Origin of the sequence: Shewanella holmiensis, assembly GCF_025370255.1 — a bacterium.
Taxonomy (GTDB): Bacteria; Pseudomonadota; Gammaproteobacteria; order Enterobacterales; family Shewanellaceae; genus Shewanella; species Shewanella holmiensis.
Map to the genome: position 1 here is coordinate 57,672 of NZ_JAMTCD010000012.1, position 57,671 is coordinate 115,342.

Here is a 57,671-nt window from a genome sequence, read left to right on the forward strand (position 1 = left end):
CCGTAGGCGCCTTACTGGCTAAAAACTGGAAGTTTACCCCCAGTTTAGTGGCCGGAATTGAGTATCAACGCAACCCTATAGCCGCTGAGCCACAATCAAAGTTGGCGATTTTAATGTATTTGTCGCACCATATTTATACCCATTGGGATGATGAACGTGGCGAAGAGCCATTTACTGCATGGTTAGCTGGCTTAATCAATAATGCCGGTATCATCAAAATGGACATGTCGGGACTAACGGGCAAGTTAGAAGAATTACGTGGTAAAGGTATGGAGATTGGTAAGCAATTAGCTTAAACGATTTTAATGAGTACATGAAAAAAGCCAGTTTCAGCTGGCTTTTTTATTGGCTAATCCGAATTGAGGTTATTAATCCATTCACTCATCACTACATGGGTTTTAATTTTGATAATGTCGGTTTGTGCATCAATATATTCGCGTATTTCATGCAAGCGTTTCATTGAGTCTGCGTGCACGTAAACCAATAAATCCATGTCACCAGTAATGCCTTGGCAAGTAATCACTTCTGGAATACTGTGAAATACATGCACCACATCGGCGCACCGTGGGCATTTATGTTGTATTTCAAAATAGGCCGAGACCCCTTGTTTTTGCGATTCGCTTAATAGCACTTGGTAGCCGCGGATCACCCCAGAGGTTTCTAGTTTTTTGATTCGCTCTGTCACAGCGCTACGTGACAAACTGACTCTATCAGCAATAGTGGAAATACTTTGCCGCGCATCTTGGCGTAACTCATTTATAATGGCTTTATCAAATTTATCCACAACTACTCCGTCATTTTGTCGGTATTTTGCTTTTTAACCGTCATATTGTTGGTTTAATACCGCAGTTAGGCGCTCATAGCCGACAAATTGAAATTCGATTTGAATTTATAATAACCTAAAAATAGCCAGTAGAATAACAAATGAATCAAATAACAGGAACAATAGGACGTTGGCAAGGTGCTGGATTAATGGCCACCACTTTGTTGGGGACAGGGGTATTTATTTTACCGCAAATGACCATCGCGGTAGCAGGTTCGGGGGCATTATTGGGGTGGCTAATACTCACCTTAGCAATCATACCCGTGGCACTGGTATTTGGATTATTAGCCAGTCGCTTTCCCCATGCAGCGGGGCCAGCCTACTTTGTGGAAAAAGCTTTTGGCCGCACCGCTGGTAGAACCATAGGGTTAATCTTTTTGTTAGTGATCCCTATTGGTGCACCCGCTGCTATTTTAATGACCTTCCAATTTATGGATGCATTAGTGCCCCTTAGAGGTGGTTGGCAACTAGTTGCTGAGTTGTTTGTAGTGTTGGTGTTATTAGGGTTAAACATTCGTGGCATTCAGGTGTCTGCCAAACTGCAATTTGGCTTAACCTTAGCAATTGTAAGTGTGGTGGCTTTATTGTTTGGCGCGAGCGGCCTGAACGCAGAGCAACTTGAATCATTTAATCAGGCCAGCCAGCCACAAGTTAATACCGTCATGCTTGCTATGGGTATAGGTTTTTGGAGCTTTTTAGGTATTGAAGCCATGACCCACCTTGCCAGTGACTTTCGTCGCCCAGATAAAGACATGTTACCAGCCATTTTAATGGGCACCGTTCTGGTTGGGGTCATATACTTAGCCTGTACATTTTTACTGCTGATGGTGCCATCAGATAAAACTGGCGTAGCGATGATCAGTGCCTTTGATTACTTACTCAGCGGTAGTTTTTTACATGGATACGGTGCAAATATTATCGGAGTATTAGGCATTGCCAGTGGTTTAGCGACGGTAAACGTTTATGCAGGAAGTGCAGCAAGGTTACTATGGAGTTTTAGTAAAGAAGGTATTTTACCCAAGTATTTTGTGGTGTTAAATCGCCATGGTGTGCCATTTAGAGCCTTATTCACCATTTTAGGGGCAATGGCATTGGTTATTATCATGACCTTTTATTCTCAGCATGACTTAGAAAAACTCATTGCCTGGAGTAATGGGGTATTTGTAATTATCTACTTATTAGCCATGTTGTCAGCGGTAAGATTATTAAGTAAACGCTATCTACCTTTGATTATAGCCAGTTGTGTGTTTTGTATCGGCATAGGCATCGCGCTCGCCGACAATATGCTGTACGCGGTACTATTGGTTGTGGTTATCGCACCTTTTATGTGGTGGCAAAAAACACACTTGCAGCGTAAACATGCCACTATTCCAACACCGTCATCGGAGTAATCGGCGTTTATCTTTGTTCCATTGCTATATTACGCATTTGAATGAGCTCGCTGTGCTTGAGGTAAAGTAAATCAGCACAGCGACGAATGATCTGATCCTCATAGCGTGATAATTCACCATCAGCATAGGCTAAACGCCACATAGCAAGTAGTAGTTGTTGCTTTTCTTCTAGAGTGAATTGCTGATTAATTTCAGCGGTAAATTCAAATAAAGAGGTGGCATTACCTCTAATTAAAGTCGCTTCTTTAATCAGGTCTTGTGCTTCTTCGATACTGATATGTAATGTGTTTTTTAACATATCAGGCAACAGTGCCACTTCAGATTCATTTAGGGTTTCATCGGCATACACCACTTCAAGTAATAAGGTTGCCGCCGCCAAACTTAGTTGGTGTGCTTTGTCTTCTGGGCTTACTGCATGAGTACGTGCCTGAATAAATTGTTTGAGCTTTGCAATCATAATGACTCCTCGTTGATAACCTATCCTAGCAAAGACAATAATGCCGAGCACTGTGCTCGGCATTAATTAATGTTTAGGTTTACCATTTTACCCTTGTGGTAGGTATGTAATTTACAGTAAAGAACCTAAACCTTTCATCAATAAGTCCACTGAACCGTCACCCGATTGTTGTTGTAAATACTGCTTAGCAATATCGACCATAGGGGCGATGTATTCTTTTGATATACCGAGTTTTTCAAAAGAGTCATACACCATAGCAGCGCCTTGAAATGATGAGCCTAAGTCACCGGCTTTAGACAATAAACCTGACATGCCAGAATCGCCGCCTAGCGCGGGTGCTGCACCTAATAAAGAGTCGATTCCAGGAATGCTTTTACTTAACGCGCTAAAGTCGCTGTCACCTAAGTTGGATTGTGCTAAGCCAAGTAAAGAGCCTAATCCCCCAGCGGCTTGCTGTTCATTTAAACCTAACTGAGACATGACATTGCCCACTAATGCATTGTCAGCTAAACCTGTTGCTGCTTTAGCTTGGGCTGCTACTGGAGCCACATCACTTTTAGTGACATTGTCTAACCAGCCAGCGCTAGCGGGTGCTGCTAATAAAGCCGCCGATAATACTGAGCTAGCAATAATAAAACGGTTCATATAATCCATCCTTTGGTCAATATTGTGCTTAAACTGATTACATCTTACCGTTTTTTGGTGCATTACGACATATGAAGATTTTGTGTTGTGCAAAAGCTGTCATTTTTGGGTATCCTTAGCGCCATAACCATCTTAAGTTGATTTTTGGAATCTCATTTATGTCACTTTCAGCTATTTTGACTGAAGCTTATTACTTTTTTCGTAATCATATTAGCCAGCTTGCGGCAATGACCTTGCCGTTGTTGTTGGTTCAAGTGATGATCCAGCTTTGGCTGGGAAATGAAATGATCCAAGCTGATGTTGAGAATCCGCAATTTGGCGGGATCCATGCTGCTGCAATGATGGCGCTGCTATTATTATTTTCTACGTTAATTGCTGCGCTTACCGTTTACCTTGAAGTTCGCTCGCGTGGCCATGATGTCACTACTGCCATGGTATTCAAGCAAAGCATTCAGTTTGTACCGCCATTATTGTTGGCTGGCGTATTTTCGGGATTAGCGATATTAACCCCAGTGATGCTTTTTGCTGTATTTGGGCCAATGTGGTTAGTCGGACTGGTGATCAGTTTTTATCTATTTGCTCGGTTAGCTTATGTGAACTTTATGGTCATTGTTGAGCAGCTCACGCCATTAGAGGCCATTAAAGCCAGCTTTGTATTTACAGGGCCGATTACAACGAAAACGATAGCGATATTAATGCTATATATTCCATTATCATTAGTGGGTGGCACCTTGTCTCAAATTGCCGCACAAGTTGGGTTTCCTCTGCAGTTAATTACAGATACCTGCTTTGCATTTTTAGGATTATTTATTAACGTCGCTTTATTTCGCTTATATATGGTTAACCGTAAAACGGATTCTCAATCTAGCGATGACACTCATACAGAGGTGTAATTTACGGCACCTCAGTTTGGGTTAGCGAATAAACGAGATTGAAACAGCATGCCTTCGTATGCTAGTCATCAAACTTGAACGCGACACTGATAACAGGACTAATTCATTTGTATTCGCTAGTCTATTGCAATGAATTCAATACTGTTAGCGGTGAAAAAAGGAGTGTTTATATGCGTTTATTATCTCTCGCAGAGGTGCTTCAGTTTACAGGAGTGAGTATTGATAACTGATATTGAGTTAGTTAGCCAATTCTCCAGCGAGCTGGGTGACGATTACGCTAGCGCCAAGAGTTATGTACGCGATATTCCGACTCAAGCGTTGGTTTTTGTGCGTAGTTTTACCCATAAACTGGCAATACTCATTGCAGAACAACATCAGCTTGAGTTCAGTGGCCCCAACCTATACGACCGCATTGAGCAATTGAATCAACGCCGCTTGCTTGATGTTACAGCTATTCGAACTATGCATAAGTTGCGTGGTGATGGTAATCGTGGGGCGCATCCTGAAAAATATCATTTAACGCAAGCTCAGCTAGTGGCTTTAGCAGAGAAATCAATTAAGCAAATTGTTACCTTAGTCGTAAAGCTTTATCCCGTATTGCATTTTACTCCAGTACCTGCTTACCAATTTGTTGCATTTGATTCGATAGCGGGGAGAGATTTGTGTTATCGGGCGATGATGCAAAACGATCATCATGCGCAATATTTAGTGGCTATGTCATTAAAAGCACAAGCGCTAATGGCGCAAGAACAATCAAATGTCACAGCCTTTGATGCTGATACCTCCCGAGATCTTCAAACTACTCATGATGAAGTGCAGCGTTTATTCGCTCAGGCTGCTTATTGGTTTGCGCAAGCTGCCCCATTTGAAGATGTTGCCTTGTATGAGCATGGGGTGAGTTTGTTGCATGGCTATGCTGAAAGCGGTCAAGTTAAGCAGGGTGAATTACTGATAGCGCAAGCGGCCAAAGCGGGTATAACGGATGCGCAAGCTTTACTCGGTTATTTTTATTTGGTCGGCAGTGCAGAGTTTACGGTTGATGTTGAACAAGCCAAATTATTACTTCAGCAGGCGGCAGACGCAGAGAATATTGAGGCGATGTCTAATCTTGGTGTGCTGTATTATCAACAACATGACCATCAGCAAGCGTTATTATGGATGAGTAAAGCGGCAGAGTCGGGATACCCGCAATCACAATACCATTTAGCATTGTTACTTGCTGAAGGCGAAAATATTGACGCAGATAAAAGTCGTTTTTGGATGCAAGAAGCCGCAGCCCAGGGGCAACTAGATGCCATGTTGCACTGCGCGACCGAAATTTTGCACAATGATAATGCTCAGGCTACCGAGCTTGAACAAGCAGAACGTTATTTACATGATGTGATTAAGTATGGTCATAACGTTACCGCAATGATTGAGCTGAGCGTGGCTTTAGCTGACGGAATGCTCAACCGAATCGACGTGGTGCAATCCGCATATTTATTGCAGCAAGCCAAGCATTATGGCAATGATATTCAGCGACAAGTGATTGAGCCTTTATGGCAATCATTATTAATGCAAATCGACAGTGTTATTGCTTTGAACCCCAGCGCAGAAGAATTGGCCAGCCTGCAACAGGCTAAAACCTTGCTTCAATGAGCGAGTTTCGGCATCAAGCATCAATTGAAATCATTCACCCTCGACGTTAGCGCATTTTTTATTATCTGATATTGGTGGTTTTTAGCACAATTGTTGGGTAATTGTATGCATTATATTCATCTTCATTAACCAGATGGTTTATATTCTTTACCTGATAATACTTCTCATTTACACTTCTGCGCTCTTAGTAGAATGCAGGAATAAGTAACGCGAGTTACTTCACATGAAACATGAAGCATGAAGACTGTTTAAACCCTAAATGTTTAATCGATTTAATTGAGCGCAAACGCTTTGGTGTTGAATATCAACCCATTATTGATTGTAGTAGCAATGACATTTTTGCTTATGAGGCACTAGCCCGTTTTTACAATGCCGATAACACCACTATTAGACCCGATCTGGTTTATGCCTCTTTACACAGCAGTCCATTAAGTTTGTTCCAAGTAGAATATCAACAAAAAAGATTACAGTTATCTTATGCCATTAACGGCTCAAACCTTTTTGTTAACTTAGATCAAGACTCGTATTTTTCTAGCGGGGTGATTGATGAAAATAATCCTTTTTTGAAGTTATTTAAAGAGTGCCAAAAAGCGGAAATTATTGTCGAGTTGATTGAAAATTCAGAAATTAATGATGCAATAATGAGCTTGGCGATGATTAAAAACTTATCTAAAAACAACATACTTACCGCAATTGATGATGTGTGCAATCCGCAATCTATGATATCCACATCCGTTATTCAGCTCGTTAAATACATTAAACTTGATAAATATGTACTACAAAATCGGGCTAATGAAAATTTTATGTTGTTGGTTAAATCAATAATCAATTATGCCCACGATGCAGATAAACACGTTATTTTAGAGGGTGTGGAAACTGCGGATGACTTAGCGTTGGCCAATAAGCTCGGCATCGATTTTGTGCAGGGTTTTTACTATAAAAAACTATTCAAAATGGTGAAGTGATAGACCTTTATTTAAACAGGCCGAATAAATTGTTCTAGGGGATCTAGAGTGTTTTATTATTTAACCTGAACTCTGGATAAGAGATTAGCTAAATATATGAAATTAAATAACATATATCTAACCCATGTATTCTTGAGAGATATTTTTCTTAGAACAAGGCAAATTTGTGCGTCAATAGCTGGCCTATTGCAAAAAAATTTAACACAGTTATCAGTAAAAATAGCCTCTAGAAAGCAAGTTGTTATCCAGAGTTCAGGTTATTTAGGTGACTAAAGGTAAGGCACGACGTTTGATGACCCAAGATGGGTCATCGGTATCGTTCGCCGCCATTGTTCAAAAAGCGGACGCATTAGTGTTAGTCGATTGTTATTTAGGTTATTTGTTATCCCAAGCTGAGGTTAGCTAAGGGGCTCATCGGCATTATGTTCAAAGGTACGGCCGCGAGCATGAGTATTTTTAGGGTGTGTAAACATGTTGGCGTAAGATGCTGGATTTTCACGTTGAATATCTGCATTGCCTTGGTACATATCACCCTGATTACGTTGTGATGATGCGTAGGCTTGTTTCATTTTTGGCGATAAAAATGTACGGCCTAACACCTGAAAAGTAATAAAACTTAATAGACCTAATAACAGTAAAAAAGGCAGTAATATTAACGCTAACATGGCGATACTGATAAGCGAGAGCATGACAATAATAGGATTCATGGTCGAGAATCTATGCTTTAAATGCGCTGAATTAAATGACGAGTTAAATCTCATAACGGCTCCTAAATGCGATTAGCCTAATTTGTGTATCGATTATTTAAAGCAAGTTTGCCGCAGCAAGACATAATATGTCACGTTAAATGTGGTTAATGTGCCGCAAGTACTAATGCTTTAGGGATGCTATTAGAAATCATTTCTCTTACCCATTTATGACCCGGTTCCTGATTATTACGCTCATGCCAAAGTAAGACATACGCCATGGGCATGAACTCAAATGGCAGGGGAATTTGCACTAACGAATAAAGGTTTTGTGCATGGTGCGCAAAACTGGATGGCAAAGTAAAAATCAAATCGGTATGGGCACAAATACTTGCCGCGCCGTAAAAATCTGGCACTGTGGTTGAAATGCGCCGATGGTGATTGGTGTTTGCTAAAAAGTAATCTAATGCCCACCAATCGTTACCTTCACAGCGTACTTGAACATGACTAAGAGCTAGATAGGCTTCTTTATCCCAATCTCCACGGCTGATGGCTTGTAAAATGGGGTGGTTTTGACGTACTAAGCACACTTGCTTATCGTTGAATAACGTTTGATATTCAAGGCCATCAGCAAGATCATCTGCTTTAAATTGTGATTGCGGATGTATATCGCGACCTGCGATACCAAAATCAATTTGTCCATGTTGTAAATCATATATCGACTTTTCATTCCAGCCATAAGCGTCTAACTTTAATTTAGGGGCTTGCTGTAATAAAGGCCCAATGAAATACGGGATCAGCGTTTCATAGGCACTTTCAACCATAGCTAAGGCAAAATGGCGTTGGCTGCTGGCGGGTTCAAAACTCGGAGGTTGGGTCAGTTGATACAGGTTTTGCAATGCCTGTGGTAACAGTTTTCCTAATGCTAATGCATGTGCTGTTGGTTTTAATCCGTGAGCCGTGCGTTGAAACAGTGGGTCATCTAAGGTATCGCGAAGACGGTTTAAACTTTTGCTTAAAGCTGACTGACTCAGATGTAAACGATTGGCGGCTCGCGTCACGCTTTGCTCTTCAAGTAATACTTGCAATGTCACTAGCAGGTTTAAATCGATTCTCGCAAGGTTGTCTAAATTCATTATAGATATTCCTGTAGGGAAATTCATTGTGGATTTTATATCATTTCTTGTCATACCTCTAATGCGATAAAATTTCACCCTACCCAATTGTGTACCTATAGCTTAAATATGAGTGAGAAGTCTGATGCAACGTAATTTATTGCCGCTATTAATGTTCATGGTGCTGTTAAGCCCACTTGCCATTGATATTTATTTACCTTCGATGCCGACCATGGCATTGGAGTACGGCGTATCAGACAGTCAGGTGCAATCAACCTTAGTATTATTCTTATTTGCTATGGGATTAGGGCAAATTCTTATTGGCCCCCTTGCTGACCGCTTTGGGCGCCGCCCCATTGCCTTGTTTGGTATTGTACTTTATGGCATTAGCAGTTTACTTGGCGCTTATGCTGTTGAGTTTGAATGGTTGCAGTTAGCCAGAGTGTTTCAAGGGTTAGCGGCTTGCTCTACCTCGATTGTGGTATTCAGTGCGGTTCGCGATTGTTATAACAGCAAGCAAAGTGTGTCTATGTATAGCTATCTTAATGGGGCCATTTGCGTGGTGCCTGCACTAGCTCCCACACTAGGAGGCTTGCTTGCTTTGCAATTTGGTTGGCGCTCTACCTTTATCTTTATGGCGTTATACGCAATCGTGGTGTTATTTTTAGTCGGCTTTAAGTTTCCTGAAACACGTCCATTGAATACCGATATTTCAGGCAAACTCTATCGTTGGGGACGATATAAGCCGGTACTGAGCGATGGTCACTTTATGTTTTATGCCTCAACATGCATGGTCGCCATGGCTTCAATTCTTTGCTATGTATCCTATTCCCCTGTGTGGCTTATTGGTCGCTTAGGGATGTCTGAACTAACCTTTAGCGCCTTATTTGGATTAAATGCGGTGGTTAATATTGCAGCTTGCTTTGCTGCGCCTGTGTTAATTAGGCGTATTGGTAACCGTGCGGGTGTGGTGGTGGCGCTTAATTTTATGATTGCAGCAGCAGCCCTTGAGGTGGTAATGCAGTTAGTGGGGCCTCAAACAGGATTAGCGGCAGGATTTGCGTTTATGCTACCAATGATGTTGCTCTGCGTTGGCTTCGCAATTTTACTCGGCCCTGCGACGAGTATGGCCTTGTCAGGTTTTGGTGAGCGGGCAGGTACGGCAACAGCGATGTTAGGTTGTATTCAAATGAGTGGCGCATCAATCTTGACTGCGTTAATTCAATTAACGGATATTTCAGCACCGTTTGCCATCGCACTATTAATGGGCGGCATGTCTAGCCTTTTACTTGCAGTAATGGGAATGCAGCGCTTTAACCATTGGCATCAAGAGCAGCATGCATAAGTTTTAAATGGAAACGCGCATTATTATTAATAATGCGCGTTATTGATGAGCTACTTACGATTAGAATCGAGCGTTGATCGCAACACCTAAGTTAGTTTCTGAGTCACTATCAACAAACACTTGTTGTGCCACAAATTTAGCAGAGAAAATATCAGAAAAATGCCAATAGTATTGGGTATTGATATTGCTGATATTTTGATTGTCATTATATCGGTGTTCATCCTGAGAATAATCCATCTTTAATTGAAGATAACTCGTTGCAACCCCTAGCGACCAAGCATTATTAATGTACCAATCAGCTTCTACACCCAATATTAATGTGGATTTATCCACAATAACATGTGTATCAAATGGGTCTGGTTGCAGGTTTTCATCCAGCATATATCCTACGCCGTAACGATTATAAGCGGTTTTCTCGTAATTAATCCCAGCCGTTAAAAAAAGCCCAGAAGTGGATTCAAATGGAAGAAAGTGCTCATAGGTGAGGCTATATAAATCGAAATCTCGGCTTTGCTGCTCGTCTACCTCAAAGTAGCTGCCTTTTAAATATCGAGATTCACTTTGTGAAGATGTGGTATAGCCTAAGGTCAACTTTGAACCTTCAGAGAAATAGTAACCGGTATTGACATGATAAGTGTCAACATCATCGAATAAGTTTGAAAATGATTTTTCATGAGCAATTTTTAAATATTCAGCGCCAATAAACCACTTTGAATCGAAAACATATTCTCCAGATAACGCATAGAGGTCTTGATATTCTGTCGTTGCATATCGTGCTGAAATAACCGCGCCTTGGTTCAGGAATGCCGCTAATTGATAAGGTCTATCTGTTTGTTCTACTGCGGTAAAATAATAGCTGTATTTTGCATTGACTAGCCCGTCACTATCCTCCGAAGAGTCTAATAAACCAATTTCGGCTTCATGATGAAATGGTAAGTTTTCTGCAGCAAAAGTGGAAAATGATAAAAATGAGGCCAATAAAGCGAGTGAAACCTTTGAAAGTGTCATTAATCGTCCTTGAAGTGTTAAAATGTATGACGCGAGAGTATAAGGTTTTTCTTAACAAGGTTGCAACAATATATGGCTCGATCTTATTGTATTTATTGTACATATCCTATTTCTGCATGTTTGTGCCATGCAGTTAGCCCAATTCAAATTAGTACTGAAGTGGTTGTGATGCAGCACCCTAGTGAAGTAAATCATGCCAAAAACACCGTCAGGCTAATGCAGTTGGTGATCCCACAAATGCAGGTGTTAATCGGTGAAGCCTCAGAAGATTTTATTGAGTTACAAGCATACTTAGCCCAAGCGACCAAGCCGATTTATGTAGTGTATCCGAGTGACAACAGCGTATCTGTTAGCCAAGCAAACCCAGCGAACAACGCTATCATTATCTTAATCGATGGCACCTGGCGCAAAGCCTATAAAATGCTGCAGTCTAATCCATGGTTATTAGATTATCCGGCCATTCATTTAGAGGTTGAGCACGCATCCAATTACATTATTCGTAAAGCTAAGCGCCCTGATAGTTTGTCCACTCTTGAGGCGACAGCGCTATTATTATCCTCGCTTGATACTACATGTGACACCACTCCTTTATTTGCAGCTTTTGATGCTATGGTGCAACATAGATTGGGTGCCATGCCAGATGGTGTCAAAGCCCGTTACCAATCGAATAACAAGGAAGTAAAATGAAATATATCCTGTTAAGCCTAAGCATTGCTTTTGTGTCATCTTCAATGGTTGTTGCAAGCGATACCATGACATCTATTGACCCTGAAAAGCCGCGAAAAAAATTGTCATTAGAAAAGCAGGCTGAGCAAGGCCGAATCGACTCCAAAAAATTAGAGCAAGCTCAACTCGAAAAAGCACGGGCCGCCGCACAAGAAACCGTTGAGCGTGAGCAAGATGTGTTATCGCATCAAGAATCAGGTGAGTGGCAGGATGAGCAGCGACAAAAAGCAAAAGCACAATTTGATGAACGTGCTGAGCGTGAGAACAAATATCTGAAACAAGCCCAAGAAGCTGCAGCAAAAGAAAGACAAATTAGTGAAGAACAATAACCCCATTGATATTATAGAGCCGTTTAGCCATGTGTAACACCTTACCCGATGCCCCTAGTCTGTGTCCGCTTTGTCATCACGATCAGCTGGCTTTATTTCATCAAGATAAAAAACGCCCTTATTTTCAATGCCAACAGTGTCAACTAGTGACCGTTCCTGCTGCATTTTATCTCGATGAAGTAGCAGAAAAGGCTTTTTATGATTTACACGATAATACTGTTGCAGATTCAGGCTATCAGCGCTTTTTATCTCGCACATTACATCCGGTGCTGAATGTTATCGCTGGTGATGCTAAAGGGCTCGATTACGGCTGCGGAGAAGGTGCTGTATTAAGTAAGATGGCCGCAGAACATGGCATAACAGTTAATAATTACGATTTGTTTTATTTCCCTGACCAAGGGCAACTGCAGCAGCAATATGACTTTGTCACTATGACCGAGGTGATTGAACATATTGCCGATGCCCAGCAGGTGTTTAAGCAGCTACAAGGTTTGCTAAAACCCTCAGGTTTATTAGCGATTATGACTAAGCGGGTTCGTGACCATGCGGGTTTTATTCATTGGCATTATAAGCATGACCCTACACATATTAATTTTTACAGTGAGGCGACCTTTGAGTGGATCGCGCAAACCTATCAATGGCAATTAGAGATCATCGATAACGATGTGGTTTTTTTTAGGGTGCCTTAAAGAGCGCTCATTAAGTCGCGCTTTTTAAACCGAGCGACTTAAGCCTTAACTAGGGATAGTGGTTTCAATCTTGAAAATAAAGATTTGCAAATAAATCGATACAATTGTTTTTCTCTCTTCACCTCAAAAAAATTAACAATTTTGCAAAATAAAGGTAAGTTAGTCGACTAATTATAATAATTAAATGGACTCACCATGGGCATTATCTCTATTGCCAAATTGACCTTTATTTCACTGGCTGTAAGTGTTACAGCGGGTTTATTCTCTATCTCTGCATTGGCTTCTCAGCCTGATGCTGCACAGCTAGCTGCTGATGTTGAAAACAAAGTCATTGAATGGCGTCGTGATCTGCACCAACACCCAGAATTATCTAATCGCGAGTTTCGCACCAGTAAAGTCATTGAAAATCATCTTAAATCACTCGGACTTGAAGTTCAGACGGGTATTGCTCATACCGGTGTGGTCGCGATTCTTAAAGGCGGTAAGCCTGGGCCATTAATTGGTCTGCGCGCCGATATGGATGCATTGCCAGTAACTGAAGTGGTTAATTTAGCTTTTGCTTCCAAAGTGACAGACACCTATCGCGGTCAAACTGTGGGTGTAATGCATGCCTGTGGCCATGATACCCACGTGGCAATGTTAATGGGTGTGGCTGAAAGTTTAGTGAAAGTAAAATCCAGTCTAGTTGGCGATGTCATGTTTATCTTCCAACCCGCAGAAGAAGGTGCGCCAGAGGGTGAAGAGGGCGGTGCTGAGCTGATGCTCAAACAGGGATTATTTGCTAAACGCAAACCTGATCAAGTGTTTGGTATGCACGTTACGTCAAGCTTACCTACAGGGGTGATAGGTTTACGTTCGGGTCCTGCAATGGCAAGTGAAGATTCATTTACCATTAATGTCACTGGCAAACAAACCCATGGTTCAAGGCCTTGGGGAGGCGTTGATCCAATTGTCGCATCAGCCCAAATCATCAACAGCGTGCAAACCATTATCAGTCGCCAAGTCGATATAACTAAAGCGCCAGCCGTAATTAGTTTTGGGGCGATCAATGGCGGTATTCGTTCTAACATTATTCCCGACAAAGTTGAGCTTATTGGCACCATTCGCACTTTTGACCAAGACATGCGCGCGGCAATTAAAGTTAAGCTAGCAGACATTGCCACTCATGCCGCCAAAACGCTCGGTGCCAGTGCTGAAACTATTATCGACCCAGGCTATCCTGTTACAGTAAATAATCCCGAATTAGTGACTAAAATGCGCCCAGTTATCGAAGCGGTTGTTGGCTCTGATATGTTAATTGAGCCGGGCTTAATTACGGGGGCAGAAGATTTCTCTTATTACGCGCTAGAGACCCCTGGAATGTTCTTCTTTCTAGGGGTTACCCCAGCAGATCAAGAGTTGAGTCAGGTTGCCAGCAATCACTCTCCGGCATTTTATGTAGATGAGAAAGCATTAAAAGTCGGAGTGCACACTATGACCCAAATAGCCCTAACTGCATTAGGTGCCGCAAAATAGTTATTAGATAGCTCAAAGGAGCGAGATATGAAACGTACGTTAACCGCATTAATGTTACTGGCAGGATTGCTGAGTGCATCAAATGCAGCTGCAACCACAGCCAAAGATATTAAGAGTTTTACGCTTGATAACGGCATGAAAATTATGGTGTTAGAGGATGGTTCCATTCCCAATGCCAACATGTACTTATTCTGGAAGGTTGGATCACGCAATGAGGTGCCGGGCATTACTGGTATTTCACATTTTTTTGAACACATGATGTTCAATGGCTCAAAAAAGTTTGGCCCAAAAATGTTTGACCGCACAATGGAAGCTGCGGGGGGGGCAAACAATGCTTACACCACAGAAGATATGACAGTATATACCGACTGGTTTCCTGCAAATGCGTTAGAAACGATCTTTGACTTAGAGGCCGACCGTATAGCGCATTTAGATATCAATCCTGAAATGGTTGAAAGCGAGCGAGGTGTGGTGCAATCAGAGCGCACAACAGGCTTAGAAAACTCAAATTGGCGTACCATTCAAGAAGCGTTAAAAGGGGTGGCATTTTCAGCGCATCCCTATAGCTGGTCAGTGATCGGCTATGAGTCTGATATTGCAGCGTGGTCATTGGAGGATTTACAGCAGTACCATAAAACCTATTATGCTCCGAACAATGCGGTGGTAGTGATTGTTGGCGATGTAAAATTAGCTGAAGTGAAAAAGTTAGCTAACCAATATTTTGCACCGATACCAGCCCAAACCCCACCCAAAGAAGTACGTACCGTTGAGCCATTGCAACATGGTGAGCGCAGAGTCTTTGTAAAAAAAGAATCAGTTAGCACCCCTAATGTGATGTTGGCATACCATATCCCCGCCACTAGCCATGCTGACTATTATGCACTTGATTTATTAAGTTCTATTTTAAGCCAAGGCAATAGCTCTCGCTTCTATCAAGGTTTAGTTGATAAGCAAATTGCAACTGCCGCAGATACTTACATGCCAATGTCGTTTGACCCTAACTTGTTTTACATTTTAGGCGTCGCAAATTCGGGCGTTGAAGCCAACACGCTTGAGTTAGCATTACTCGAGCAAATCAACTCAATTGCTACTGAAGGTGTGACTGCAGAAGAGTTGGAAAAAGTGAAAAACATCAAATTAATCAATTTTTACCGCGACATGGAAACCATTAATGGCAAGGCCAATACGCTAGGGACTTATGAGATGTATTTTGGTAGTTTCGAAAAACTTTTTGATGCGCCTGAGCGCTATAACACTGTTACTCCTGCGGATATTCAACGAGTGGCACAAACCTACTTAATTCGTGCTAATCGCACAGTAGGGGTATTAGCTGCTACAGAGGAGAGCGACAAATGAGACTTATAAAACAATCTATTAAATTGTCGTTATCGGCTTTAGCTATCGCCAGTGCCTTATCGTTAACTGGGTGTGCGGTAACGGTTAAAAACGCTCCAGAAACCGTTGTAGAAACTGGTAGTTTTAGTTTGCCACAATACCAAACTGTTAGTTTATCTAATGGCTTAAAAGTGAATTTGATGGTGCAAAAAGAAGTGCCACTGATAACCTTAAGTGCTGTTGTGCGAGCAGGTGCGGTGAATGACACCACCTCAGGATTGGCCAGTATAACCGCCCAGAGTTTAATGCTGGGAGCTGGTGGGCAGTCTAAGGCTAAAATAGAGCAAACGCTTGATTTTATGGGAGCAAGTTTGAATACCGCCGCCGATCAAGAAGGCAGTTATATTGATGCCAGCTTTATGACAAAAGATATCGATAAGGTGCTGCCTATTTTTAGTCATGTGGTGATGGTTCCTGATTTCGACTCAACTGAATTTGCCAAACTACAGCAACGTGAAATAGTGGGGCTGTCGCAACAAAAAGAAAGCCCTCGCGCTGTCATTGGTCGTTACTTCAATAAGTTGGTGTTTGGTGATCATCCTTATGCCAACCCAAGCTCTGGCAATAGCGAGTCCATTGCTACCTTAACGATTGAACAGTTACGCGCCTTCCATAAGGGTTACTATCAGCCAAGTAATATGACCATCAGTGTAGTCGGTGACTTTGACCCTCAACAAATGCAAGCTAAGTTAGAACAGGCTTTTGGTTATTGGCAAAATACCGAAGAAGTGGTTCAGGCTAATTTAAGCCAAGGTTTGCCAGAGATGAGCCAAAGCAAAGTGCTTTTAGTCGATAAATCCGATGCGATTGAAACGACCTTTGTGATTGGGGGCATGGGGATAAGTTATGATAATCCTGATTATGTTGGTTTAACCGTGGTGAATACCATTTTAGGTGGCCGCTTTACTTCATGGTTGAATGATGAGTTAAGGGTTAACGCGGGGTTAACTTATGGGGCTCGTTCAGGATTTGTGCCTTATTCAAAAGCCGGCGTTTTTCAAATCAGTACTTTTACTAAAGCGGAAACGACTAAAGAGGCTATCGATTTAGCATTAAAAACCTATGCTAGACTTTGGCAAACAGGCATAGATCAAGCGACGTTAGATTCAGCAAAAGCTTATGTTAAAGGGCAATTCCCACCTAAGTTTGAAACGGCTAGTCAATTGGCTGGCTTAATGTCTGATATGTATCTATATGGTTTCGATGATAATTTTATAAATCAATTTCAAGCTAAGGTGGATGGATTAACCTTAGAAGAAACGCAACGATTAGTTAAGCAGTACTTCCCACAACAGCACTTACAGTATGTGTTGATTGGTAATGCCAGTAAAATTGCCGATATTGCTAAACAGTATGGCGAAGTGACTCAGGTTGATATCAAAGACAGTGGTTTTGGTCAGTAATTTGCGCTGAAGCCGAAAAAGGCCCACTAAGCAGTGGGTCTTTTGTTTTATAGCGTGTATATTTTTAAGTAGCATTGTTAAAGAGTTTGATTAAATGGCAAAAATATCCGCAGATATATCTTCGACTGAAAAATTCAGTGAAGAAAATAAAACGACCCAATCACTCTACCCCCCTACAGCTCAAGCTAACTTAGACGAGCCATGGTGTCATGTCCAAGAAACCATGAATTTGCTTATTTTGGCAATGGCGCAAATAAAACTGGGTTTAGATGATGGCGATCAAAAAGTGGCAAGTTTAGGTGAGTTATTTACCGATATGGCTTCTCATCAGCAACAGGTTAACCATTATTTGGCCACGAAAAATGACACCCCCCAAGCGATCATTGATCATGGCCAGCAATTGGCAGCTAAGGTAAATCAAGGTGTGATGGCATTTCAGTTTTACGATAGGCTATCGCAACGTTTGCAGCACGTCGTTAATGGATTGGGATTAACAAAAGAAGTGTTAGGCGATCAAGATGCAAGGCATACCCGTGCGGCTTGGCAGCAGGTCAATCAACAAATTAAAAATGGTTATTCGTTAGAGGAAGAGCGTGCACTGTTTGATTGTATTTTACAAGGTGGCACGCTGGCACAAGCTTTAGCACTATACCAACAGCATCTTGCAAAGCGTCAAGAAGATGATATTGAATTGTTTTAAACTCATTTTTTGGGTTATCGTTGTTTTCTTCGGTTCTCTGCCTATATCGGCACTTGCCGCTAAGGTCTCTCTTGATGTTTTTTGCGCTTCTTTAATAGGCGAGTGGCAAGGTAGCGCGGCTAACCCCAATGGGGTCTCAAAACGAGTTACCAGTTCCATTATGTGTTCTGCAGATGGGCGAAATATGTATATCAGTGTTAGTCAGAGCGCAAGGTTTGCGAATAGTGAAACCTGGTGGTTTCGTCAACGTGGCAGTGATATTCAATTAGTGTATTCTGATGGCGTTAATGCCGATATATATCAATCACTCACTTTATATCAACAAGCTGACGCGTTTACCTTTTTAGGGGAGGGAGAGATTAAGCAGCGCCCCGCTTTGATCAGGCTTTCATTTTCAGCTACGTCAGTAGGAGCGAAAACTCAGTGGTTATGGCAGCAAAGCGCTCATTTTTTAGATGATGACAGTGATAATTATCAAGTGGTGAGAGGGGTCAGTTTGATCCCCCGTTAAGTGATAGACCTTCGCAATTCAACACTTTTCTTCTTGGTGCTGTTTGCCACTTTTTAGCCCCAAATATACCAAGCAAAACATAACCAGCTTAATGCCAGCAAACAAATTAACCCCCATACAACCGGCGTGATCTGGTTAGAGTCATCAAACTCTAACTCTAACTCTGGCTCATCATGCTGAGCATGTTGTTTGTGTTTGGCTTGTTGTTTACGTGCTTTATCGCTTTGTCTGGCTTTTGCTTTTTGTTGTTTTTTATATTCAGCAATGCCCTTTTCAATGCCACTGGCAATCAGCTTAGTTTGCTCTTTAGTCTGACCTTCTTTTTGGGTCGACTTAGCAATCATCAACGCGTGTTGCTGAGTTTCAATTGAAATGGGTTGCTTCATTGGGCACCTACAAAATCAAGTTGTCGCCAGGCTTCATAACTAATAATGGCAACTGAGTTTGATAAATTCAGGCTGCGACTATTGGCGGTCATAGGAATACGCAGTCTTTGTTCTAAAGGGGTGGCATTTATAATATCCATAGGTAAGCCACGGGTTTCAGGGCCAAATAACAGCACATCATCTTCGGCAAAGGCGATTTGGGTATGCGGGCGGCTGCCTTTAGTGGTACAAGCCATGATGCGCTTTCCTGCCATAGCGATGAGAAAATCTTGATAATTTTTATGGCGTGTTACACATGCTAAATCAGCATAATCTAAACCGGCACGACGCAATTTTTTTTCTTCTAAATCAAAACCAAGGGGTTCGATAAGATGTAAATGTGAACCATTGTTGGCACATAAACGAATAATGTTGCCCGTGTTTGGGGCGATTTCTGGCTCGTAAAGGGCGATATGAAACATGCTGACTTACCTCAAAAAATAACGGTGCATTATAGCGTTAGCGAAGCGACAAATCAGCTATATTAAGTAGTTTGATATTATTTGATTTTGATTATGCAAACTAGTTCTCTATAACGCTTTAAATCCTTTGGAATCTAAATGATTGAGTATTTTCTGACTTAGTGGGCAGGAAGTGTTAATCCATACTCCTATTGGAAATCTTCTGAACACTGTAGTTGAACTTTGAATTTGTTCTAAAGGAAAACCAAGTTGGTTTGCTGCGTAAGTAATAGAGTGTAAATCGGCATAGACATAATCGACTCGTTTTTTTATCAGTAAATATGTACCTTGTTGAATAGACTCAACATTAAATAATTTCGCACCATTATCAGAGAACTGTTTGATAACTCCTGCAGGTTGCATCATCCGCAGTTGTGCAATTCGCTTCCCTTCAATCTTATCACCTGTAAATTGGCTCGGTTGCACTAATCGATGTAATTTCAGTTCTAAAATGTCATCGTATAATGGAACAAGTTTATGATTTTTCTTTGTTTCAAATGGCGGAACAAAACTGGCACACCAATCTTGATTAACTAATTTTTTATGTACTCTGGCGGAAGATAAAAAGTTTGCCGTCACCTCGAAACCCGATGATGTCATGGCTTGAGATAGCTTAGCGAATGCTTCGCCCCTATCGGTTTGCTGCTGTATTAAATAGGGAGGGTATTCAATGGCATCGACGTAAAATGGTTCAGCATGAGTTATGCTCACGCTCATAGATAAAACCAACGTAAAGCAAAATAATATTACTTTACGACATGTTGTCATTTCGAGGCGCATTCCTTTCCCTTGTTAACTTATTCTCCTAAGTTTTAAGCATAGCAGAACCGCATATTAAAGTAGGGGGACGTTTATTCTTTAGAATACATAAAGTATGTGTCGTTTAAATGGGAATGTTTAATTTGATATGCAGTCCATTAGGCTTGTTATTCAACGCTTTAATATCCCCATTATGGGCTTGAATTGCCGCTTGAGTAATTGCCAGGCCTAACCCCCAGCCACCACTGATTCTATCTCGTGCATCATCTGGGCGATAAAAGGGTCTGAAAATCGCGCTAAGTTCTTTTTCATCGATCCCTTTACCATCATCTTTAATGTCTATGACTACCTGTTTGTTTTTTATCTTGGCCGAAATATTAACGTGTTTGTTCGCGTAGCGAATGGCATTACGTAAGACGTTTTCGATGGCTCGACACAAAGGTTTTGGGTAATGTTCAAAGGCAAGGTGTTCATCAATATCAATATGCAGCTGCTTGTGCTGTTGTTCTGCTTCAAATTCAGCATCATCTAATACTTGGCTGAGCGTTTCATTTAGCTCAGTATAAATCCGCACCTCGCTAGCATTCAGTGTGACCCTTGAAAGGGTTAACAGCTCACCGATTAAGTCATCTAATTGGGTGGCTTCATATTCGATACGAGATAATTCTGTGGTGTCTTGACCTTTTTTTCGCGCCAATGCCAGTGACAGTTTTAAGCGGGTTAAAGGTGTTCGTAGCTCATGAGAGATATCACCCATCAGCCTTTGTTGGTTAAGCATCATAGCTTCGATTGAGTCTGCCATACTGTTAAAGGCTTGAGCTAATTGGCCTATTTCATCGTTTCTACTGATGGTAGTTTTATCTGCACGGTGCGATAAGTCCCCTTTAGCAAGGGCATTCGCGCAGTGTTTTAGGCTATTAAGTGGTTTACTGAGATGCCAAGCAAGTAGGCCGCATAACAAGCCAGAGAATAAAATAGCGATAGTGGCGGTGAGTAATTTGTTTTCTGAAAAATACAAAAACCAAGGCCGAGGATGGCTGGCCGGTACTCTGCCATAAACCTGATAGGTTTGTTGATTAACACTGAAAGACAGTGGTCCAAAGACCAACTCATTTCTAAATTGGTGGCTAATCGGCTGCTTGGCATCTTCTGCCATCAATAAAAATTGTCTTAATGAGCGTGGGACTTTACGGCTATTAATCACCTGACCATCGTCGTTGGTTAAATAAATACGTAATGGTCTGTCGCGCTTTGAATACTGTCGTTGTAATTGATATAGCTTATCCGAGGTAAGGATATCGGGTGACTGTTGAATATCTTCAACAACTTGATGAAGCGCTTGCTGTAATCGTGCTTCTAATGGTGCGCGATCATGGCTTTGCAGTAGCATCGGCAGCATTAATACTAATGCAATAGTCAGCGAGCTGCACAGCCAGAAGCCAATCAGCAACTTAAAAAACAATCTATTTAATGGGGGTGTTGTGGGCATTAGGGGATCCAAATGTAACCTTTGCCTCGTAAGGTTTTTACCCGTGCGCGACCATCGGTTCGTTCGGGCAGTTTTTTGCGCAAGTTAGATAAATGCATATCTAAACTGCGGTCAAATGGCATCAATTTTTTCCCTAATACATTTTCGCTTAAGGTGTCTTTGGTGACTAACTCTCCCGCACTGGATAACAGATTAAACAACAAGCTAAATTCTGTGGACGTTAAGATGATTAACTGATCGTTGCAAAAGGCTTCTTGACGACTAGGGTCTAGGGATAAGTCACCCAGTGTTAATGAATCAGCCGATGCTTGCCCTTGTAAGGTAGCGTTTGCACGGCGCAAAATAGCCCGAATACGCGCAATTAATTCGCGATCATTGAAGGGTTTTGGTAGGTAATCATCAGCGCCAATTTCTAAGCCGATAACTCTGTCAATTTCATCTCCGCGAGCGGTTAACATTAAAACGGGGGTTTGCTTACGTTTACGTATGCCTTTTAAGACTTCAAAGCCGCCCATTTTGGGCAGCATGACATCTAATAAGATAAGGTCGAAGTCTGAGTGCAATGCTAATGCTAACCCTGCTTGACCATCGTAAGCTTGGCTGACGACAAACCCTTCCATTTCTAAAAGTTGGGTTAATAATTCTGATAATCCGACATCATCGTCAATAAGTAAAATTCGATTCATTTCAGCCCTCAATATGCATTTAAACACTTTAGCTTAAGGCGGGCTAAGATGACATCATCATTGCACAGTTTTACATTAGTCGATTATTTGAATTTCAGTACTTGAGCCAGCTTGACGATAACAAAGGTCAAGATAATTGAACCGATAATCAAGCCTATAGACAACACAGGATTTTGTAGTGACATAGGATCAATCACTAACATCCCCCCAAGGCCTAGCATCATGATCCCTGACATCAGTTTAAGCTTCTCACCTTCTTTTTCTGTCAGTTTACGCTTGCCTAATGTCATAGAGAATACGATAACAATTGTCGCTAATGGAATAACATAAACGACGTTATACGCAACAAGATACAGATAGCGCTCCATAACCTCTAAGTTTGAAATCGAGAGCACCGAGGTGTAAATCATCGGGAAACCAGCAGTACATAATAGTTCATAGGCATTGGCTAAAATAGCTAAAATGGATGAACCGACAATCATAGTGGGTAATGAACTGGCCTTTGATAATTTACCCATACGCTTAATCAGGCTGCCTCTATTTTCCACAGACATAGATAAACTGACATCACCTCGGCCAAAAAAGTAGTCTTTAATATTCACCGTGGCAGCCACTAATGCCAATATGCCCGCACAGGTAATAATCATGCCGCCATCGCCACCGCCCAGCAGTTGGAATAAGTTAAGCCAGGCGCTCATGAAGATGAAGTAAATAAAACCAGAGAAAAACACAAAAATCCCCCCGACCAACAACATGCGTTTTTTACTGCCAGCGTTAACCATAATACTGAGTAAGAACAGTAATACGAAGAAAGCACAGGGATTGAACGCGTCGACGCCAGCGAGCACAACAGTTAACAACGGCAGTGACATTTTTTCTGGATGAACCGCGCCGATTAATGGAATATCAACAGGTTGTACATGGGGCTCTGATGTTTGTTCGGTATCGCTATCTGCGCTGTATTGTGTCATGCCACAGGTGCTTGCGGCGCCATCATCTGTGCTGCTAGTTTCTGCACAGGTGCCAAATAGTGGCTCAGCAGCAGGGGTATTTAAGGTAAGAAAATCTTCAAGCTTATTACCTATGTCAGGTTGTCCACCTTGTTTTTTATAGCAATCAATTAAGCGCTCAACAATGTATTGCCCAGTAACTTGATGGCTGTTGTAGCCAATGATGGCTTCGCCACAAACGGCAAAGTAGGGGACAGATTTTGGCTCGCTGCCGGTAAGTTTGCCCATTTCCATGAGTTTATCGACATTACCTGGCTGACTTATTAGGTAGTCTTCTACTGCTATCCAATCAAATCGCTCACCTAAAGCATCGATAAAGGGGTGTGCTTTTCGGCAGTGCGGGCAGGTTTCTGACCAGAAAAAATGCAGCTTAATCATCGTTTGGTCGGCTTGCTGGGTCATCCAAACCGAATCGTTCTGAGATGATGCTTGTGCCGCAGGGGAAGTAAATGCTACTGAAAAAAATAATATGGCCAACAATGCCCAAGAGCGTGTGAAAGTAAGATTCATGCTAGACCTTAATAAGAAATACAATCTTTAGCTAATTTTATGCTGAAGGCGAAGGCATGTAAGTATGGGTTTGCCGTTACGTTAACTTGCTCTCATTAAATCACAACATTTGCAGTAATTTGTTAGCTTGATCACTGACTCCTTTTCACGGATTTACATAGCTTTACGCTAAAAACACCCTCATTGACATTGCAATGGGTAAACTAGGTTCCATGTTGTGAACTTAACCAACATTCATTTAGGCTTAATGAATAAGCCACCATCAACGAGGTAATTGCTATGAAAACACGTCTTCCTATTAAAGCGGGTCTTGTTGCACTGATTGCAAGTTCTGCACTATTAACTGGCTCGCTTTATGCTCAATCAGTCGTTGAGCCAACAGCCGATACGCAGGTTGAGAGACAATCAGAGGGTAAATATCAACATGGTCACCAAAGAAGTGGCATGCATAAGATGCTCCGTAAGTTAGATCTTACTGATGCGCAAAAAACGGATGTAAAAGCGATTGTTGAAAAATATAAAGCACAACGTCCAGACAAGCCGTCAGCAGATGTAAGAGCTGCACATAAAGCTGAGATGGTGAGTTTAATCACCAGTGCTAATTTTGATGAAGCCAAGGCGCATGAGATCATTACAGCCAAGCAAGAGCGCAAAGCGGCGCAAATGCTACAGCATTTTAAAATGCAAAATGAAATCTACCAGTTACTGACCCCAGAACAACAGGCTAAGTTTACTCAACGCTTAGAAAAACAAGGTAAAAAAAGATAGTCACCAGTTGCCGAACACCCATCACAAACTGTTAAGTTAATTATTAACTTAACGGTTTGCTGCTTGCATCACAATTTCACCGTCTTATCTTGTTAAAAGATGTAAACATTGTCGAAGCCATGCCCTGATCATTGCTATTATAAAGCTTAATAACGATTAATGATTGGATGAATCCGGTAATGAAAACCAACCAAAATTATGATTTTTGGGTCAAATTAGCCAGTAGAGCCTCAGTGGCCGTTGCGCTAGGCTTGATTGTCATAAAACTAATTGCATGGTTATATTCAGGTTCGGCAAGTATGTTGGCCTCGCTAACAGACTCATTCGCCGATGCGATGGCATCTATCGTCAACTTTATTGCCATTCGTTATGCAATTGTTCCTGCAGATAAAGACCATCGATATGGTCATGGCAAAGCTGAGCCGTTGGCATCGTTAGCACAATCGGGTTTTATTTTGGGGTCTGCCTGTATTTTGCTTTTTTATGGCGGAGAAAAGCTGATAAATCCTGTGCCAGTAACCCATGCAACCTTAGGTGTTGTGGTATCGATTATCGCAATTATTGTGACACTGGGATTAGTGTTACTGCAGAAAAAAGCCCTAGAGCAAACCAGCAGTACGGTGGTTGAAGCGGATTCATTGCATTATAAATCGGATTTGTTTTTAAATTCGGCGGTATTACTGGCATTGGTGTTAGCTCACTATGGCTGGTGGTGGGCCGATGGTTTGTTTGCTGTGTTGATTGCACTTTTTATTGGGCAGCAGGCCATAGATTTAGGCTATCGTTCAATACAAAGCTTGCTTGATAGAGAACTGGATGCTGAAACCCGAGATCACATTAAAACCTTAGCGTTGGCCGATAGCCATGTAAAAGGCATACACGATTTGCGTACTCGTCAGTCAGGTAAAACCATTTTTATTCAGTTACATTTAGAGTTAGACGGTAACCAACCTTTGTTTGATGCCCATCGAATTGCCGATGCTACAGGATTAAGGATCAAGAACGCTTTCGAAGAGGCGGAAGTGATTATTCACCAAGATCCGGTTTAGGTGATACTGTTCAGTGATGGTCAGAAGCCTAGAGCAAATCTAGGCTTCATTCTGGTGCCATCTCTGTAGCCTCAACTCAGACGAGGTTACTCCATCGATAACTCTTTAAGTTTACGTGTTAGCGTATTACGCCCCCAGCCTAAACGTTTTGCCGCTTCTTGCTTATGACCTTGAGTATGCTTTAATGCGGTTTCAAGCAATATGCGTTCAAATGCTGGCTGAACTTCAGTGAGCAGATCATTTTCGCCCGCACTGAGTTTTTCATCTATCCAACTTTTTAAAGCAGATTGCCAATCACCATGACCTGTTGGAGTGTGATGGTTTGATACTGGATCTTTGAGTAATTCTGGCGGTAAATCTTGGGGTAGAATTTCTTGTCCAGAGGCCATGACTGTTAGCCAACGGCAAGTGTTTTCCAGTTGACGTACGTTACCTGGCCAAGGCAATTGCGATAATTTTACCGCGGTTTCTTTGGTTAATATTTTCGGCTCTACGCCAATCTCTTTGGCTGCTGAAGTAAGAAAGTGCGTTGCTAATTGAGGGATATCTTCACGGCGTTGTGATAACGGCGGTAAATGCACTCGTATCACATTTAGACGATGGAATAAGTCCTCACGAAAAGTCCCTTTTTGAACCAGTAATTCCAGGTTTTGGTGGGTGGCCGCAATAATTCGTACGTCCACCTGCACCGCTTGATGTCCGCCTACACGATAAAATTGACCATCAGACAGTACGCGTAATAAGCGAGTTTGCACATCTAGCGGCATATCGCCGATTTCATCTAGAAATAATGTGCCACCATTGGCTTGCTCAAACCGTCCCTGACGCACATTTGCCGCGCCAGTGAATGCCCCTTTCTCATGGCCAAAAAGTTCTGATTCAATTAAGTCTTTTGGAATAGCGGCCATATTAAGTGCAATAAACGATTTGTCTTTGCGCGGGCTGTGTTTATGCAGTGCGCCAGCGACTAACTCTTTACCCGTTCCTGATTGACCATTTATTAATACACTAATAGACGATCGAGATAAGCGTCCAATGGCACGAAACACCTCTTGCATTGAAGGTGCTTCGCCAATGATTTCAGGGGTTTTAACGGCGGCTTCTGCAGGGGCTGAAGGTGTTTGCTCGGTCGCATGGGTAAGCGCGCGCTCCACTAACGCGATAGCTTCATCAATATCAAAAGGCTTGGGCAGATATTCAAACGCTCCGGCCTGATAAGCGCTAACGGCACTGTCCAAATCGGAATGCGCCGTCATTATGATGACTGGAATATGCGGATAATGCAGTTGTAATCTGTCTAATAGCGTCAGCCCATCTGTACCAGGCATACGAATATCCGACACTATGACTTGTGGCTGTGAATGTTCTAATGCTTGCCATAATGATTCAGCCGCCGCAAAGCTGGCACTGGTTAGCTTGGCACCCGATAATGCTTTTTCTAGCACCCAACGAATGGAGCTATCATCATCTAAAACCCATACTTGTTCGCTTATTGTCATCTTGCTACCTCGTTCTGCCTTTAGGTCTAAAATTATTGTAATGGCAGCGTAATGATAAATTCGGTATGGCCGGGTGCAGAGACACAGTCTATGCGTCCGCCATGGAGTCTTGCAATGTTGTGAGCTATTGATAAACCAAGGCCTGAGCCGTCTTCTCTTCCGGTGACCATTGGATAAAATAAGGTATCCATTAGTTCAGGAGGGATCCCTGGACCGTTATCGATAATTGATAACGCTAAAACCAGTCGATATCTTTGGGTGCCAATGGTGACTTGATGTTGTGTCCGGGTTTTTATCAAAATTTCACCACCGCCATTGTCTAATGCTTGAATCGCATTTTGGACAATATTAAGCACGGCTTGTTGAAGTTGATCAGGATCCATCTGAATGTCGGGGATGGAAGGATCATAATCTCGCTTTAACGTGATGTTGTCGGGCAAAGCCATTTCAACCAGTTTTAGCACTTTTTGTACTACTTGATGGATATTATGCTCGGTATGTTGTGTTGGGCGTTGCGGTCCCAATAATCTGTCAACCAAACCACGTAAGCGGTCAGCCTGTTCAATGATTAAATGTGTGAACTCCTTTAATTCAGGTGAGTTAAGTTCTCTTGATAATAGTTGCGCAGCGCCTCTTAAGCCCCCGAGCGGATTTTTAATTTCGTGGGCTAAATTACGAACTAAATATTGGGCTGCTTGTTGTTGTGCATCCATATTAAGTTGCTGGTGGATACGACGTTGTTGATCAACTTGGCGAAGCTCTAAAATGCTGAGGTTTTGTTCATTCTCAATAGGAATTAAGGTCAGATCTATGGTGTGATGCTGGCCATCTAAGGTAATCAACGCTGCGGTATTAACGGTAATGCCTTGATTTGACGATACGGCATCACGCAGGATATGTTCATCGACGCCTAAAAACTGATATAAATCGGGTAGGCGTAATTCAAGCAGCTTATGGTTAGCGACAGCCAATAATTGTTCAGCCGCTGCGTTGGCAAAGCGCGGCTTAAGGTTAGTATCAATAACTAACACAGCAGTGACTAAATGATTTAGTAGGTTGTTGGTGTCCATTTGCCGTCCTGAGTATTGGGTTGCACCATCATGGTGCACCAATATGGTGCATCCTGCAAGCCAGTTTCATCAAGCAAAGGTTATTCTTGATAATTAAGTAGGTTAAATTAATTCATTGTTTTTAATGATATTAATACTTACCCCGCTCTTGGGGTCGGCCGTTTTACCAAGTTTGCTTGATGAAGATAGATGGTTCTAGGAGAACTAGATGCAAGGACTTTGCCGTTTTGATCTAAGGCTTTCACCACAATGGCATGTTCACCACGATAAATGCCTTCAAGGTGAAAGGTTGTGGATGTTTGGGGTTGAGCTTTTATTTCACCATCGATAAACAAGGCCAAAAACATACCTCGTAATAATTTAGGCGCAACACTTACGGTCACATCGAATTTACCTTCATTGCTGCGAATGGTTTCTTCATGGGTCGGTGAAATAATCGTTATGGTCGTTTCCATGGCAGCGTCAAGCTCAGGTGCGATAGGAGACTTTATTTTGGCTTCACGCAGCTCAATGGTGTTTTGGGTATTTTGTTTTACCTCGACAAGCTCAGCATTCGGCTGTGGCTCATCGCTATAATGTACCTTGCCATTTTCATCGACCCACCGATAAACCGCAGCGTTGCTGCATAAGGTAATGCTAAGTAGGCTGAGTAATAATATAAGTCGCATCTTGATTCCTTTCTCATCGAGTGACAACTGTTATAGTAGACTTTTTTGAAGCAAAAACTAGCATAGTTTATTTAGGCTGATTTACCAAAAATACCCGTTGTTAGGAGATTGAGTTCAACTGGGGTTATTATCTGTTATTAGCATGTGCTTTGTATTGAACCCTTTATGACAAAAGGGCAATGTTTAATCATAAAGGCGTTAATGCGTTTTAATAAAAAGTTTGTCTACTGCAAAATTTAACAACGCTTTCTTAATGCTTATTGAGGCTGTTATTTATTGAGGTCATGGCGCTGAGTTAAGGATAAAATGATGATATGTCAGAGGGAGTGGCAATCATGTTGAAGAAATTAAATAACCAGAGTTTAAAGTAATTAGCCCTGAAAATGCTTTCAAGGCTGAGTTTGCCATAAAGAGTATCAATGACGGCTTAATGATAACTACAACAATACTCCGCAACAGCGCTAGTACGAATGCTAAAGCTCACGCCTGCAGCTAATTCAAAATGAGTGCCAGCTGGGTAGTTCATCCATTCAGATGCATCAGGTAGTAGCACTTCAAAATTGCCTGACGTAACTTGCATTACCTCTGCTTGAGAGGTGGAAAACGTATATTCACCAGGTAACACCACGCCTAAGGTTTGTTTTGAACCATCGGCAAAAAATACCGCTCGACTAGTGACTTTTCCTTCAAAATACACGTTTGCTTGTAGCGCAACATTGACATTTTCTAACATATTCACTCGCTCCATAAAATAACTTGTTGTGAATTTATATGTATTTATTGTGAATATCTAGTTATTTTTAAATGTTTTGATTCTCCACTGAAAACAACCAAGCACAAAAAAGCCCAGAATAATCTGGGCTTTAAATTCAACTCAAATAAGCTGACTGATTACGCACCAGCGCGGTTATGGCGCTTACGTTCGTTTTCAGTTAAGTATCTCTTACGAACACGGATGTTCTTAGGCGTTACTTCTACTAATTCGTCATCATCGATGAACTCAAGCGCTTGCTCTAAAGTCATGTTGATTGGCGGAGTTAGTACTTGTGCTTCATCAGTACCAGAAGCACGCATGTTAGTAAGCTGCTTACCTTTCAAACAGTTAACTGTTAGATCGTTAGAGCGAGCGTGAATACCAACTACTTGACCTTCATACACTTCAGCAGCGTGGCCAATAAACAAACGACCACGGTCTTGTAAACCGAATAGTGCGAATGTCAGTGCCTTACCAGTAGCGTTTGAAATTAAAACACCGTTAGCACGTTGACCTATGTCACCGCCTTTATGAGGTGCATAGTGATCAAATGAATGGTAAATCAAGCCAGTACCAGAAGTTGCTGTTAAGAACTCAGTTTGGAAACCGATTAAGCCACGGCTTGGGATAATAAAGTCGATACGTACACGACCCTTACCATCAAGTTGCATGTCTTTCATTTCAGCTTTACGTGTACCTAATTTTTCAATCACAGTACCTTGATGCTCTTCTTCAACGTCAACGGTTACTGTTTCAAATGGCTCACATAATTCACCATCAATCGTCTTAAGAATAACTTCAGGACGTGATACGGCTAACTCGTAACCTTCACGACGCATGTTTTCAATTAGGATTGATAAGTGTAATTCACCACGGCCAGAAACACGGAAACGGTCTGGACTGTCAGTTTCTTCAACACGTAATGCTACGTTATGAACTAACTCTTGCTGTAAACGCTCAAGAATATTACGTGAAGTAACATACTTACCTTCTTTACCCGCGAACGGAGAAGTGTTTACTTGGAAAGTCATAGTTAATGTTGGTTCATCAACAGATAACGGTGGTAATGCTTCAACTTCAGTTACGGCACAAACAGTGTCAGAAATTTTTAGCTCACCAAGACCCGTAATTGCCACGATGTCACCAGCGTTAGCAATTTCAACTTCAGTACGATCTAGACCCATGTAACCTAATACTTGGCCCATTTTACCGTTACGTTTCTTACCGTCAGCACCGATCACAGTAACCTGTTGACCTGTTTTAACGCTACCACGCTTGATACGACCAACACCGATTACACCTACGTATGAGTTATAATCAAGTTGTGAAATTTGCATCTGGAAAGCACCTTCAGCGTCAGCGTCAGGGAAAGATACTTTTTCAACGATGGTTTGGAACAATGGTGTCATGTCTTCGCTTGTATCATCAGGATCTAAGGTTGCGAAACCATTTAATGCTGAAGCGTAGACGATAGGGAAGTCTAACTGTTCGTCAGTTGCACCTAGGTTGTCGAATAAATCGAAAACTTGGTCGATAACCCAATCAGGTCGTGCACCAGGACGGTCAATCTTGTTGATAACAACGATTGGCTTAAGGCCTTGAGCAAATGCTTTTTTAGTGACGAAGCGAGTTTGTGGCATTGGGCCATCAACTGCATCTACTAGTAATAAAACTGAGTCAACCATAGACAGAACACGTTCAACTTCACCACCGAAATCGGCGTGACCTGGTGTGTCTACGATGTTAATACGGTAGTCGTTCCACTTGATGGCAGTGTTTTTTGCCAGAATGGTGATCCCACGTTCTTTTTCAAGATCGTTTGAATCCATCACCCGCTCAGTAGCTTCTCCTCGAGATGCAAGGGTTCCTGACTGCGCCAGCAACTTGTCTACCAGGGTTGTTTTGCCATGGTCAACGTGTGCAATAATGGCGATGTTACGTAAATTCTCTAGCACGGATAAAACCTCTATACCATCAAACAAAAAAAGGGGATTATTTACAGTCGCTATTAATTATAGCCACCATAAAAAAGCGTGCCATTCTACTCCAGCAAGGCTTCAGTAGATAGGATTTTTTTTGAACACCTCTTATTTTCACCCGTTTGGACAGATATATTTCGACTTATCTGGGGTAAATGGTCATTTTGATGACTCAAAGCCAGATAAACATCAAGAACACAGTTTTCTGAATTAGGTTTGGTAAATTGTTATCTAAGTGCACTTTTTGCTAATGAGTCTCTATATACTCGACATGTTCAATTACAGTGCAGTTGCCCTTAACTGTTGCACTGTATTAGTGCGTCTAAGGATCTTTTTGGTGCATTCTAATAGTTATTTTTAAATGCAAAAAAATCAAATTGATATAATTCAATAAGTTATATATTTGGCATAAAAATAGCTTAGTAAGTGACATCATGTGAACATCACTGTTTTACATTGGTTTAACTAAGTAAAATGTACTTGGTAAACAGTAAGATTAAATTAAGAAGGGAATACCCTTGACCCTACCGGAGGCTTGAGAATGTCAGTTGAATCAGTATTAAAGCAACTTGAAGAATTAGAAGTTAAGTTTGTTGACTTACGTTTTACCGATACTAAAGGTAAAGAGCAGCACGTATCTATTCCAACTCACCAAGTTGACGCGGATTTTTTTGAAGACGGCAAAATGTTTGACGGTTCTTCTATTGCAGGCTGGAAAGGCATTAACGAATCAGACATGGTATTAATGCCTGATGCATCAACTTTCTTACTTGACCCTTTCACAGAAGAAACAACTGCGCTTATCCGTTGTGATATTTTAGAGCCAGGTACCATGACGGGTTATGACCGTGACCCACGTTCTATCGCTAAAAAAGCAGAAGAGTATTTAAAGTCTACCGGTATTGCTGATACGGTTCTTATTGGTCCTGAGCCAGAGTTCTTCTTATTTGACGATGTACGTTTTGGTACTGACATGTCGGGTTGTTTCGTGAAAATCGATGCAAAAGAAGCTGCATGGAACTCTGCAAAAAGTTATGAAGAAGGTAACACGGGTCACCGCCCAATGGTGAAAGGCGGTTACTTTCCAGTAGCACCAGTTGACTCATCACAAGATCTACGTAGCGCTATGTGTTTAGTGCTTGAAGAAATGGGTCAAGTTGTTGAAGCGCATCACCATGAAGTGGCTACAGCAGGTCAGAACGAAATCGCTACACGTTTCAACACATTGACCAAGAAAGCGGATGAAATCCAAATTCTAAAGTATGTTGTTCACAACATGGCGCACGCTTATGGCAAAACAGCAACCTTTATGCCTAAGCCAATCGTTGGTGACAACGGTAGTGGTATGCATGTTCATCAGTCATTATCTAAAGATGGTGTGAACTTATTTGCTGGCGACAAGTATGCTGGTTTAAGTGACATCGCACTTTATTATATCGGCGGTATCATCAAGCACGCTCGTGCATTGAATGCATTTACTAACCCAAGTACTAACTCATATAAGCGTTTAGTGCCACACTTTGAAGCACCAGTTATGTTAGCTTACTCAGCGCGTAACCGTAGTGCATCAATCCGTATTCCTGTAGTGCCAAGCCCTAAAGGTCGTCGTATTGAAGCGCGTTTCCCAGATCCACATGCAAACCCATATTTAGGTTTTGCTGCGTTGTTAATGGCTGGTCTTGACGGCATCCAAAACAAGATCCACCCAGGCGATGCAATGGACAAAGACTTGTATGATTTACCAGCTGAAGAAGCGGCAGAAATCCCACAAGTGGCAACATCTTTAGAAAACGCTCTTGAAAACTTACAAGCTGACCATGAGTTCTTAACTAAAGGTGGCGTATTCAGTGAAGACTTTATTCAGTCTTATATCAAACTGAAAACCGCTGAAGCTGAGCGTGTAGCACGTACAACTCACCCATTAGAGTTCGAAATGTACTACAGCTTATAATCTTATCTGCTAACTCTTTAGTGTATAAGTAAAAAAACCCTGCTTAGCAGGGTTTTTTATTGGCTTTTTTACAATTAGTTACAAGCTAATGGGCCAATTTATTCACTCATCTCGCTTTAATTTTCTATTTTTTTCAGCTTACTGCTGTACCAAAGTTAATGGTATTTCTATTGACTTAGTTACTGATAATTATGGTTAAATTTTTTCTCTATATCATTGTTTTATTTATTCAGTTAACAGCGCTTAAAAAAAAAGGATGTTTTTAGCACACTTTGTGAGCCAGTTATCGGTAATTCTGCAGTAATTATGATGTTGCATTTATACCTTGGCTGTTGCAATAAGGCTTTAGATCCGTAAACTTGCTGCGAATAAATGTCGAGCTTTTACTCTATAAAATGAGTTTATTGAATTAAATCGACATAAAAACAATGAATAAGAGAATATAATGAAAAAAACAATACTTACTTTGGCTATTACAGCCATTGTTTTTGGAACGACTTCACAAGCTCAAGCTGCAGGTTTTCAATTAGCAGAATTTTCATCAACCGGTTTAGGCCGTGCATTCGCAGGCGAAGCTGCCATGGCAGATAATGCCTCTTCACAGTCTCGTAACCCAGCAATGTTGAGTTATTTAGAAGGCCGCCAGCTTTCTGCAGGTGGTGTGTATGTGATGCCAAATATCGATGTTACCGGTGATATCGCTCTTGATTCACCTTTGTTTGGTGGACAAACGCTGCATATTCCAGCCAGTGCCCATGACGTTGCTGGTGATGCATTTATTCCTAACTTTTATTATTCTAATCAATTAAACGATCAATGGACTTGGGGTTTAACGGTTAATTCTAACTACGGATTAGCGACTGAAATTGACCCAACCCATGCTGCAGCTATTTTTGGTAGTAAAACCGCGATCACTACCGTTGAATTTAACCCTAATATTGCCTATAAGTTGGATGATGCATTTAGTGTAGGTGCTGGTTTACGTGTGGTGTACGGTGAAGGCGAAATTGGTGCAACAACGCCTACTTGGGTGGGAGCGATTAAAGCTAATCCAGCATTACCTGCGCCTGTTGCTGGTCGTTTACCGGATGCTGGTACCAGCCTTAAATCGATGAAAGGTGATGATATCAGTGTAGGTTGGAAAGCGGGTGCAAGCTGGCAAATAAACGCCGATCACCGTTTAGGTTTGGCTTATCATAGCGGTGTTAAATTAGAATTAGACGGCCATGCTTCAGGTTTGCTTTATGATGGTGGTCAGAATGTGTCGATTGAAGGGTATTTACCGATTGAGCTACCTGCTTTTGCTGAATTAGCTTCTCATCACCAGCTAACTGAAAAATTTGCCATGCATGCCAGCGTAAACTGGACCCAATGGAGCGTATTTGATCAATTAGTGGCTTATTTTCCTGGTGAGCAAAAACCGATTGGCGATATAGAATCTGATTTAGTGAAAAACGAAAACTTCAAAGATAATTGGCGTTACGCTGTTGGTGGTACTTATTTATTGAACCACGATTGGACCCTAAGAGCGGGGATGGCGTTGGATCAAACGGCTGTTGAAGATCAATACCGCACAACGACTATTCCAGATACTGACCGCTTGTGGTTTAGTGTAGGTGCAGGATATCAAGCGACTAAAAATCTGACTGTAGATTTTGCGGTCACTTATATCAAAATGTACGGTGATGCGCCTATCAGTGAAGAACAAGATTTAGCGGGCTTAGCTTCAGTAACCTTTAATGGCGAAGCCACAGGTGATGTGTTGCTTGCTGGTGTACAATTAAGCTATAAAATGTAAGTTCAATGCTCGTTACTCTTCATTAGCCTCGCATAGCGGGGCTTTTTTATATTGACTCTATTTAAGGACAGTCATGGCAAAATTGATCTGGGTTGTGTTGATTTTTGGGCTGGGATTTACCGTTCAGGCTAATGAAAAATCACAAATGGTGGCGCAATTTGTAGAGGCATTTAATGAGCGAGACCCTGAGCTAATGGGGCAGATGGTGACTAAAGAGGCCTATTGGTTTGATGTTACCCGTGCAGGGATGACTAGCCAAACAACGTCTAGGGATGAGCTTGTTAAATCAATGAAAGATTACTTTGCTGATGCCAATAGAGCCCATTCTCGGGTGATAAAATCTGTTACTTCAGGTGATTTTGTCAGTACGGTAGAACAAGTCTCCTGGCAACAAGAGGGGGAGTGGTTGTCCCGTTGCAGTATTGGTGTGTACCTTTTTGAAGCTCAAAAAATTGCCGCAGTGTGGTATTACAAAGCCCATAAGTGTGACGCAAGTGATTAATTTTGTGTATTTTTTAAAGGAATTGTGCTGAAACCTTGGTTGTTTCATTTTTTACGCTAACCTATATTTAGTCTTTCACCTCCGACAAAGAGATCATCATATGACAGCGAATAAATACATTGTTGCTTTAGATCAGGGAACCACGAGTTCTAGAGCGATTGTGTTTAATCATCGGGCTGACATAGTGGCAATTTCACAACGGGAATTTAGACAGCATTATCCTTATGCGGGTTGGGTAGAGCATGACCCGATGGAAATCTGGTCATCGCAAAGCTCTTCATTAGATGAGGTGTTAACCCGAGCGGGTATTAAACGTAATGACGTGGCCGCTATCGGCATTACTAATCAGCGTGAAACGACCATAGTGTGGAACAAGCACACAGGGAAACCTATTTATAATGCCATTGTATGGCAATGTCGTCGCAGCCAGGCAATTTGCCAACAATTAAAAGCACAAAATGTTGAAACCCTGATCCAGCAGAAAACAGGTTTGGTGTTAGACCCGTATTTTTCAGCATCAAAGATTCAGTGGATCCTAGATAATGTGACTGGTGCACGTGAACAGGCTGATGCCGGAGATCTATTATTTGGTACAGTCGATACTTGGCTAGTATGGAAACTCACCCAAGGTAAAGTGCATGTCACTGAGCCAACAAATGCTTCGCGCACCATGTTATTTAATATTCATACTCAACAATGGGATGAAGACTTACTCAAATTGTTCAATATTCCGCGACAAATGTTACCTGAAGTTAAATCTTCCTGTGAGGTCTATGGCTATACCGATCTTGCCGGCGTCCAGGGCATTCCGGTTGCGGGCATGGCTGGTGATCAGCAGTCTGCTTTATTTGGGCAATTGTGCCTGCAACCGGGAATGGTAAAAAACACTTACGGAACGGGCTGTTTTTTACTGATGAATACTGGTGATAAAGCCGTGACATCAACACACGGCTTGTTAACGACGGTGGCGATTGGTGATAAGGGGCAAGCCTGTTATGCCCTTGAAGGTTCGGTGTTTATGGGCGGTGCTATTATTCAATGGCTACGGGATGAATTAGGCATAATACAAGATGCTTATGACACCCAGTATTATGCCAATAAAGTGAGCGACACTAATGGGGTTTATGTTGTGCCTGCATTTGTCGGACTTGGAGCGCCTTATTGGGATGCCGATGCAAGAGGGGCCATTGTTGGTTTAACCCGTGGTGCCAATCGAAATCATATTATTCGCGCTGCATTAGAATCCATTGCCTATCAATCTCGTGATTTACTTGATGCGATGAGTAAAGATTCAGGGGTGACATTAAGCCAAATTCGTGTCGATGGTGGCGCGGTGGCAAATGACTTCTTAATGCAATTTCAAGCAGATATTAGCGATGTGCATGTGTTAAGACCTAAAGTCAGTGAGACGACAGCAATGGGCGCCGCGTTTCTGGCAGGACTGGCTGTGGGGGTATGGAAATCGACACAGGAATTACAATCCATTTTAGCCACAGATCGGATTTTTACCGCCACAATGGATAATGACTCACGACAAGCCTTGTATCACGGCTGGCTTAAAGCCGTTAAACAGGTTAGCACCCAATGATGTAATCAAAACATTGGCTAAGCTTCAACATCAAGATGCTTAATGGGAACTTTTAGTTCTTTAAGTGGTGCATCATCATCGGTGATGTATTCAAGATGTTCATCTTCCTTAATGGGATCCACTTTTTTATCAGCTAACGAGGTGTGCTTACCTAGTGTAGGAGGCAACTGAGACTGTGGGGCTTCATGGCTGTCAGCGGCTATTTCACTGGTAACATCGACACGGTCAACAATACGCTTACGATTACTGATTAAACGTACTGGTGTAGCAAGCATGCTATAAATGCTGTCTAAGTTCATCTGATACTCCTTTAATGCTCATCGCTCAGATCCTTTATCGAGCGCATTGCAATTGTTATCTTTATATCGGCCAGTGTCGATTAAAAATTAGTCTAATATTTTTTGCCTGTTTATGAGCAGTTAATGGACCACCATCAGGCTGAATTCATACGAAAACGCTATTTTTGACCTGCTTAAACATTAAGTTTCATTAAAGAAAACGGCTAAAAATGAAACTAAATATCACTAAATCGTTTTCCATTGTCGCTGAGATCTGCTGTATGTGATTGTTTATTTCTCCCACCTAAGATCAAAACTGCTGAAATAACCGCCTATATGTGTCTGGTTTTATTCATTAACTCAGATATCCACGGGTAATTATTCGCTTTATGCCAACCATTTTTACACTTTATGAAAACTTGCTGCTAAGCCGCTTGGCGTCTGGATTTAATATATGTTCACATCCCTTGACAACCCTTGTGTTGTATCCCTAAACTTAGCATTTGTGGGAAAAAGTGGATCATTGTGGATCAAATTAAAAAAACAAGGACTTTATAGACGTGTTTAGAGGCGCAAGTGCAATCAATATGGACGCAAAAGGACGGATCGCTATGCCAGCGAGATTCCGTGATGCGTTACGTAATGGGCACGATGGCACGCTTATTATTACCGTTGATATTAATTCTCCCTGTTTGTTGATTTATCCCTTGCATGAGTGGGAACTCATGGAAACTAAGCTGCTGCAGTTATCAGATATCGATCCCACAGAACGCTCGTTAAAGCGAAAATTATTGGGCTATGCCCAAGAGTGTGAGCTTGACAGCCATGGGCGCATCGTTGTGCCACCAATACTCAGAAGTTTTGCCAATTTGGAAAAGAAAACCATGTTGGTAGGCTTATTAAATAAATTTGAATTATGGGAAGAAGGTGCTTGGCAGCTGCAAATGGAACAAAACCATGAGCTGATCAGCAACCAGAATTTAGCCAATCATGAAAGATTGAGCCACTTCACCCTGTAATGGAATAAAAAGAAGACCCTAATGAGTCAAGAGTTTGCCCACTTAAGCGTGTTATTAAAAGAGACCGTCGATGGTCTTAATATCGATCCAAATGGCATCTATATCGATGGCACATTTGGCCGCGGTGGACATTCACGACATGTGCTTAGCCATTTAGGAGCCAATGGTCGCTTAATTGCCATTGATAGAGACCCACAAGCGATTGAAGCTGCGAAGCAATTTGCTGACGACCCACGCTTTCAAATTGTTCACGGTGGTTTTGGCCAGTTAGCCGATTATGTTGAAGAGTTAGGGCTGGTTGGCAAAATTAATGGTGTGCTGTTGGACTTAGGTGTGTCTTCACCGCAACTTGATGATGCCGATAGAGGTTTCAGCTTTTTACGCGATGGCCCTTTAGATATGCGCATGGACAATAGTCAGGGTGAAACGGCTGCTCAGTGGTTAGCAAGAGCAGAAATAGAAGATATGGCATGGGTGTTTAAAACCTATGGCGAAGAAAAAAATTCCCGTCATATAGCGCGCTGTATCGCTGCAGATAGAGACGAGAAACCCTTTTTACGCACCAAAGATTTAGCCGATTTGATTGCCCGCATTACCAAAAACAAAGAACGTAATAAGCATCCAGCCACACGGGTGTTTCAGGCGATTCGTATTTATATCAATAGTGAGTTGGAGCAAATTGATCAGGCTTTAGAAGGGGCGTTAAAAGTCCTTGCACCTGAAGGCCGATTATCGGTTATTAGTTTCCATTCATTAGAAGATCGCATGGTAAAACGTTTCATTCGTCGTCACAGCCAAGGCGAAAGTGTGCCGCATGGTTTACCCATTACCGAAGATGAAATTAATAAATCGCGAAAGTTGAAGTCAATGGGTAAGGCTATGAAGCCGTCAGATGAAGAGATTGAACAAAATCCTCGCTCACGTAGCTCAGTCCTGCGTGTAGCAGAACGCTTAGCGTACTGAGGTTAGCATTGTGAATCAGTCAGCACTGAATCTACCTCGACTTGTTTTGCAAGATATCTGGCATCACAAATGGGTGGTATTGCTCAGTATTGTGGTGATGATTAATGCGGTAGCAGTGGTTTATACCAGCCATGTGAGCCGAAAATTAACCTCACAATGGGATCAGCTTTTACAGCAACAAGACCACTTAGATATTGAATGGCGCAATTTATTATTAGAAGAACAGTCACAGTCGGAACATAGCCGTGTGACCCGAATAGCGACTAAAGATTTGAATATGTCCAGACCGCTTCCTAAAGAGGAAGTGGTGATTAGGGCCAATTGAGCATAGGGAATATGTCAAGACAAGCAAAGCGTAAGCAAAATCCTGAACTGATCCCATGGCGTTTATACGTTGTGGTGGGATTTGTCTTGCTGTTATTTGTGAGTTTGATTGCTCGCGCAGCTTATATACAAATTATTGAGCCAGATAAACTCCGCCATGAAAGTGATATGCGTACTTTGCGTACCACGAGCAATCAGGTGCAACGCGGTCTAATTACCGATCGCAATGGCGACATGTTAGCGGTAAGTGTGCCGGTTCGTGCCGTTTGGGCAGATCCTAAGCACGCACACGATCAAAAAGCCTTTGTCGATATGCGTCGTTGGCAAGCATTGGCGGATGTATTACAAGAGCCTGTTGATACGCTGGTGCAAAAAGTAAAACGCGATCCTAAAAAGCGTTTTGTTTACTTAAAACGCCAAGTAACACCCGCTGTAGCTGATTATATTGAGCAGTTAAAAATTGGTGGCATTTACCTCAAATCAGAATCTCGTCGTTATTATCCCGCGGGCGAAATTGCTGCTCAGTTAATTGGTATTACTAATATTGATGATGTGGGTATTGAAGGTATTGAAAATACTTATAACACCTGGCTAACGGGCACGCCGTCAAAACAAAAAGTGAGAAAGTCGCGTGACGGTAGTGTGGTTGAGCGTTTAGACATAGTTCAAGAGGGTGAAAGTTCTAACGATATTGTGTTAAGTATTGATCAACGCATCCAGCAATTAGCCTACCGAGAGCTTAAGCGCGCCACAGAAACCTTTCAAGCCACCTCTGGATCGGTTGTGGTCATCGATGTACTCACTGGTGAAGTTCTGGCCATGGCGAATACACCCTCCTACAACCCCAACGCTCGCGATAATTTACAATCGCATCGTATGCGAAATCGTGCATTAACCGACACCTTTGAGCCTGGTTCGACGGTAAAACCCTTTGTGGTCGCTGCGGCATTAGAAGCCGGAACGGTAAAATCGGATGAATTGATCCCAACCTCACCTGGTTGGATGCGCATTGGTGGTCGTCAGGTGCGTGATTCAAATAATTATGGCGACATGTCGCTAGCAAAAATTTTGGTTAAATCATCAAACGTAGGTATCAGTAAACTGGCTTTATCTATGCCGGTTCAGCAATTACTTGGTACCTACCAATCAATGGGGTTAGGCAATTACTCTGGCATTAATTTAACCGGTGAAAGTGCGGGATTAATTCATGACCGTCGTCGTTGGTCTGACTTTGAACGCGCCACATTATCATTTGGTTATGGCTTTACCGCAACGCCGCTTCAATTGGCACGTATGTATGCCACGTTAGGCAGTGGTGGCGTGTTGTATCCTGTGTCGATTTTAAAGCTAAAAGAAGCACCTAAAGGGCAACAGGTTTTATCAGAAAAAGTGGCTAATGATGTTATGCAGATGCTGGTTGGGGTAACTGAAACTGGCGGAACAGCGACAAAAGCACATATTGATGGTTACCCAATTGCGGGTAAAACGGGTACCAGCCGTAAAGCGGTGGCCGGTGGTTATGGTGATGATTATGTTGCCATTTTTGCAGGTGTTGCCCCAGTCCATAACCCAAGATTAGCTATTTCTGTCGTGATTAATGAACCCAAAGGCGATAAGTATTATGGCGGCGACGTAGCTGGCCCCGCCTTTGCAAAAATCATGTCGGGGGCATTACAAATGCTAAACGTTGAGCCTATTTCCAAACGTGAAGCCATACAGATGGCGTCTGCGCCAAGGAGCGCAGAATGATGTTACTAAAAGATTTACTTGCGCCCTGGTTTTATTATGCCGGGGCTGAAACTATTTGTGGTTTAACACTTGATAGCCGCTTAGCTGAAACAGGTAAAGTGTTCGTGGCGTTGCCTGGATATAAAGTGGATGGTCGAGAATATATCACCGCGGCCATTGAAAAAGGCGCCACAGCGGTGTTGGCACATACTGATGATCCCCAAAAGCATGAAAAAGTCGATTGGATTGATGCTGTACCTGTAATTCATTTTTGCCAACTTAGCAGGCAGCTTTCAGCAGTCGCAGCTCAATACTATGCAGTTTCTAACCAGCTTAACGTGATTGGTGTAACTGGCACTAACGGTAAAACGTCAGTCAGCCAAATCATTGCTCAATTGGTCACTTTATTGGGGCAAAAAGCGGCTGTTATGGGCACGCTAGGTAATGGTTTATGGGGTGAACTCATTGACAGTGGTAACACTACTGCCGATGCCATCACCGTGATGCAGCAATTGTCGGGATTTGAGCAGCAAGGTGCAACTGTGTGTGCGATGGAAGTATCAAGTCATGGCTTGGTGCAAGGCCGCATTGAAGCGGTACCTTTTAATACCGCGGTTTTCACTAATTTAAGCCGAGACCATCTTGATTACCATGGTGATATGGATTCATATGCCGCGGCTAAAAAGCGTTTATTCAAATTTGCCTCGTTAAAAAATGGCTTGATTAACCTTGATGATGCCGTTGGTGCAAGTTGGCTAAATACATTTACGCAAGCTTCGGCTAACTCTGAGCCCTCAAAAACGCAGTTTTATTCTTTTAGTGTGAACAATGCTAAGGCTGATTTTTACTGTCTAGATACGGTATTTAATGATGTTGGGGTTAGCGCTACTTTGGCTTATCCAGCAAGTGATGGTTCAAATAAGTTACAGGCTAAATTAGCGTCCCCGTTATTAGGTGAGTTCAATTTATCTAATGTGATAGCTGCAATATCGGCCTTGTCGTTACAAGGTGTCGACATGGCTGACATTCTTCAGGTCCTGCCTCAAATAAAGCCTGTAGCGGGACGCATGGAACGTTTTTCTAGCCAGGGTAAAGCTACATTAGTGGTTGATTACGCTCATACGCCAGATGCAATTGAGCAAGCTTTAAAAGCGCTGCGAGTACATTGCCATGGACAATTATGGTGTGTATTTGGTTGTGGTGGCGACCGAGATAAAGGCAAGCGCCCACTGATGGCACAAGCCGCTGAAGCTTTTGCAGACCGTGTCATGATCACCAGTGATAATGCTCGAAGCGAAGATCCGCAAGCCATTATCGATGATGTCTTAGCAGGATTATCTATACCAGAACAGGCCCAGTCAAACATCGACAGGATAAGCGCTATCAAGCAAGTTGTGGCGCAAGCGAAACCTCAAGATATTATTTTATTGGCAGGCAAAGGGCATGAAACCTATCAAGAAGTGGCAGGAAAACGATTGAATTATGATGAGCGCGCATTGGCGATGCAGTTAATGGAGGCTTCATTATGATTTCGCTTTCATTAGGTCAAATAGCAAAGGTGTTAAAGGGCCAGTTGATTGGCGACGATATCATTATCAATGCCGTAAGCACTGACAGCCGTAAATGTGATCACGACAGCTTGTTTATTGCCTTAAAAGGTGAGCGTTTTGACGCCCATGAATTTGCCAACAAGGCCGTTGAAAATGGGGCTAAAGCACTATTAGTTTCAACACAGTTACCTTTAAATGTGCCACAAGTTGTGGTGTCAGACACCCATAAAGCACTCGGCCAACTAGGCCGCTTTGTGTGCCAACAGGTGGCACCTATTGCCGTGGCATTAACCGGATCTAATGGCAAAACCAGCGTTAAAGAAATGGTTGCCACTATTTTGTCGCAACAATTTCAAGTGCTGTTTACTGCGGGGAATTTTAATAACGATATTGGCGTGCCACTGACATTATTACGTTTGTCTGCGGGCGATCAGTATGGTGTGTTTGAACTTGGTGCAAACCATAAAGGTGAAATTGATTACACTAGCGCGCTGGTGCAACCTCAAGTGGCATTAGTAAATAACATTGGCAGTGCACACCTTGAAGGCTTTGGTTCTGTTGAAGGTATTGCTGAGGCAAAATCAGAGATCTTCAATCATCTTAAACAAGATGGTGTGGCGGTGATTAATGCCGATGATGCCTTTGCTGAGTTTATGTCGGCTAAAGCCGCTGGATTTAAACAGCTGCACTTTTCGCGTGTTCAGGGTATTAAAGCCGATGTACGTGCAACCGATTTAAAAGCCGACATGCACGGCTGTTATGCATTTAATCTTGAATATTTAACGCAATCAATTGCGGTGCAATTGCCTTTAGCGGGTATCCACCAAGTCAGCAATGCATTAGCCGCAGCCTGCATGTGTATTGCATTAGGGCTCGATTTAACAAAAGTAGCCAGCGGGTTAAGCCTGTTACAGCCAGTAAAAGGCAGAATGATGCCTAAAGTACTCGGGCGCTTCTTAATTGTTGATGACAGTTACAATGCCAACCCGAGTTCAGTAGAGGCTGCGATATCCTGGTTGCAACAACGTGATAATTATCGGTGTTTAGTGCTGGGAGATTTGGGCGAATTAGGTGACAATGCTGCCCCTTTGCATGAACAGCTCGGGCAACAAGCAAAATTGGCTAATATTGATGCACTTTATTGTTGTGGCAGCTTATCTGCCAATACCAGTAAAGCATTTGGTAGCACACATTTTCAAGATGTCACTGCGCTGGCTCAGGCATTAATAGCACAATTAAATCAGTTGCCAGGCGAGGCGACCATATTAGTTAAAGGTTCTCGAAGCGCGGCAATGGAACGCGTGGTCGATTTGTTAGTAGATGCCTTCGGGTTTGGGGAGTTAGTGTAGATGCTGGTTTATCTGGCCGAATATTTAACCCAATTTTATAGTGGGTTTAACGTTTTTTCTTATGTGACATTTAGAGCTATTTTGGGCTTGCTCACTGCATTAGTTTTTAGTCTCTGGTGGGGGCCTAAGCTCATTGAACGTTTGCAGTTATTGCAAATTGGTCAAGTCGTTCGCAACGATGGACCTGAGTCGCACTTTAGTAAGCGCGGAACGCCGACAATGGGTGGACTGCTTATTCTTGCTGGCATTTTTATCAGTGTTTTATTGTGGGGCGATTTATCTAGCCGCTACGTGTTAGTTATGCTGTTTGTATTAGCCGCTTTTGGTGCGATTGGATTTTTAGATGATTACTTAAAAGTGGTCAAGAAAAACTCTAAGGGATTAATTGCCCGTTGGAAATACGCTGGGCAGTCGATTGCTGCGTTAGTGGTGGCATTTTATTTATATGCCTCATCAGCCATTCCTGGTGAAACCCAGCTTGTTGTCCCGTTTTTTAAAGATGTGATGCCACAACTTGGTATCGTGTTTATCTTTTTAGCGTATTTCACCATAGTCGGTGCAAGTAACGCGGTAAACTTAACCGATGGTTTGGATGGTTTAGCCATTATGCCAACGGTAATGGTTGCCGGTGCATTTGCTTTGATAGCCTATCTTTCAGGGCACGCACAATTTGCTAATTATTTACACATACCACACCTACCAGAAGCGGGTGAATTAGTCATTGTATGCACCGCTATTGTTGGTGCTGGACTCGGTTTTTTGTGGTTTAACACTTACCCTGCACAGGTCTTTATGGGCGATGTCGGTTCGCTAGCACTTGGTGCAGCACTGGGCACTATCGCGGTATTAGTGCGCCAAGAAATCCTCTTGATCATCATGGGCGGTGTATTTGTAATGGAGACGGTTTCAGTCATCTTACAAGTGGGATCATACAAGCTTAGAGGGCAGCGTATTTTTCGGATGGCACCCATCCATCATCACTATGAATTAAAAGGTTGGCCAGAGCCGCGTGTGATTGTGCGTTTTTGGATTATCTCGTTATTCCTTGTGTTATTGGGTCTCGCGACCTTGAAGTTAAGGTAAATTATTATGCAATCCAATTACACGCACATAGTGTTAGGACTGGGAGCCACTGGGCTCTCAGTAGTGCGTTATTTAGTTGCACAAGGCATCAAACCTTTAGTAATGGATAGTCGTCGTAATCCTCCGGGTGAAGATGTGCTAGCAAAAGAGTTTTCAGACATTGAACTGATCACTGGTGGTTTTGATTGCCGCTATTTAGTGCAGGCCAAACAAATTATTATCAGCCCAGGCATTGCGGTTGATACGCCAGAAGTGAAAGCTGCCAGCGACATGGGTATTGAAGTTATTGGTGATGTTGAGCTTTTTGCTAGAGAGATTGCCGATAGAAAACCATGTGTAATTGGCATTACGGGTTCTAATGGTAAATCAACCGTCACCACTTTAGTTTACGACATGCTTAAAGCCGCGGATTTAAAAGTGGTTATGGGCGGTAACATTGGTATTCCGGCTCTAGATTTATTGGCAGTAGATGCTGATTACTATGTGCTTGAACTGTCGAGTTTTCAGCTTGAAACAACCTTTTCACTCAATTGCATAGCGGCAACGTGTTTGAATATCAGTGAAGATCATATGGATCGATACTGCAGTATTAACACTTATCGCGAAGCCAAATTAAATTTATATCCGCAAAGTAAATTTGTCATGTATAACCGCGATGATGAATTAACGTTCCCGCTTGAACCCCTGAACCAAAATACCTTTGGTTTAGGGGTGCCAGAAGGCGACGAGTGGGGGTTGAGCGACGGAAAGATTTTTCACGGTGACAGTGAAATCATGAATTTAAATGATGTCACCCTGATAGGCTCGCATAACCATGCCAATCTACTTGCTGCGATGGCATTAGTGGATGCGTGCGGTGTTGATAAAGCCTTTGCAATCGAAGTGGCAAGCAGCTTTAAAGGGCTAAGCCATCGTTGTGAATTGGTTGCGATAGTCGATGGTGTGACTTACATCAATGACTCAAAAGCCACCAATGTAGGCGCAACGGTTGCAGCTTTACAGGGATTAAACACTCATTTAGGGGAAGTGTTTTTAATTGCCGGTGGCGATGGTAAAGGGGCTGATTTTGCGCCGCTAACGCCAGCATTAGAGCATGTCGCAAAAGTGATTACCTTAGGTAAAGATGGTCATAAAATCGCGAAATTAAAAGCGGATAGCATCAGTGTCAGCAGCATGAAAGAAGCGGTTGATCAGGCTGCGCAATTGGCTTTCTCTGGTGATATTGTGTTGCTGTCGCCAGCCTGTGCCAGTTTAGATATGTATAAAAACTTTATGGCTCGTGGCGATGACTTTAAGTTATGCGTGGAGCAGTTAGATGGCCAGTAATGAGCAATTAAGCTTATTCAAACAAAGCCTAAATGGGCTTTGGCCATCATTATTAGCTGAAAATAATACGCCAGGCATGCCGCTATACGACAGGGCATTTTTAGTCGCGATTATTAGCTTGATGTGTTTTGGATTTGTGATGGTGATGTCCGCGTCGATGCCAGAAGCGGAGAAGCTAACCGGCAATCCATTTCATTTTATTGGGCGTCATGTTTTTTACTTAATCGGCTGCGTGGTTATAGCCTTTGTAGTTCTTAAAGCGGATGTCAGTTACTGGGAAAAAAACAGCGGCATGTTGATGATCGGCGTGCTGGTTATGCTGTGTGCTGTACTGGTTATTGGTACCTCGGTGAATGGTGCAAGGCGTTGGTTATCCATTGGACCTATTCGTATACAAGTTGCTGAAATAGCAAAGTTTATTTTTATTGTATACATGGCGGGTTATTTGGTACGTCGTCATGGTGAATTACGTGACAACCGTAAAGGTTTTTACAAGCCGATTGGTGTTTATGGCCTGTTCGCAGTATTGATATTATTACAGCCAGATTTAGGCACTGTGGTTGTATTGTTCGTTTGTACTGTGAGTTTGTTATTTTTGGCCGGCGCTAGAATTATCGACTTTATGGTGCTGATTTTATTAGGTGTGGCCACGTTCGTATTGTTAGTGCTGTTTGAGCCTTACCGCATGCGCCGAGTGACTTCGTTTATGGATCCATGGGATGACCCATTTGGTAGTGGCTATCAGTTAACTCAGTCTCTTATGGCATATGGTCGTGGTGATTGGCTCGGGCAAGGTTTAGGCAACAGTATTCAAAAATTAGCCTATTTACCCGAAGCACACACCGACTTTATTTTTGCGGTAATTGGTGAAGAACTCGGTTTCATTGGCATTATTTGTGTATTAGTGACGCTATTTTTTATTGCTTTACGTGCAATTCGATTAGGCAATTTATGTCTGCAAATGCAACGCCCTTTTGAAAGTTATGTGGCTTACGGTGTGGGTATTTGGATTTGCTTCCAAACCGTAGTTAACGTTGGTGCCAGTATTGGTATGTTGCCAACCAAAGGACTGACATTGCCATTTATCAGTTATGGTGGCAGTAGTTTATGGGTGATGACCGCAGCAGTTATGCTGTTAGTCAGAATTGATTATGAAAGGCGAGTGAGTTTGATACAAGCAGTGCAAGGGAGGACTAAATCGTGACAAATACAAGTGCAGTTGCTTATGGTCGCTCTCCTAAATTATTAGTGATGGCCGGTGGTACTGGTGGTCATGTTTTTCCGGCGCTTGCAGTAGCAAAACACCTGGCAGCTAAAGGCTGGCAAGTGCGATGGCTAGGAACCGCTGACCGAATGGAAGCGCGATTAGTGCCACAGCATGGTTTTGATATTGAATTTATCGATATCAAAGGTGTTCGTGGTAATGGTTTGTTACGTAAGCTTTCAGCTCCGTTTAAAGTTATACGTTCTATTATCCAGGCTAAAGCGGTTATTGATGATTTTAAACCTGATGTTGTTTTGGGAATGGGTGGATTTGCCAGCGGCCCAGGTGGCGTAGCGGCTAAATTATCAGGTGTGCCTGTGGTGCTGCATGAGCAAAATGCGATACCAGGTTTAACCAACAAGCTACTATCAAAAATTGCGACTAAAGTGCTTTGTGCATTTGCCAATACCTTCGCTAGTACAGTAAAAAATGTTGAAGTCGTCGGTAACCCGATTCGGCAAGAATTGGTGTCATTAGGTGGTGAAGAGAAACCCCTTAACGAGGACGCCTTAAAAGTGCTTGTTGTCGGTGGCAGCCTTGGGGCGAAAGTGCTCAATGAAACGTTACCCAATACGGTTGCCAAATTATCCCATCAACATTCGGTAACTGTGTGGCATCAGGTTGGCAAAAATAACCTTGATTCAGTGAAGGCCGCATATCAACACCTTAATCAGTTGGACAAGGTTAATGTTGCTGAATTTATTGATGATATGGAAGCGGCATATCGATGGGCAGATGTCGTGGTCTGTCGTTCAGGCGCGTTAACCGTATCAGAACTTGCCGCGGTAGGTTTACCGAGTATTTTAGTGCCATATCCTCAAGCGGTGGATGATCATCAAACGATTAATGCATCCGTGTTAGTCGATGCCGGGGCAGGTTTTTTATTGCCTCAAACCATTTTAAATGCAGATTTGCTTGCAGATAAACTGCAGCTATTTGCCAGTGACAGACAAGTTTTACTCCAAATGGGGTTAAAGGCACGCGGCGTTGCAGTGTTAGATGCCACTCAACGAGTGGCAGATATATGCGCCACGGTAGCGAACAAGGGTTAACATGACAAAAACAGAAAAGTACGCACAACTTCGCACCATGATCCCTGAAATGAGACGGATCAAGCGCATTCATTTTGTTGGTATCGGCGGTGCTGGCATGGGCGGTATTGCGGAAGTGTTAGTCAATGAAGGTTACCAAATTAGTGGCTCTGACATTGCAGTGAATAGCGTGACTGAGCGATTAGCACGATTAGGTGCAAAGATTATTATTGGCCATCATGCTGACAATGTTGCTGGCGTTGATGTTGTGGTCGTATCAACGGCAATTAATAAGCAAAACCCAGAAATTATTTCCGCTCAAGAAAACCGTACCCCTATTGTACGTCGTGCAGAAATGTTAGCTGAGTTAATGCGTTACCGCCACGGCGTTGCGATTGCTGGCACGCATGGTAAAACCACCACAACCAGCCTGATTGCCAGTGTTTATGCAGAAGCGGAGCGCGATCCTACGTTCGTGATTGGTGGTTTGCTTAATAGTGCCGGAACCAATGCGCGTTTAGGGACCAGTCGCTACTTGATTGCCGAAGCTGATGAAAGCGATGCCAGCTTTTTGCACTTACAACCAATGGTCAGTGTGGTAACCAATATTGAAGCCGATCATATGGACACCTATGGCGGCGATTTTGAGGTGCTCAAAACAACGTTTGTCGACTTTTTACATAACCTGCCATTCTATGGTGTTGCGGTAATGTGTGTTGATGATCCGGTAATAGAAGAGTTGCTACCGCGTGTTGGTCGTCAAGTAGTGACCTATGGCTTTAGTGAACATGCAGATGTGCGTGCCAGTAATTTTGTTCAACAAGGACACCAATCACGGTTTACCGCACACAGAAAAGATAAGCCCGATTTAGATATTGTGTTGAATTTACCAGGGCAACACAACGTACTTAACTCGCTGGCCGCCATTGCGGTAGCAAGTGAAGATGACATAGACGATGAATCAATTGTAAAAGCACTTGCTGAGTTCGAAGGTATAGGTCGTCGCTTCCAGCACTTAGGCGAATTTGACACGCCAAATGGCAAAGTTATGTTAGTGGATGATTATGGCCATCATCCAAGTGAAGTACTTGCCACTATCAAAGCTGCACGTGCCGGATGGCCAGATAAACGTTTGGTGATGGCTTATCAACCACACCGTTATAGCCGAACACGCGATTTATACGAAGATTTTGTTGATGTGTTGTCGCAAGTTGACTGTTTATTATTGCTTGATGTCTATGCCGCTGGAGAAAATCCAATACCGGGTGCCGATGGCCGAGCATTATGTCGCTCCATCCGAGTGCGTGGTCAAGTGGATCCTATTTTTGTTTCAGGGCCTGAACAGTTAGCGGGTGTGCTACCAGATGTATTACAAGATGGAGACTTATTGCTGACCCAAGGGGCTGGGAATATTGGCGCATTATCGCGTGATTTAGCTGCGACAGAATTGGGTTTTAATGCACAACAAAACCAAGAACAAGTTGACTAGTTTTTGTGCAGTTATGCGGTTGAAAAATCGTGCTTTTATACCGTCATCAAGCGCTATATAATGACCGGTTTGTTGCAGGGCAGAAATGGTAATCTTCGGGAGTAATTATCGGTGTCGTGGAGTAAGAAAGGACGCCAGTTAAAACAAAAGCTAAAACAAGTCGATTGGTATTTGTATTTTGGCTTACTGTTTTTGCTCAGCGTATTAGTCACAATTACATGGGGTGGGTTAAAGCTTCATGGTTTGTTGAATGATGCTGATGCGCTACCGATAGAAGCGATTGCCGTTAAAGGCGAGCGTAAATTTACCACTGATGAAGAGATCCAGACAGCTTTGCAATCGTTAATGCAAAGCAGTTTTTTTAACGCCGATGTTGTGGATGTGCAACGTGCGTTAGAAGGTTTGCCTTGGGTTTATCATGCATCGGTAAGACGAGAATGGCCTGCTAAGTTCAAGGTGACGATACAAGAGCAACAGGCTGTGGCTCACTGGAATGGGCAAGCTTGGCTTAATGTTAATGGCGAAGTGTTTGATGCAGTAGGTTATCCAGAATTAACGGATTTACCCATGTTATCTGGTCCCGATGACATGGCTGAAGAAGTGTTAGTCAGTTATGGACAGCTGGATGATTTACTTAAAATTAACGGATTCAAATTAACCAGTTTACGTTTAAGTCCACGTCATGCGTGGCAAGCCGAATTAGCTAACGGCATAAAAATAGAGCTAGGGCGTGAAGATAAAATGACTCGAATACAGCGTTTTATCAATGTATACCCGACATTGCAACAAAGCGAGAAACCTGTCGCAAAAGTCGATTTACGTTACGACACGGGTTTTGCAGTGGGCTGGGATGATACCAATAAGAGAACTGAGAAGAAATGACCAAGAATCAGGAAAGAAACCTTATCGTAGGGTTAGATATCGGAACGTCCAAGGTCGCCGTGATTATTGGTGAAGTACTACCTGACGGTGAAATTAGTGTTATTGGTTTAGGTAATCATCCTTCTCGTGGCATGGACAAAGGCGGGGTGAATGATCTCGACTCTATCGTACGCAGTGTTCAACGCGCCCTTGATCAGGCTGAATTAATGGCTGACTGCCAGGTTTCATCTGTTTATCTGAGCATTTCGGGTAAACACATTGCCTGCCAAAATGAAAATGGCATGGTGTCGATTAACGACGAAGAAGTAACACAAGAAGATGTGGACAACGTGATCCATACCGCTCGCTCAGTCAAAATACCCACAGAGCGCCGGATATTGCACGTATTACCCCAAGAATATTCTATTGATGTTCAAGATGGCATCAAAAGCCCAATTGGCATGTCAGGCATGCGTATGGAAGCCAAAGCCCATATCGTGACCTGTGCAAACGATATGGCAAAAAACATCACCAAAAGTGTAGAGCGTTGCGGTTTAAAAGTAGATGACTTGGTGTTCTCAGGCATTGCATCAGCTGACTCTGTATTAACGAATGATGAAAAAGATTTAGGTGTGTGTATTGTCGATATTGGTGGCGGAACAACGGATATAGCCGTTTATACCAATGGTGCATTACGTCATTGTGCGGTTGTGCCTGTAGCGGGTAACCAAGTGACTAGTGATATTGCCAAAATATTCCGTACACCACTTACACATGCAGAACAAATTAAAGTGCAGTTTGCCAGTGCAAGAAGCTCAATGGTAAGCCGTGAAGACAGTATAGAAGTGCCATCTGTGGGTGGAAGACCATCGCGCAGCATGTCACGCCATACCCTGGCTGAAGTAGTAGAGCCAAGATATCAAGAATTATTTGAGTTAGTACTTAAACAGTTACAAGACAGCGGTTTAGAAGATCAAATTGCTGCAGGTATTGTACTAACTGGTGGAACATCTTCCATTACAGGTGCTGTAGACATCGCCGAAGCCACTTTCGGTATGCCTGTGCGAGTTGCCTCGCCACTGCCTGTGAAAGGATTATACGAATACGTGGACCAACCAATTTACTCAACAGGGATAGGGTTGCTTCACTATGGGGCTAGAAGGGTAATCGAACGCCAGTTTGAACGTCCGGACCGCCAAGGGGTGACTAGCTTTTTGAATCGGGTGAAAAGCTGGTTTAAGGGTGAATTTTAAATAACGCAGACTAACGGAGATCAGACTATGTTTGAGATCATGGATACACATTCAGACGAAGCGGTGATCAAGGTCATCGGTGTCGGTGGTGGTGGCGGTAACGCTGTCGAGCATATGGTTAAGCACAACATCGAAGGTGTTGAGTTTATCGTAACAAACACGGATGCCCAGGCATTACGTAAATCAAGTGCAGGCTCAACGATTCAGCTTGGCCGTGACGTTACTAAAGGTCTAGGTGCTGGAGCTAATCCAGATGTTGGCCGTCAAGCTGCAGAAGAAGATCGTGAAAACATTCGTGCAGCGATTAAAGGATCTGACATGATCTTTATCGCAGCAGGTATGGGCGGCGGAACAGGTACTGGAGCCGCTCCTGTGGTTGCAGAAATTGCTCGTGAAGAAGGCATTTTAACGGTTGCTGTTGTGACCAAGCCTTTTCCTTTTGAAGGCAAAAAGCGCATGCTTTATGCGGAGCAAGGTATTGCAGAACTGGCAAAACACGTTGATTCGTTAATCACTATCCCGAATGAAAAACTATTAAAAGTCTTGGGTCGTGGTACGTCTTTACTGGATGCATTCGCGGCAGCAAACAACGTATTATTGGGTGCGGTTCAAGGTATTGCTGAGTTAATCACTCGCCCAGGCTTAATCAACGTGGATTTCGCCGACGTTAAAACAGTTATGTCCGAAATGGGTAATGCCATGATGGGTACAGGTGTTGCTACAGGTGATGATCGTGCAGAAGAAGCGGCAGAAGCGGCAGTTGCCAGCCCATTACTTGAAGATATTGATCTAGCTGGCGCGCGCGGCGTATTAGTTAACATTACCGCAGGTATGGATATCAGTATTGAAGAGCTTGAAACCGTGGGTAACCATGTTAAAGCTTACGCATCTGATAATGCAACAGTAGTTGTTGGTGCGGTAATTGACCCAGAAATGAGTGAAGAGCTGCGCGTAACTGTGGTTGCTACCGGTATTGGTGCTGAGAAAAAGCCTGATATTCAGTTAGTACAAAAGCCAGCGCCTCGCCCAGAGCCTGTAGTGATTGAAACACGCCCAGAGCCAGTTGATGAGCCCGTGATTCAGCAATCTTATGCTGCATCAAAAGGCAACGCTGTACCACAGCCACTAACAACACCACGTGCAGATGCGGACTATTTAGATATTCCAGCATTTTTACGTAAGCAAGCTGATTAACTTGGCATCACTATCAAGCTGCTAACTCGGCGGTTTTGATAGGCTGATATTAATACCCTAGGGTATTAATTAGATGAAAAGTTCACTGTTGTGATAGCAGATAACGAAATGCCGTTGTTTTGTACTTATTTGCATTTTTTTTGTGAATTACGCAAGATATGGTAGCATGTCGTACCAGCTATACATGATAGCTTTAGGTTTTATTTATAAACTTTTGTTTTTATTGTTATTTACGGGTAAATGAATGATTTTTCAAAGAACTGTTCAAAAAATGGTGAAGAGTACTGGTGTCGGATTACATTCCGGCAACAAGGTGACTCTGTGCATTATGCCCGCACCAGTAAATACAGGGATTGTACTCACACGTACCGATCTTACGCCTGCGGTGTCTATACCAGCAAAGGCGCATTTAGTACGTGAAACAACTATGTGTACAGCACTTGTAAACGATGCTGGTGTTCGTATTTCTACAATCGAACATCTGTTTGCTGCCCTTGCAGGTTTAGGCATTGATAACGCCGTTATCGAAGTTGATGCGCCTGAAATTCCAATTATGGATGGCAGTGCCAGTCCGTTTGTTTTCTTGCTTCAAAGTGCAGGGATTAAAGAACAGGCAGCACCTAAAAAATACCTTAAGATTACCAAACCCATTCGTGTTGAAGATGGAGATAAATGGGCAGAGCTTAAACCGTTTAAAGGGTTTAGAGTTAATTTTAAAATTGACTTTGCTCACCCAGAAATTGCCCGTAGTCAACAACATATGGTCATGGACTTTTCTACATCGGCATTTGTTAAAGATATCAGCCGTGCAAGAACCTTCGGCTTTATGCGTGATATTGAATATCTACGTGCTAATAACCTTGCGTTAGGTGGCAGCATGGAAAATGCTGTTGTGCTTGATGAGTACCGCGTCCTCAACCCTGATGGTCTGCGTTATGATGACGAGTTCGTTAAGCATAAAATTCTCGACGCTTTTGGTGACTTATATGTAGCAGGTCATGCCATTGTTGGTGAGTTTACAGCGTTTAAAACCGGTCATGCGTTAAATAATCAATTAGTCAGAGCTTTACTCGCCCAGCAGGATGCATGGGAATTAGTCAGCTTTGACAAAGAAGCCGATGTACCCGTCAGCTTTATGGTGCCAGGTACAACTGCACTCGCTTAATCCTTAGAATGCCTATTACGGCTGGCCAATGCAGCCAGCCGTTTTAGTTTTTCACCTAGTGATCCATCTACATGCTCAGCTAGTGCAGCAATATGTTGTGCTGATTCATTACTGAGTTGTGCGTGATTAACTTGAGAGTTTGCCTTAATCATTGCTAAAGCTGGGTTGACTTTAACCTCAATAGCAGTGAGCATGGGTAGCGTTTCAGCCTGAAGTTGTCGTAATAGTTTAGGCTTTTGAAAATTGATTCGTGCAGCCCAAGCCGCGGAAGCCGTTTCAATAACAAGAACACCCTGGCGGAGATTAGCAACATTGAGTTGCTCTGCCGCAGGACCGCCAATAATTTGTTTCACATATCGATTCAGATTATTCAGTAGTTCTGCTTTCTCAGCGAGTTCAGGTAATTTTCCTGACAAATGTAATAAATTGCTGAGGTCTTGAGGGGGCTTTTTCATATGATAATAAGATGGCTGAATTAGGCTATGAGTGTAACAGTATTTGTTCAAGGTCGAAATGGGGTCACGCGCTGGCAACCCAGTAAACGGTGGTTTCTTTTACCAATAATGATTATGGTAACGGGGACTGCGATTTATCAATACAGTGCCGATCGCTTTGCTAATCAACAAGCTAAAGTCGATAAAAACCAACAACTGCGTGAGCAACAAAAACAACAAGTGATTGAGCTCAAGCACGCAACCGAAGTGCAATTAGCCACATTAGTTACCCACGTCGCTAAAATGCAAGCCAAAATTACTCGACTTGAGGCCCTTGGGCAGCAGGTTGCCCAAAACAATTTACTTGATGACCAGTTCGACTTTAACATTGAAGTCGGCGTGGGTGGTTACAGTGAATTAGGGACAGGAATCGAATTAAGCCAGCTTATTAGCGATATGGATAAGCTTGCATCACGAATTGATAATAATAATCTTCAGTTGTCACTACTTGAAACAGTGTCAACGAATCTCCATATAGATGAAGAGCGTTATATATCAGGGCGGCCAATCGATAAAGGTTGGTTATCTTCGCCCTATGGTTTACGTAATGACCCTTTTAATGGCCGAAGAACAATGCATAAAGGTATTGATTTTGCTGGTCGAGAAGGGGCAGCCGTCACTGCAACTGCCGCAGGTGTAGTAACGTGGTCAGGAAGTATGTTTGGATATGGTGAGCTAGTCGAAATCGACCATGGTAATGGCCTTCGCACTCGCTATGGACACAATAAATCTCTGTCAGTAAACGTAGGTGACGTCGTTGCCAAAGGCGAGAAAATTGCCAATATGGGAAGCACAGGTCGTTCAACCGGCCCTCATGTGCATTACGAAGTGCTACGCGATGGACAACAAATTGATCCTCAAAAGTTTGTTTATCGCAAAGCAAGTTAATCATATTAACGGTTAATGCGCTCTGATGAGCCAAACCTACAAGAGATAAGTGACTAAGATGTTAGGTAAATTACTGACAAAAGTATTTGGAAGCAGAAACGACCGCACCCTGAAAGGCTTAGGTAAAGTGGTTGATAAAATTAATGCATTGGAAGCAGATTACGAAAAGCTGTCTGATGAAGAATTAAAACAAAAAACAACAGAGTTTCGTCAACGCTTAGAGTCTGGCGAAAGTCTGGACAGCATTATGGCTGAAGCATTTGCGGTTGTTCGAGAAGCATCAAAGCGTGTGTTCGATATGCGCCATTTTGATGTTCAGCTATTAGGTGGCATGGTACTTGATAGTAACCGTATCGCTGAAATGCGCACCGGTGAAGGTAAAACCTTAACCGCAACGTTACCTGCCTATTTAAACGGTATTAGTGGTAAGGGGGTTCACGTAATTACCGTGAACGATTACTTAGCCCGTCGTGATGCTGAATTTAACCGTCCTTTATTTGAATTCTTAGGCCTAACAGTCGGTGTTAACGTTGCAGGTTTAAGCCAAGTTGAGAAAAAAGAAGCTTACAACTCAGATATTACTTACGGTACCAACAATGAATTTGGTTTCGATTATCTGCGTGACAACATGGCTTTTTCTCCGCAAGAACGTGTCCAGCGTCCATTGCACTATGCACTTATCGATGAAGTCGATTCAATCCTAATTGATGAAGCACGTACACCGCTGATTATTTCGGGTGCTGCTGAAGATAGCTCTGAGCTATACACCAAAGTGAACGTGTTAATTCCGAGTCTTATTCGTCAAGACAAAGAAGATACTGAAGATTTCATTGGCGAAGGCGACTTCACCATCGATGAAAAAGGTAAGCAAGTTCATTTAACTGAACGTGGTCAAGAAAAGGTTGAGTTACTGTTAACTGAACAGGGCATGCTGGCTGAAGGTGACTCTCTGTATTCTGCTAGTAACATTTCATTATTACACCACGTCTATGCAGCGCTTCGAGCTCACACTTTATTTGAGCGTGATGTTGATTACATCATTCAAGATGGCGATGTGGTGATTGTTGATGAACACACTGGTCGTACTATGCCAGGACGTCGTTGGTCAGAAGGCTTACACCAAGCAGTTGAGGCTAAAGAAGGTGTTCATATTCAAAATGAAAACCAAACTTTGGCATCGATCACCTTCCAGAACTATTTCCGCCAATATGA

Annotated in this window: 57 protein-coding genes (2 of these 57 cut by a window edge); 38 read left to right on the forward strand and 19 right to left on the reverse strand. The window is 42.6% G+C overall.

The genetic code is table 11. The features are described 5' to 3' along the window. Positions 1 to 296, forward strand: partial view of an HDOD domain-containing protein gene (locus NE535_RS10640; RefSeq protein ID WP_261298623.1) — the end only. It extends 535 nt beyond the left edge of the window; 296 of the gene's 831 nt are visible here — the last part of the coding sequence; the start codon falls outside the window, past its left edge; its stop codon occupies positions 294 to 296. A 53-nt stretch (positions 297 to 349) separates the two neighbouring features. Here NE535_RS10640 and NE535_RS10645 read toward each other — a convergent pair whose 3' ends face one another. Next, a complete protein-coding gene (locus NE535_RS10645; RefSeq protein WP_261298624.1) occupies positions 350 to 784 on the reverse strand; it encodes an Lrp/AsnC family transcriptional regulator in 435 nt (144 codons plus the stop codon). A gap of 140 nt (positions 785 to 924) precedes the next feature. Between NE535_RS10645 and yjeH the strand changes: the two genes are divergently transcribed. Continuing rightward, on the forward strand, positions 925 to 2,214 hold the full coding sequence (gene yjeH, locus NE535_RS10650) for an L-methionine/branched-chain amino acid transporter (RefSeq protein ID WP_261298625.1): 1,290 nt from the start codon (positions 925 to 927) through the stop codon (positions 2,212 to 2,214). A gap of 7 nt (positions 2,215 to 2,221) precedes the next feature. On the opposite strand, the gene NE535_RS10655 is transcribed toward yjeH, so the two are convergent. Both NE535_RS10655 and NE535_RS10660 read right to left on the reverse strand, forming a co-directional pair. Further along, positions 2,222 to 2,671 (reverse strand): tellurite resistance TerB family protein, encoded by a 450-nt coding sequence (locus tag NE535_RS10655; protein ID WP_261298626.1) that lies wholly within the window; start codon positions 2,669 to 2,671, stop codon positions 2,222 to 2,224. Positions 2,672 to 2,782: 111 nt separating this feature from the next. Next, positions 2,783 to 3,316 (reverse strand): DUF2780 domain-containing protein, encoded by a 534-nt coding sequence (locus tag NE535_RS10660; RefSeq protein ID WP_261298627.1) that lies wholly within the window; start codon positions 3,314 to 3,316, stop codon positions 2,783 to 2,785. 158 nt (positions 3,317 to 3,474) lie between these two features. Here NE535_RS10660 and NE535_RS10665 point away from each other — a divergent pair, with 158 nt between their 5' ends. The 4 genes from NE535_RS10665 to NE535_RS10680 all read left to right on the forward strand — a co-directional run bounded on the left by NE535_RS10665 (position 3,475) and on the right by NE535_RS10680 (position 7,218). Then, positions 3,475 to 4,209 carry a hypothetical protein gene (locus NE535_RS10665; protein ID WP_261298628.1) on the forward strand — a complete coding sequence of 245 codons (735 nt, stop codon included), beginning with the start codon at positions 3,475 to 3,477 and terminating at the stop codon, positions 4,207 to 4,209. 219 nt (positions 4,210 to 4,428) lie between these two features. Then, the gene (locus NE535_RS10670; RefSeq protein ID WP_261298629.1) at positions 4,429 to 5,847 is read left to right on the forward strand and encodes a tetratricopeptide repeat protein; all 1,419 of its coding nucleotides are present in this window, start codon (positions 4,429 to 4,431) and stop codon (positions 5,845 to 5,847) included. A 230-nt stretch (positions 5,848 to 6,077) separates the two neighbouring features. Then, on the forward strand, positions 6,078 to 6,812 hold the full coding sequence (locus NE535_RS10675) for an EAL domain-containing protein (protein ID WP_261298630.1): 735 nt from the start codon (positions 6,078 to 6,080) through the stop codon (positions 6,810 to 6,812). Positions 6,813 to 7,077: 265 nt separating this feature from the next. Beyond that, positions 7,078 to 7,218 (forward strand): hypothetical protein, encoded by a 141-nt coding sequence (locus tag NE535_RS10680; protein WP_261298631.1) that lies wholly within the window; start codon positions 7,078 to 7,080, stop codon positions 7,216 to 7,218. Here the strand turns inward: NE535_RS10680 and NE535_RS10685 are convergent. Both NE535_RS10685 and NE535_RS10690 read right to left on the reverse strand, forming a co-directional pair. Then, on the reverse strand, positions 7,211 to 7,573 hold the full coding sequence (locus NE535_RS10685; protein ID WP_261298632.1) for a hypothetical protein: 363 nt from the start codon (positions 7,571 to 7,573) through the stop codon (positions 7,211 to 7,213). The two genes, NE535_RS10680 and NE535_RS10685, sit on opposite strands and share 8 nt — an antisense overlap. A gap of 92 nt (positions 7,574 to 7,665) precedes the next feature. Continuing rightward, entirely contained in the window at positions 7,666 to 8,634 is a 969-nt protein-coding gene (locus NE535_RS10690; protein ID WP_261298633.1) for a LysR family transcriptional regulator, read from the reverse strand. Between the two features lie 124 nt (positions 8,635 to 8,758). Here NE535_RS10690 and NE535_RS10695 point away from each other — a divergent pair, with 124 nt between their 5' ends. Beyond that, positions 8,759 to 9,958, forward strand: a complete 1,200-nt coding sequence (locus tag NE535_RS10695; RefSeq protein WP_261298634.1) for a multidrug effflux MFS transporter — start codon at positions 8,759 to 8,761, stop codon at positions 9,956 to 9,958. Positions 9,959 to 10,018: 60 nt separating this feature from the next. On the opposite strand, the gene NE535_RS10700 is transcribed toward NE535_RS10695, so the two are convergent. Continuing rightward, positions 10,019 to 10,966, reverse strand: a complete 948-nt coding sequence (locus NE535_RS10700; RefSeq protein ID WP_261298635.1) for a hypothetical protein — start codon at positions 10,964 to 10,966, stop codon at positions 10,019 to 10,021. 72 nt (positions 10,967 to 11,038) lie between these two features. On the opposite strand from NE535_RS10700, the gene NE535_RS10705 reads away from it, so the two are divergent. The 8 genes from NE535_RS10705 to NE535_RS10740 all read left to right on the forward strand — a co-directional run bounded on the left by NE535_RS10705 (position 11,039) and on the right by NE535_RS10740 (position 18,234). Further along, positions 11,039 to 11,653, forward strand: coding sequence for a tRNA-uridine aminocarboxypropyltransferase (locus NE535_RS10705; RefSeq protein ID WP_261298636.1), 615 nt, complete (start codon positions 11,039 to 11,041; stop codon positions 11,651 to 11,653). Continuing rightward, positions 11,650 to 12,021, forward strand: coding sequence for a hypothetical protein (locus NE535_RS10710; RefSeq protein ID WP_261298637.1), 372 nt, complete (start codon positions 11,650 to 11,652; stop codon positions 12,019 to 12,021). Before NE535_RS10705 ends, NE535_RS10710 begins: the two co-directional genes overlap by 4 nt. 29 nt (positions 12,022 to 12,050) lie before the next feature. Further along, positions 12,051 to 12,710 carry a class I SAM-dependent methyltransferase gene (locus NE535_RS10715; RefSeq protein ID WP_261298638.1) on the forward strand — a complete coding sequence of 220 codons (660 nt, stop codon included), beginning with the start codon at positions 12,051 to 12,053 and terminating at the stop codon, positions 12,708 to 12,710. Positions 12,711 to 12,905: 195 nt separating this feature from the next. After that, entirely contained in the window at positions 12,906 to 14,225 is a 1,320-nt protein-coding gene (locus NE535_RS10720) for an amidohydrolase (protein WP_261298639.1), read from the forward strand. A gap of 27 nt (positions 14,226 to 14,252) precedes the next feature. Continuing rightward, the gene (locus NE535_RS10725; RefSeq protein WP_261298640.1) at positions 14,253 to 15,581 is read left to right on the forward strand and encodes a M16 family metallopeptidase; all 1,329 of its coding nucleotides are present in this window, start codon (positions 14,253 to 14,255) and stop codon (positions 15,579 to 15,581) included. Then, a complete protein-coding gene (locus NE535_RS10730) occupies positions 15,578 to 17,023 on the forward strand; it encodes a M16 family metallopeptidase (RefSeq protein ID WP_261298641.1) in 1,446 nt (481 codons plus the stop codon). Before NE535_RS10725 ends, NE535_RS10730 begins: the two co-directional genes overlap by 4 nt. A gap of 94 nt (positions 17,024 to 17,117) precedes the next feature. Further along, positions 17,118 to 17,723: a hypothetical protein gene (locus NE535_RS10735; RefSeq protein WP_261298642.1), complete on the forward strand. Its 606-nt coding sequence runs from the start codon at positions 17,118 to 17,120 to the stop codon at positions 17,721 to 17,723. Next, positions 17,710 to 18,234 carry a hypothetical protein gene (locus NE535_RS10740; RefSeq protein WP_261298643.1) on the forward strand — a complete coding sequence of 175 codons (525 nt, stop codon included), beginning with the start codon at positions 17,710 to 17,712 and terminating at the stop codon, positions 18,232 to 18,234. Before NE535_RS10735 ends, NE535_RS10740 begins: the two co-directional genes overlap by 14 nt. 53 nt (positions 18,235 to 18,287) lie before the next feature. Here the strand turns inward: NE535_RS10740 and NE535_RS10745 are convergent, their stop codons facing one another. The 6 genes from NE535_RS10745 to NE535_RS10770 form a co-directional block, all read right to left on the reverse strand. Further along, positions 18,288 to 18,620 (reverse strand): DUF2956 domain-containing protein, encoded by a 333-nt coding sequence (locus tag NE535_RS10745; RefSeq protein WP_261298644.1) that lies wholly within the window; start codon positions 18,618 to 18,620, stop codon positions 18,288 to 18,290. Further along, the gene (trmL, locus tag NE535_RS10750; RefSeq protein WP_261298645.1) at positions 18,617 to 19,081 is read right to left on the reverse strand and encodes a tRNA (uridine(34)/cytosine(34)/5-carboxymethylaminomethyluridine(34)-2'-O)-methyltransferase TrmL; all 465 of its coding nucleotides are present in this window, start codon (positions 19,079 to 19,081) and stop codon (positions 18,617 to 18,619) included. Before trmL ends, NE535_RS10745 begins: the two co-directional genes overlap by 4 nt. Before the next feature lie 108 nt (positions 19,082 to 19,189). Then, on the reverse strand, positions 19,190 to 19,837 hold the full coding sequence (locus tag NE535_RS10755) for a hypothetical protein (protein WP_261298646.1): 648 nt from the start codon (positions 19,835 to 19,837) through the stop codon (positions 19,190 to 19,192). A gap of 166 nt (positions 19,838 to 20,003) precedes the next feature. Beyond that, positions 20,004 to 21,368: an ATP-binding protein gene (locus NE535_RS10760; protein WP_261298647.1), complete on the reverse strand. Its 1,365-nt coding sequence runs from the start codon at positions 21,366 to 21,368 to the stop codon at positions 20,004 to 20,006. Continuing rightward, positions 21,368 to 22,054 carry a response regulator gene (locus NE535_RS10765; protein WP_261298648.1) on the reverse strand — a complete coding sequence of 229 codons (687 nt, stop codon included), beginning with the start codon at positions 22,052 to 22,054 and terminating at the stop codon, positions 21,368 to 21,370. The genes NE535_RS10760 and NE535_RS10765 overlap by 1 nt, the downstream gene beginning before the upstream one ends. 83 nt (positions 22,055 to 22,137) lie before the next feature. Further along, positions 22,138 to 23,574 carry a cytochrome C biosynthesis protein gene (locus NE535_RS10770; protein ID WP_261298649.1) on the reverse strand — a complete coding sequence of 479 codons (1,437 nt, stop codon included), beginning with the start codon at positions 23,572 to 23,574 and terminating at the stop codon, positions 22,138 to 22,140. A gap of 279 nt (positions 23,575 to 23,853) precedes the next feature. On the opposite strand from NE535_RS10770, the gene NE535_RS10775 reads away from it, so the two are divergent. Both NE535_RS10775 and fieF read left to right on the forward strand, forming a co-directional pair. Further along, the gene (locus tag NE535_RS10775) at positions 23,854 to 24,342 is read left to right on the forward strand and encodes a Spy/CpxP family protein refolding chaperone (protein WP_261298650.1); all 489 of its coding nucleotides are present in this window, start codon (positions 23,854 to 23,856) and stop codon (positions 24,340 to 24,342) included. Positions 24,343 to 24,521: 179 nt separating this feature from the next. Then, on the forward strand, positions 24,522 to 25,391 hold the full coding sequence (gene fieF / locus NE535_RS10780) for a cation efflux pump FieF (RefSeq protein ID WP_261298651.1): 870 nt from the start codon (positions 24,522 to 24,524) through the stop codon (positions 25,389 to 25,391). Between the two features lie 86 nt (positions 25,392 to 25,477). Here fieF and glnG read toward each other — a convergent pair whose 3' ends face one another. The 5 genes from glnG to typA form a co-directional block, all read right to left on the reverse strand. Continuing rightward, positions 25,478 to 26,890, reverse strand: a complete 1,413-nt coding sequence (glnG, locus tag NE535_RS10785) for a nitrogen regulation protein NR(I) (protein WP_261298652.1) — start codon at positions 26,888 to 26,890, stop codon at positions 25,478 to 25,480. A 32-nt stretch (positions 26,891 to 26,922) separates the two neighbouring features. Further along, the gene (glnL, locus tag NE535_RS10790) at positions 26,923 to 27,960 is read right to left on the reverse strand and encodes a nitrogen regulation protein NR(II) (protein WP_261298653.1); all 1,038 of its coding nucleotides are present in this window, start codon (positions 27,958 to 27,960) and stop codon (positions 26,923 to 26,925) included. A 137-nt stretch (positions 27,961 to 28,097) separates the two neighbouring features. Further along, a complete protein-coding gene (locus NE535_RS10795; RefSeq protein WP_261298654.1) occupies positions 28,098 to 28,628 on the reverse strand; it encodes a DUF4124 domain-containing protein in 531 nt (176 codons plus the stop codon). Positions 28,629 to 29,055: 427 nt separating this feature from the next. After that, positions 29,056 to 29,367, reverse strand: a complete 312-nt coding sequence (gene ppnP / locus NE535_RS10800) for a pyrimidine/purine nucleoside phosphorylase (protein WP_261298655.1) — start codon at positions 29,365 to 29,367, stop codon at positions 29,056 to 29,058. 152 nt (positions 29,368 to 29,519) lie between these two features. Next, positions 29,520 to 31,337, reverse strand: a complete 1,818-nt coding sequence (typA, locus tag NE535_RS10805) for a translational GTPase TypA (protein ID WP_261298656.1) — start codon at positions 31,335 to 31,337, stop codon at positions 29,520 to 29,522. A 565-nt stretch (positions 31,338 to 31,902) separates the two neighbouring features. Here typA and glnA point away from each other — a divergent pair. The 4 genes from glnA to glpK all read left to right on the forward strand — a co-directional run bounded on the left by glnA (position 31,903) and on the right by glpK (position 37,200). Continuing rightward, complete coding sequence (gene glnA, locus NE535_RS10810; RefSeq protein WP_188842000.1) at positions 31,903 to 33,312, forward strand: glutamate--ammonia ligase; 1,410 nt, start codon at positions 31,903 to 31,905, stop codon at positions 33,310 to 33,312. 445 nt (positions 33,313 to 33,757) lie between these two features. Then, a complete protein-coding gene (locus NE535_RS10815; RefSeq protein WP_261298657.1) occupies positions 33,758 to 35,110 on the forward strand; it encodes an outer membrane protein transport protein in 1,353 nt (450 codons plus the stop codon). Positions 35,111 to 35,183: 73 nt separating this feature from the next. Next, on the forward strand, positions 35,184 to 35,612 hold the full coding sequence (locus NE535_RS10820) for a nuclear transport factor 2 family protein (protein WP_261298658.1): 429 nt from the start codon (positions 35,184 to 35,186) through the stop codon (positions 35,610 to 35,612). A gap of 100 nt (positions 35,613 to 35,712) precedes the next feature. After that, complete coding sequence (gene glpK, locus NE535_RS10825; RefSeq protein ID WP_261298659.1) at positions 35,713 to 37,200, forward strand: glycerol kinase GlpK; 1,488 nt, start codon at positions 35,713 to 35,715, stop codon at positions 37,198 to 37,200. 17 nt (positions 37,201 to 37,217) lie between these two features. Here the strand turns inward: glpK and NE535_RS10830 are convergent, their stop codons facing one another. Further along, entirely contained in the window at positions 37,218 to 37,499 is a 282-nt protein-coding gene (locus tag NE535_RS10830; RefSeq protein WP_261298660.1) for a hypothetical protein, read from the reverse strand. 539 nt (positions 37,500 to 38,038) lie between these two features. Here NE535_RS10830 and mraZ point away from each other — a divergent pair. The 15 genes from mraZ to lpxC all read left to right on the forward strand — a co-directional run bounded on the left by mraZ (position 38,039) and on the right by lpxC (position 55,077). Beyond that, the gene (gene mraZ / locus NE535_RS10835) at positions 38,039 to 38,497 is read left to right on the forward strand and encodes a division/cell wall cluster transcriptional repressor MraZ (protein WP_261298661.1); all 459 of its coding nucleotides are present in this window, start codon (positions 38,039 to 38,041) and stop codon (positions 38,495 to 38,497) included. Positions 38,498 to 38,518: 21 nt separating this feature from the next. After that, positions 38,519 to 39,460 carry a 16S rRNA (cytosine(1402)-N(4))-methyltransferase RsmH gene (gene rsmH, locus NE535_RS10840; RefSeq protein ID WP_261298662.1) on the forward strand — a complete coding sequence of 314 codons (942 nt, stop codon included), beginning with the start codon at positions 38,519 to 38,521 and terminating at the stop codon, positions 39,458 to 39,460. Between the two features lie 10 nt (positions 39,461 to 39,470). Further along, on the forward strand, positions 39,471 to 39,785 hold the full coding sequence (gene ftsL, locus NE535_RS10845; protein ID WP_188842012.1) for a cell division protein FtsL: 315 nt from the start codon (positions 39,471 to 39,473) through the stop codon (positions 39,783 to 39,785). Positions 39,786 to 39,796: 11 nt separating this feature from the next. Continuing rightward, positions 39,797 to 41,533: a peptidoglycan D,D-transpeptidase FtsI family protein gene (locus NE535_RS10850; protein ID WP_261298663.1), complete on the forward strand. Its 1,737-nt coding sequence runs from the start codon at positions 39,797 to 39,799 to the stop codon at positions 41,531 to 41,533. Beyond that, the gene (gene murE, locus NE535_RS10855; protein ID WP_261298664.1) at positions 41,530 to 43,041 is read left to right on the forward strand and encodes a UDP-N-acetylmuramoyl-L-alanyl-D-glutamate--2,6-diaminopimelate ligase; all 1,512 of its coding nucleotides are present in this window, start codon (positions 41,530 to 41,532) and stop codon (positions 43,039 to 43,041) included. The genes NE535_RS10850 and murE overlap by 4 nt, the downstream gene beginning before the upstream one ends. Next, on the forward strand, positions 43,038 to 44,411 hold the full coding sequence (locus NE535_RS10860; RefSeq protein WP_261298665.1) for a UDP-N-acetylmuramoyl-tripeptide--D-alanyl-D-alanine ligase: 1,374 nt from the start codon (positions 43,038 to 43,040) through the stop codon (positions 44,409 to 44,411). Before murE ends, NE535_RS10860 begins: the two co-directional genes overlap by 4 nt. Next, positions 44,412 to 45,494 (forward strand): phospho-N-acetylmuramoyl-pentapeptide-transferase, encoded by a 1,083-nt coding sequence (gene mraY, locus NE535_RS10865; protein WP_261298666.1) that lies wholly within the window; start codon positions 44,412 to 44,414, stop codon positions 45,492 to 45,494. A gap of 6 nt (positions 45,495 to 45,500) precedes the next feature. Next, positions 45,501 to 46,820 (forward strand): UDP-N-acetylmuramoyl-L-alanine--D-glutamate ligase, encoded by a 1,320-nt coding sequence (murD, locus tag NE535_RS10870; RefSeq protein WP_261298667.1) that lies wholly within the window; start codon positions 45,501 to 45,503, stop codon positions 46,818 to 46,820. Further along, the gene (gene ftsW, locus NE535_RS10875; RefSeq protein WP_261298668.1) at positions 46,810 to 48,024 is read left to right on the forward strand and encodes a cell division protein FtsW; all 1,215 of its coding nucleotides are present in this window, start codon (positions 46,810 to 46,812) and stop codon (positions 48,022 to 48,024) included. The genes murD and ftsW overlap by 11 nt, the downstream gene beginning before the upstream one ends. Before the next feature lie 47 nt (positions 48,025 to 48,071). Then, positions 48,072 to 49,136, forward strand: coding sequence for an undecaprenyldiphospho-muramoylpentapeptide beta-N-acetylglucosaminyltransferase (murG, locus tag NE535_RS10880; RefSeq protein WP_261298675.1), 1,065 nt, complete (start codon positions 48,072 to 48,074; stop codon positions 49,134 to 49,136). A 1-nt stretch (position 49,137) separates the two neighbouring features. Further along, positions 49,138 to 50,604, forward strand: coding sequence for a UDP-N-acetylmuramate--L-alanine ligase (murC, locus tag NE535_RS10885; RefSeq protein WP_261298669.1), 1,467 nt, complete (start codon positions 49,138 to 49,140; stop codon positions 50,602 to 50,604). Between the two features lie 111 nt (positions 50,605 to 50,715). Then, complete coding sequence (locus tag NE535_RS10890) at positions 50,716 to 51,486, forward strand: cell division protein FtsQ/DivIB (protein WP_261298670.1); 771 nt, start codon at positions 50,716 to 50,718, stop codon at positions 51,484 to 51,486. After that, entirely contained in the window at positions 51,483 to 52,718 is a 1,236-nt protein-coding gene (ftsA, locus tag NE535_RS10895) for a cell division protein FtsA (RefSeq protein ID WP_188842030.1), read from the forward strand. Before NE535_RS10890 ends, ftsA begins: the two co-directional genes overlap by 4 nt. Before the next feature lie 27 nt (positions 52,719 to 52,745). Then, positions 52,746 to 53,912: a cell division protein FtsZ gene (gene ftsZ / locus NE535_RS10900; RefSeq protein WP_261298671.1), complete on the forward strand. Its 1,167-nt coding sequence runs from the start codon at positions 52,746 to 52,748 to the stop codon at positions 53,910 to 53,912. A 244-nt stretch (positions 53,913 to 54,156) separates the two neighbouring features. Next, on the forward strand, positions 54,157 to 55,077 hold the full coding sequence (lpxC, locus tag NE535_RS10905) for a UDP-3-O-acyl-N-acetylglucosamine deacetylase (RefSeq protein ID WP_261298672.1): 921 nt from the start codon (positions 54,157 to 54,159) through the stop codon (positions 55,075 to 55,077). Here lpxC and NE535_RS10910 read toward each other — a convergent pair. Then, positions 55,074 to 55,532: a DUF721 domain-containing protein gene (locus NE535_RS10910; protein WP_261298673.1), complete on the reverse strand. Its 459-nt coding sequence runs from the start codon at positions 55,530 to 55,532 to the stop codon at positions 55,074 to 55,076. The genes lpxC and NE535_RS10910 overlap by 4 nt on opposite strands. A 27-nt stretch (positions 55,533 to 55,559) precedes the next feature. On the opposite strand from NE535_RS10910, the gene NE535_RS10915 reads away from it, so the two are divergent. Continuing rightward, complete coding sequence (locus NE535_RS10915) at positions 55,560 to 56,459, forward strand: M23 family metallopeptidase (protein ID WP_261298674.1); 900 nt, start codon at positions 55,560 to 55,562, stop codon at positions 56,457 to 56,459. A 58-nt stretch (positions 56,460 to 56,517) separates the two neighbouring features. After that, positions 56,518 to 57,671 carry the 5' portion of a preprotein translocase subunit SecA gene (gene secA, locus NE535_RS10920; RefSeq protein ID WP_261298676.1) on the forward strand. It continues 1,570 nt past the right edge of the window, so 1,154 of the gene's 2,724 nt are visible here — the first part of the coding sequence; the start codon lies at positions 56,518 to 56,520; its stop codon lies off the right edge, out of view.

Bases quoted from the DNA above. Each gene is read 5' to 3' on its own strand.
- yjeH (WP_261298625.1), top strand. From the start codon at position 925: ATGAATCAAATAACAGGAACAATAGGACGTTGGCAAGGTGCTGGATTA.
- NE535_RS10655 (WP_261298626.1), bottom strand. From the start codon at position 2,671: ATGATTGCAAAGCTCAAACAATTTATTCAGGCACGTACTCATGCAGTA.
- NE535_RS10660 (WP_261298627.1), bottom strand. From the start codon at position 3,316: ATGAACCGTTTTATTATTGCTAGCTCAGTATTATCGGCGGCTTTATTA.
- NE535_RS10665 (WP_261298628.1), top strand. From the start codon at position 3,475: ATGTCACTTTCAGCTATTTTGACTGAAGCTTATTACTTTTTTCGTAAT.
- NE535_RS10675 (WP_261298630.1), top strand. From the start codon at position 6,078: ATGAAGCATGAAGACTGTTTAAACCCTAAATGTTTAATCGATTTAATT.
- NE535_RS10685 (WP_261298632.1), bottom strand. From the start codon at position 7,573: ATGAGATTTAACTCGTCATTTAATTCAGCGCATTTAAAGCATAGATTC.
- NE535_RS10690 (WP_261298633.1), bottom strand. From the start codon at position 8,634: ATGAATTTAGACAACCTTGCGAGAATCGATTTAAACCTGCTAGTGACA.
- NE535_RS10695 (WP_261298634.1), top strand. From the start codon at position 8,759: ATGCAACGTAATTTATTGCCGCTATTAATGTTCATGGTGCTGTTAAGC.
- NE535_RS10700 (WP_261298635.1), bottom strand. From the start codon at position 10,966: ATGACACTTTCAAAGGTTTCACTCGCTTTATTGGCCTCATTTTTATCA.
- NE535_RS10705 (WP_261298636.1), top strand. From the start codon at position 11,039: ATGGCTCGATCTTATTGTATTTATTGTACATATCCTATTTCTGCATGT.
- NE535_RS10710 (WP_261298637.1), top strand. From the start codon at position 11,650: ATGAAATATATCCTGTTAAGCCTAAGCATTGCTTTTGTGTCATCTTCA.
- NE535_RS10715 (WP_261298638.1), top strand. From the start codon at position 12,051: ATGTGTAACACCTTACCCGATGCCCCTAGTCTGTGTCCGCTTTGTCAT.
- NE535_RS10720 (WP_261298639.1), top strand. From the start codon at position 12,906: ATGGGCATTATCTCTATTGCCAAATTGACCTTTATTTCACTGGCTGTA.
- NE535_RS10725 (WP_261298640.1), top strand. From the start codon at position 14,253: ATGAAACGTACGTTAACCGCATTAATGTTACTGGCAGGATTGCTGAGT.
- NE535_RS10730 (WP_261298641.1), top strand. From the start codon at position 15,578: ATGAGACTTATAAAACAATCTATTAAATTGTCGTTATCGGCTTTAGCT.
- NE535_RS10735 (WP_261298642.1), top strand. From the start codon at position 17,118: ATGGCAAAAATATCCGCAGATATATCTTCGACTGAAAAATTCAGTGAA.
- NE535_RS10745 (WP_261298644.1), bottom strand. From the start codon at position 18,620: ATGAAGCAACCCATTTCAATTGAAACTCAGCAACACGCGTTGATGATT.
- trmL (WP_261298645.1), bottom strand. From the start codon at position 19,081: ATGTTTCATATCGCCCTTTACGAGCCAGAAATCGCCCCAAACACGGGC.
- NE535_RS10755 (WP_261298646.1), bottom strand. From the start codon at position 19,837: ATGAGCGTGAGCATAACTCATGCTGAACCATTTTACGTCGATGCCATT.
- NE535_RS10760 (WP_261298647.1), bottom strand. From the start codon at position 21,368: ATGCCCACAACACCCCCATTAAATAGATTGTTTTTTAAGTTGCTGATT.
- NE535_RS10765 (WP_261298648.1), bottom strand. From the start codon at position 22,054: ATGAATCGAATTTTACTTATTGACGATGATGTCGGATTATCAGAATTA.
- NE535_RS10770 (WP_261298649.1), bottom strand. From the start codon at position 23,574: ATGAATCTTACTTTCACACGCTCTTGGGCATTGTTGGCCATATTATTT.
- NE535_RS10775 (WP_261298650.1), top strand. From the start codon at position 23,854: ATGAAAACACGTCTTCCTATTAAAGCGGGTCTTGTTGCACTGATTGCA.
- fieF (WP_261298651.1), top strand. From the start codon at position 24,522: ATGAAAACCAACCAAAATTATGATTTTTGGGTCAAATTAGCCAGTAGA.
- glnG (WP_261298652.1), bottom strand. From the start codon at position 26,890: ATGACAATAAGCGAACAAGTATGGGTTTTAGATGATGATAGCTCCATT.
- glnL (WP_261298653.1), bottom strand. From the start codon at position 27,960: ATGGACACCAACAACCTACTAAATCATTTAGTCACTGCTGTGTTAGTT.
- NE535_RS10795 (WP_261298654.1), bottom strand. From the start codon at position 28,628: ATGCGACTTATATTATTACTCAGCCTACTTAGCATTACCTTATGCAGC.
- glnA (WP_188842000.1), top strand. From the start codon at position 31,903: ATGTCAGTTGAATCAGTATTAAAGCAACTTGAAGAATTAGAAGTTAAG.
- NE535_RS10815 (WP_261298657.1), top strand. From the start codon at position 33,758: ATGAAAAAAACAATACTTACTTTGGCTATTACAGCCATTGTTTTTGGA.
- NE535_RS10820 (WP_261298658.1), top strand. From the start codon at position 35,184: ATGGCAAAATTGATCTGGGTTGTGTTGATTTTTGGGCTGGGATTTACC.
- glpK (WP_261298659.1), top strand. From the start codon at position 35,713: ATGACAGCGAATAAATACATTGTTGCTTTAGATCAGGGAACCACGAGT.
- NE535_RS10830 (WP_261298660.1), bottom strand. From the start codon at position 37,499: ATGAACTTAGACAGCATTTATAGCATGCTTGCTACACCAGTACGTTTA.
- rsmH (WP_261298662.1), top strand. From the start codon at position 38,519: ATGAGTCAAGAGTTTGCCCACTTAAGCGTGTTATTAAAAGAGACCGTC.
- NE535_RS10850 (WP_261298663.1), top strand. From the start codon at position 39,797: ATGTCAAGACAAGCAAAGCGTAAGCAAAATCCTGAACTGATCCCATGG.
- murE (WP_261298664.1), top strand. From the start codon at position 41,530: ATGATGTTACTAAAAGATTTACTTGCGCCCTGGTTTTATTATGCCGGG.
- NE535_RS10860 (WP_261298665.1), top strand. From the start codon at position 43,038: ATGATTTCGCTTTCATTAGGTCAAATAGCAAAGGTGTTAAAGGGCCAG.
- mraY (WP_261298666.1), top strand. From the start codon at position 44,412: ATGCTGGTTTATCTGGCCGAATATTTAACCCAATTTTATAGTGGGTTT.
- murD (WP_261298667.1), top strand. From the start codon at position 45,501: ATGCAATCCAATTACACGCACATAGTGTTAGGACTGGGAGCCACTGGG.
- ftsW (WP_261298668.1), top strand. From the start codon at position 46,810: ATGGCCAGTAATGAGCAATTAAGCTTATTCAAACAAAGCCTAAATGGG.
- murG (WP_261298675.1), top strand. From the start codon at position 48,072: ATGGCCGGTGGTACTGGTGGTCATGTTTTTCCGGCGCTTGCAGTAGCA.
- murC (WP_261298669.1), top strand. From the start codon at position 49,138: ATGACAAAAACAGAAAAGTACGCACAACTTCGCACCATGATCCCTGAA.
- ftsA (WP_188842030.1), top strand. From the start codon at position 51,483: ATGACCAAGAATCAGGAAAGAAACCTTATCGTAGGGTTAGATATCGGA.
- ftsZ (WP_261298671.1), top strand. From the start codon at position 52,746: ATGTTTGAGATCATGGATACACATTCAGACGAAGCGGTGATCAAGGTC.
- lpxC (WP_261298672.1), top strand. From the start codon at position 54,157: ATGATTTTTCAAAGAACTGTTCAAAAAATGGTGAAGAGTACTGGTGTC.
- NE535_RS10910 (WP_261298673.1), bottom strand. From the start codon at position 55,532: ATGAAAAAGCCCCCTCAAGACCTCAGCAATTTATTACATTTGTCAGGA.
- NE535_RS10915 (WP_261298674.1), top strand. From the start codon at position 55,560: ATGAGTGTAACAGTATTTGTTCAAGGTCGAAATGGGGTCACGCGCTGG.